56 protein-coding genes (1 of these 56 running past the window's edge) are annotated in these 56,575 nt (G+C 56.2%); 24 read left to right on the top strand and 32 right to left on the bottom strand.

All coding sequences use genetic code 11. The annotated features are described in order from the left end of the window. Positions 1-59: 59 nt before the first annotated feature. The 6 genes from cysZ to crr all read left to right on the top strand — a co-directional run bounded on the left by cysZ (position 60) and on the right by crr (position 5,015). A complete protein-coding gene (gene cysZ, locus ABIB18_RS18905; RefSeq protein WP_031375860.1) occupies positions 60-827 on the top strand; it encodes a sulfate transporter CysZ in 768 nt (255 codons plus the stop codon). A gap of 141 nt (positions 828-968) precedes the next feature. Continuing rightward, positions 969-1,940 carry a cysteine synthase A gene (cysK, locus tag ABIB18_RS18900; protein ID WP_031375859.1) on the top strand — a complete coding sequence of 324 codons (972 nt, stop codon included), beginning with the start codon at positions 969-971 and terminating at the stop codon, positions 1,938-1,940. A 17-nt stretch (positions 1,941-1,957) separates the two neighbouring features. Then, positions 1,958-2,152: a hypothetical protein gene (locus tag ABIB18_RS18895; protein ID WP_069728737.1), complete on the top strand. Its 195-nt coding sequence runs from the start codon at positions 1,958-1,960 to the stop codon at positions 2,150-2,152. A gap of 173 nt (positions 2,153-2,325) precedes the next feature. Continuing rightward, a complete protein-coding gene (gene ptsH, locus ABIB18_RS18890) occupies positions 2,326-2,583 on the top strand; it encodes a phosphocarrier protein Hpr (protein WP_003848868.1) in 258 nt (85 codons plus the stop codon). Between the two features lie 161 nt (positions 2,584-2,744). Beyond that, positions 2,745-4,472, top strand: coding sequence for a phosphoenolpyruvate-protein phosphotransferase PtsI (ptsI, locus tag ABIB18_RS18885; protein ID WP_069728736.1), 1,728 nt, complete (start codon positions 2,745-2,747; stop codon positions 4,470-4,472). 42 nt (positions 4,473-4,514) lie between these two features. Then, positions 4,515-5,015 (top strand): PTS glucose transporter subunit IIA, encoded by a 501-nt coding sequence (gene crr, locus ABIB18_RS18880; RefSeq protein ID WP_069728735.1) that lies wholly within the window; start codon positions 4,515-4,517, stop codon positions 5,013-5,015. 64 nt (positions 5,016-5,079) lie between these two features. Here the strand turns inward: crr and ABIB18_RS18875 are convergent, their stop codons facing one another. From ABIB18_RS18875 to ABIB18_RS18830, 10 genes are all read right to left on the bottom strand, one after another. Beyond that, entirely contained in the window at positions 5,080-6,432 is a 1,353-nt protein-coding gene (locus tag ABIB18_RS18875; protein WP_069728734.1) for an ATP-binding protein, read from the bottom strand. Next, on the bottom strand, positions 6,429-7,109 hold the full coding sequence (locus ABIB18_RS18870) for a response regulator transcription factor (protein WP_031375856.1): 681 nt from the start codon (positions 7,107-7,109) through the stop codon (positions 6,429-6,431). The genes ABIB18_RS18875 and ABIB18_RS18870 overlap by 4 nt, the downstream gene beginning before the upstream one ends. 170 nt (positions 7,110-7,279) lie before the next feature. Then, a complete protein-coding gene (cysM, locus tag ABIB18_RS18865; RefSeq protein WP_031375855.1) occupies positions 7,280-8,161 on the bottom strand; it encodes a cysteine synthase CysM in 882 nt (293 codons plus the stop codon). An 84-nt stretch (positions 8,162-8,245) separates the two neighbouring features. Then, entirely contained in the window at positions 8,246-9,334 is a 1,089-nt protein-coding gene (cysA, locus tag ABIB18_RS18860) for a sulfate/thiosulfate ABC transporter ATP-binding protein CysA (RefSeq protein WP_046288180.1), read from the bottom strand. Beyond that, positions 9,324-10,199, bottom strand: a complete 876-nt coding sequence (cysW, locus tag ABIB18_RS18855) for a sulfate/thiosulfate ABC transporter permease CysW (RefSeq protein WP_069728733.1) — start codon at positions 10,197-10,199, stop codon at positions 9,324-9,326. Before cysW ends, cysA begins: the two co-directional genes overlap by 11 nt. After that, positions 10,199-11,032, bottom strand: a complete 834-nt coding sequence (gene cysT, locus ABIB18_RS18850) for a sulfate/thiosulfate ABC transporter permease CysT (protein ID WP_031375853.1) — start codon at positions 11,030-11,032, stop codon at positions 10,199-10,201. Before cysT ends, cysW begins: the two co-directional genes overlap by 1 nt. Beyond that, a complete protein-coding gene (locus tag ABIB18_RS18845) occupies positions 11,032-12,048 on the bottom strand; it encodes a sulfate ABC transporter substrate-binding protein (protein ID WP_069728732.1) in 1,017 nt (338 codons plus the stop codon). The genes cysT and ABIB18_RS18845 overlap by 1 nt, the downstream gene beginning before the upstream one ends. A 259-nt stretch (positions 12,049-12,307) precedes the next feature. After that, a complete protein-coding gene (locus ABIB18_RS18840; protein WP_069728731.1) occupies positions 12,308-12,928 on the bottom strand; it encodes an RpoE-regulated lipoprotein in 621 nt (206 codons plus the stop codon). Between the two features lie 65 nt (positions 12,929-12,993). Then, positions 12,994-13,461: a DUF2919 family protein gene (locus ABIB18_RS18835; protein WP_031375850.1), complete on the bottom strand. Its 468-nt coding sequence runs from the start codon at positions 13,459-13,461 to the stop codon at positions 12,994-12,996. Next, positions 13,451-13,876 carry a GNAT family acetyltransferase gene (locus ABIB18_RS18830; protein ID WP_031375849.1) on the bottom strand — a complete coding sequence of 142 codons (426 nt, stop codon included), beginning with the start codon at positions 13,874-13,876 and terminating at the stop codon, positions 13,451-13,453. The genes ABIB18_RS18835 and ABIB18_RS18830 overlap by 11 nt, the downstream gene beginning before the upstream one ends. Positions 13,877-14,083: 207 nt before the next feature. Here ABIB18_RS18830 and amiA point away from each other — a divergent pair, with 207 nt between their 5' ends. From amiA to ampH, 6 genes are all read left to right on the top strand, one after another. Beyond that, complete coding sequence (gene amiA / locus ABIB18_RS18825) at positions 14,084-14,935, top strand: N-acetylmuramoyl-L-alanine amidase AmiA (protein ID WP_069728730.1); 852 nt, start codon at positions 14,084-14,086, stop codon at positions 14,933-14,935. Between the two features lie 100 nt (positions 14,936-15,035). Next, positions 15,036-15,950, top strand: coding sequence for an oxygen-dependent coproporphyrinogen oxidase (gene hemF, locus ABIB18_RS18820; RefSeq protein ID WP_354475230.1), 915 nt, complete (start codon positions 15,036-15,038; stop codon positions 15,948-15,950). A gap of 212 nt (positions 15,951-16,162) precedes the next feature. Then, positions 16,163-17,008 carry a class I SAM-dependent methyltransferase gene (locus ABIB18_RS18815; RefSeq protein WP_316552536.1) on the top strand — a complete coding sequence of 282 codons (846 nt, stop codon included), beginning with the start codon at positions 16,163-16,165 and terminating at the stop codon, positions 17,006-17,008. A 584-nt stretch (positions 17,009-17,592) separates the two neighbouring features. Beyond that, positions 17,593-18,543, top strand: a complete 951-nt coding sequence (tal, locus tag ABIB18_RS18810; protein ID WP_031375846.1) for a transaldolase — start codon at positions 17,593-17,595, stop codon at positions 18,541-18,543. Between the two features lie 58 nt (positions 18,544-18,601). After that, a complete protein-coding gene (tkt, locus tag ABIB18_RS18805; RefSeq protein ID WP_031375845.1) occupies positions 18,602-20,602 on the top strand; it encodes a transketolase in 2,001 nt (666 codons plus the stop codon). Between the two features lie 253 nt (positions 20,603-20,855). After that, on the top strand, positions 20,856-22,019 hold the full coding sequence (gene ampH / locus ABIB18_RS18800) for a D-alanyl-D-alanine-carboxypeptidase/endopeptidase AmpH (RefSeq protein WP_031375844.1): 1,164 nt from the start codon (positions 20,856-20,858) through the stop codon (positions 22,017-22,019). Here ampH and ABIB18_RS18795 read toward each other — a convergent pair. The 4 genes from ABIB18_RS18795 to ABIB18_RS18780 form a co-directional block, all read right to left on the bottom strand. Beyond that, a complete protein-coding gene (locus ABIB18_RS18795; RefSeq protein ID WP_031375843.1) occupies positions 22,016-23,089 on the bottom strand; it encodes a DUF1176 domain-containing protein in 1,074 nt (357 codons plus the stop codon). The two genes, ampH and ABIB18_RS18795, sit on opposite strands and share 4 nt — an antisense overlap. 187 nt (positions 23,090-23,276) lie before the next feature. Further along, a complete protein-coding gene (gene nudK, locus ABIB18_RS18790; RefSeq protein ID WP_031375842.1) occupies positions 23,277-23,855 on the bottom strand; it encodes a GDP-mannose pyrophosphatase NudK in 579 nt (192 codons plus the stop codon). 144 nt (positions 23,856-23,999) lie between these two features. After that, positions 24,000-25,496 (bottom strand): L-asparagine permease, encoded by a 1,497-nt coding sequence (ansP, locus tag ABIB18_RS18785; protein WP_031375841.1) that lies wholly within the window; start codon positions 25,494-25,496, stop codon positions 24,000-24,002. Between the two features lie 281 nt (positions 25,497-25,777). Next, positions 25,778-26,050: a YdgH/BhsA/McbA-like domain containing protein gene (locus ABIB18_RS18780; protein WP_031375840.1), complete on the bottom strand. Its 273-nt coding sequence runs from the start codon at positions 26,048-26,050 to the stop codon at positions 25,778-25,780. Between the two features lie 254 nt (positions 26,051-26,304). Between ABIB18_RS18780 and narQ the strand changes: the two genes are divergently transcribed. The 3 genes from narQ (at position 26,305) to acrD (ending at position 32,072) form a co-directional block, all read left to right on the top strand. After that, positions 26,305-27,993 carry a nitrate/nitrite two-component system sensor histidine kinase NarQ gene (gene narQ / locus ABIB18_RS18775; RefSeq protein WP_354475225.1) on the top strand — a complete coding sequence of 563 codons (1,689 nt, stop codon included), beginning with the start codon at positions 26,305-26,307 and terminating at the stop codon, positions 27,991-27,993. Between the two features lie 158 nt (positions 27,994-28,151). After that, the gene (locus ABIB18_RS18770) at positions 28,152-28,784 is read left to right on the top strand and encodes a response regulator (RefSeq protein WP_031375839.1); all 633 of its coding nucleotides are present in this window, start codon (positions 28,152-28,154) and stop codon (positions 28,782-28,784) included. A gap of 171 nt (positions 28,785-28,955) precedes the next feature. Beyond that, positions 28,956-32,072 (top strand): multidrug efflux RND transporter permease AcrD, encoded by a 3,117-nt coding sequence (gene acrD, locus ABIB18_RS18765; RefSeq protein WP_354475223.1) that lies wholly within the window; start codon positions 28,956-28,958, stop codon positions 32,070-32,072. A gap of 127 nt (positions 32,073-32,199) precedes the next feature. Here acrD and ypfM read toward each other — a convergent pair whose 3' ends face one another. Then, positions 32,200-32,262, bottom strand: coding sequence for a protein YpfM (gene ypfM, locus ABIB18_RS18760; protein WP_139015967.1), 63 nt, complete (start codon positions 32,260-32,262; stop codon positions 32,200-32,202). A 402-nt stretch (positions 32,263-32,664) separates the two neighbouring features. Here ypfM and ABIB18_RS18755 point away from each other — a divergent pair, with 402 nt between their 5' ends. From ABIB18_RS18755 to ABIB18_RS18745, 3 genes are read left to right on the top strand one after another with little or no spacing between them, the layout of a single operon-like run. Next, the gene (locus tag ABIB18_RS18755) at positions 32,665-33,033 is read left to right on the top strand and encodes an ArsC family reductase (RefSeq protein WP_031375836.1); all 369 of its coding nucleotides are present in this window, start codon (positions 32,665-32,667) and stop codon (positions 33,031-33,033) included. 1 nt (position 33,034) lies between these two features. Further along, positions 33,035-34,162 carry a succinyl-diaminopimelate desuccinylase gene (gene dapE / locus ABIB18_RS18750; RefSeq protein ID WP_069728723.1) on the top strand — a complete coding sequence of 376 codons (1,128 nt, stop codon included), beginning with the start codon at positions 33,035-33,037 and terminating at the stop codon, positions 34,160-34,162. Positions 34,163-34,184: 22 nt separating this feature from the next. Next, a complete protein-coding gene (locus ABIB18_RS18745) occupies positions 34,185-34,373 on the top strand; it encodes a YpfN family protein (protein WP_031375834.1) in 189 nt (62 codons plus the stop codon). 31 nt (positions 34,374-34,404) lie between these two features. On the opposite strand, the gene ypfH is transcribed toward ABIB18_RS18745, so the two are convergent. From ypfH to dapA, 6 genes are all read right to left on the bottom strand, one after another. Next, the gene (gene ypfH, locus ABIB18_RS18740; RefSeq protein WP_069728722.1) at positions 34,405-35,085 is read right to left on the bottom strand and encodes an esterase; all 681 of its coding nucleotides are present in this window, start codon (positions 35,083-35,085) and stop codon (positions 34,405-34,407) included. Between the two features lie 73 nt (positions 35,086-35,158). Beyond that, positions 35,159-37,126, bottom strand: coding sequence for a tRNA(Met) cytidine acetyltransferase TmcA (locus tag ABIB18_RS18735; protein WP_502922720.1), 1,968 nt, complete (start codon positions 37,124-37,126; stop codon positions 35,159-35,161). Then, positions 37,123-37,992, bottom strand: coding sequence for a KPN_02809 family neutral zinc metallopeptidase (ypfJ, locus tag ABIB18_RS18730; protein ID WP_031375391.1), 870 nt, complete (start codon positions 37,990-37,992; stop codon positions 37,123-37,125). Before ypfJ ends, ABIB18_RS18735 begins: the two co-directional genes overlap by 4 nt. 126 nt (positions 37,993-38,118) lie before the next feature. Next, positions 38,119-38,832 (bottom strand): phosphoribosylaminoimidazolesuccinocarboxamide synthase, encoded by a 714-nt coding sequence (gene purC, locus ABIB18_RS18725; RefSeq protein WP_069728720.1) that lies wholly within the window; start codon positions 38,830-38,832, stop codon positions 38,119-38,121. 145 nt (positions 38,833-38,977) lie between these two features. Then, positions 38,978-40,009, bottom strand: coding sequence for an outer membrane protein assembly factor BamC (gene bamC, locus ABIB18_RS18720; protein WP_031375389.1), 1,032 nt, complete (start codon positions 40,007-40,009; stop codon positions 38,978-38,980). A gap of 14 nt (positions 40,010-40,023) precedes the next feature. Further along, entirely contained in the window at positions 40,024-40,902 is an 879-nt protein-coding gene (dapA, locus tag ABIB18_RS18715; RefSeq protein WP_031375388.1) for a 4-hydroxy-tetrahydrodipicolinate synthase, read from the bottom strand. A 143-nt stretch (positions 40,903-41,045) separates the two neighbouring features. On the opposite strand from dapA, the gene ABIB18_RS18710 reads away from it, so the two are divergent. Beyond that, positions 41,046-41,627 (top strand): glycine cleavage system transcriptional repressor, encoded by a 582-nt coding sequence (locus ABIB18_RS18710; RefSeq protein ID WP_046288177.1) that lies wholly within the window; start codon positions 41,046-41,048, stop codon positions 41,625-41,627. A gap of 159 nt (positions 41,628-41,786) precedes the next feature. Further along, complete coding sequence (bcp, locus tag ABIB18_RS18705; protein WP_031375386.1) at positions 41,787-42,254, top strand: thioredoxin-dependent thiol peroxidase; 468 nt, start codon at positions 41,787-41,789, stop codon at positions 42,252-42,254. A 41-nt stretch (positions 42,255-42,295) separates the two neighbouring features. Here bcp and ABIB18_RS18700 read toward each other — a convergent pair whose 3' ends face one another. The 6 genes from ABIB18_RS18700 to ABIB18_RS18680 all read right to left on the bottom strand — a co-directional run bounded on the left by ABIB18_RS18700 (position 42,296) and on the right by ABIB18_RS18680 (position 46,981). Continuing rightward, positions 42,296-43,354, bottom strand: coding sequence for an AI-2E family transporter (locus ABIB18_RS18700; RefSeq protein ID WP_069728719.1), 1,059 nt, complete (start codon positions 43,352-43,354; stop codon positions 42,296-42,298). Positions 43,355-43,439: 85 nt separating this feature from the next. Next, positions 43,440-45,008 carry a sensor domain-containing diguanylate cyclase gene (locus tag ABIB18_RS18695; protein ID WP_031375384.1) on the bottom strand — a complete coding sequence of 523 codons (1,569 nt, stop codon included), beginning with the start codon at positions 45,006-45,008 and terminating at the stop codon, positions 43,440-43,442. Positions 45,009-45,172: 164 nt separating this feature from the next. Next, positions 45,173-45,424 (bottom strand): hypothetical protein, encoded by a 252-nt coding sequence (locus ABIB18_RS23805; protein ID WP_502922719.1) that lies wholly within the window; start codon positions 45,422-45,424, stop codon positions 45,173-45,175. 58 nt (positions 45,425-45,482) lie between these two features. Then, complete coding sequence (locus tag ABIB18_RS23800) at positions 45,483-45,608, bottom strand: hypothetical protein (protein WP_502922718.1); 126 nt, start codon at positions 45,606-45,608, stop codon at positions 45,483-45,485. Between the two features lie 123 nt (positions 45,609-45,731). Next, positions 45,732-46,340, bottom strand: a complete 609-nt coding sequence (locus tag ABIB18_RS18685; protein ID WP_046288176.1) for a DsrE family protein — start codon at positions 46,338-46,340, stop codon at positions 45,732-45,734. Between the two features lie 35 nt (positions 46,341-46,375). Beyond that, positions 46,376-46,981 (bottom strand): DsrE family protein, encoded by a 606-nt coding sequence (locus tag ABIB18_RS18680; protein WP_069728717.1) that lies wholly within the window; start codon positions 46,979-46,981, stop codon positions 46,376-46,378. 755 nt (positions 46,982-47,736) lie between these two features. On the opposite strand from ABIB18_RS18680, the gene bepA reads away from it, so the two are divergent. After that, positions 47,737-49,200 (top strand): beta-barrel assembly-enhancing protease, encoded by a 1,464-nt coding sequence (gene bepA, locus ABIB18_RS18675; RefSeq protein WP_046288175.1) that lies wholly within the window; start codon positions 47,737-47,739, stop codon positions 49,198-49,200. Positions 49,201-49,230: 30 nt separating this feature from the next. Continuing rightward, a complete protein-coding gene (gene arsC / locus ABIB18_RS18670) occupies positions 49,231-49,578 on the top strand; it encodes an arsenate reductase (glutaredoxin) (RefSeq protein WP_354475216.1) in 348 nt (115 codons plus the stop codon). On the opposite strand, the gene hda is transcribed toward arsC, so the two are convergent. From hda to upp, 3 genes are all read right to left on the bottom strand, one after another. Then, the gene (gene hda / locus ABIB18_RS18665) at positions 49,575-50,276 is read right to left on the bottom strand and encodes a DnaA inactivator Hda (protein WP_180217190.1); all 702 of its coding nucleotides are present in this window, start codon (positions 50,274-50,276) and stop codon (positions 49,575-49,577) included. The genes arsC and hda overlap by 4 nt on opposite strands. A 106-nt stretch (positions 50,277-50,382) precedes the next feature. Further along, entirely contained in the window at positions 50,383-51,666 is a 1,284-nt protein-coding gene (gene uraA / locus ABIB18_RS18660; RefSeq protein WP_031375380.1) for a uracil permease, read from the bottom strand. 159 nt (positions 51,667-51,825) lie between these two features. Further along, positions 51,826-52,452, bottom strand: a complete 627-nt coding sequence (upp, locus tag ABIB18_RS18655; protein ID WP_031375379.1) for a uracil phosphoribosyltransferase — start codon at positions 52,450-52,452, stop codon at positions 51,826-51,828. Between the two features lie 229 nt (positions 52,453-52,681). Between upp and purM the strand changes: the two genes are divergently transcribed. Together purM and purN are read left to right on the top strand one after the other, a co-directional pair. Continuing rightward, positions 52,682-53,722: a phosphoribosylformylglycinamidine cyclo-ligase gene (gene purM, locus ABIB18_RS18650; protein ID WP_031375378.1), complete on the top strand. Its 1,041-nt coding sequence runs from the start codon at positions 52,682-52,684 to the stop codon at positions 53,720-53,722. Beyond that, entirely contained in the window at positions 53,719-54,357 is a 639-nt protein-coding gene (gene purN / locus ABIB18_RS18645) for a phosphoribosylglycinamide formyltransferase (RefSeq protein ID WP_354475213.1), read from the top strand. Before purM ends, purN begins: the two co-directional genes overlap by 4 nt. Positions 54,358-54,641: 284 nt before the next feature. On the opposite strand, the gene pstB is transcribed toward purN, so the two are convergent. Next, positions 54,642-55,409, bottom strand: coding sequence for a phosphate ABC transporter ATP-binding protein PstB (gene pstB, locus ABIB18_RS18640; protein WP_354475211.1), 768 nt, complete (start codon positions 55,407-55,409; stop codon positions 54,642-54,644). 12 nt (positions 55,410-55,421) lie between these two features. Next, positions 55,422-56,575, bottom strand: the 3' portion of a protein-coding gene (gene pstA / locus ABIB18_RS18635; RefSeq protein ID WP_354475209.1) for a phosphate ABC transporter permease PstA. The gene runs 481 nt beyond the window's last position; only the last 1,154 of its 1,635 coding nucleotides appear in the window; its start codon lies off the right edge, out of view; the stop codon is at positions 55,422-55,424.

The following is a 56,575-nucleotide window of genomic DNA, read 5'->3' as shown; positions in this document are numbered from 1 at the left end:
CAGTGGAAAAAGCCAGGTTATAGTGGGCGCGGCTCAACATCTTCAGGAGAATTGGCTTTATGGCCCTTGAGAAATCCGTCTCAAATTTTAACGGTGTGCACTATTTCAGCCAGGGCTGGAAACTGGTGCGTTTGCCGGGCATCCGGCGTTTTGTGGTGATGCCACTGCTGATTAACATCGTGATGCTGGGCGGCGCATTTATCTGGCTGTTTTACCGGCTGGGCGACTGGATCCCCCGCCTGCTGGCCCATATCCCGGACTGGCTGCAGTGGCTGAGCTATCTGCTGTGGCCGCTGTCGGTGATAGCGATTGTGCTGGTGTTTAGCTACTTCTTCTCCACGCTGGCGAACTGGATCGCCGCGCCCTTCTGCGGACTGCTGGCCGAGCAGCTCGAAGGTCGTCTGACCGGCAAGCCCTTGCCCGACAGCGGTTGGATGGGGTTGATTAAGGATGTGCCGCGCATCATGAAGCGTGAGCTGCAAAAGCTGGGTTACTATCTGCCGCGCGCCATCGGGCTGCTGCTGCTCTACTTTATTCCCGGCTTTGGCCAGACCGTCGCGCCGGTGCTGTGGTTCCTGTTCAGCGCCTGGATGCTGTCGGTGCAGTATTGCGACTACCCGTTTGATAACCATAAAGTCCCTTTTCAGCAGATGCGCAACGCCCTGCGACAGCACAAAACCGCTAACATGCAGTTTGGCGCACTGATTAGTCTGTTCACCATGATTCCGATTCTGAACCTCGCCATCATGCCGGTTGCTGTTTGCGGTGCCACGGCGATGTGGGTCGATCGCTATCGACAGAACCTGGCGCGCACCGAGCTGCGTTAGAACCATCAGCCGGCCTTATGCTCTTTTTAACGAGGCTTATTGCCGGCTGACATATAGATATGCGATTTCTTTCCTTCCGCACCCAGGCAGAACAGGTATGCTCAGAGGGTTCCCAATAATTCATACAGTTAAGGGCAGGCTATGAGTAAGATCTATGAAGACAACTCTTTGACAATTGGTCATACGCCACTGGTTCGACTGAACCGCATCGGTAACGGCCGCATCCTTGCGAAAGTTGAATCCCGTAACCCGAGCTTCAGCGTGAAATGCCGTATCGGTGCCAATATGATTTGGGACGCAGAGAAACGCGGCATTCTGAAGCCGGGCGTTGAGCTGGTTGAACCAACCAGCGGTAATACCGGTATCGCGCTGGCCTATGTGGCGGCAGCGCGCGGTTACAAACTGACGCTGACCATGCCGGAGACCATGTCGGTTGAGCGTCGTAAGCTGCTAAAAGCGCTGGGCGCACAGCTGGTACTGACCGAAGGCGCCAAAGGCATGAAAGGCGCTATCGCGAAAGCGGAAGAGATTGTCGCCAGTAACCCGGATAAATATGTGCTGTTACAGCAGTTCAGCAACCCGGCCAACCCGGAAATCCACGAAAAAACCACCGGTCCGGAAATCTGGGAAGATACCGACGGTGAAGTAGACGTGTTTATTGCTGGCGTCGGCACTGGCGGTACGCTGACCGGCGTGAGTCGCTATATCAAGAACACCAAAGGCAAGAAAGATTTGATTTCGGTCGCCGTTGAGCCGACTGATTCACCGGTGATTGCCCAGGCGCTGGCCGGCGATGAAATCAAGCCAGGCCCGCATAAGATTCAGGGTATCGGTGCCGGCTTTATTCCAGGCAACCTTGATCTGAATCTGATCGACCGGGTTATTGCCATCAGCAATGAAGAAGCCATCAGCACTGCCCGTCAGCTGATGGAAGAAGAAGGTATCCTGGCCGGTATCTCATCAGGTGCCGCGGTCGCTGCAGCGCTGAAGCTGCAGGAAGATGAAGCCTTCGCCAATAAGAACATTGTGGTGATCCTTCCCTCTTCCGGTGAACGCTACCTCAGTACCGCCCTTTTTGCCGACCTGTTCACTGAAAAAGAGCTGCAGCAGTAACGGCTGAAAGTCTGAAAATGTCGAAAAAAGCACCCGATTGGGTGCTTTTTTGTGGTGCAGATCTCACTTTCACCACCCTGCAGATTGATTTCAGTGACGCGGCTCTGGTATTTAGACTGCCAATTATTTCGATGCCTGAAATTAATCCCTCTTTGAAGTGGATCAAGCTGAATCGATTTACGGATTTGGCGAAACGGCGATTAACGGCATAATTACCCGGTGACGTGTAGAATCGTTTTTGACACGCAACGGAATTGAAAAATTCATTCATGCGCGTCGTTAGCCAGCATGATGCTATACCCGCGCACCTACACAGGCTAAAGTGACGGCTCCAGGCTAGACTTTAGATCCAAAACACTCATCCTGATAACGTTGGGGAAATAGAATGTTCCAGCAAGAAGTTACCATTACCGCACCAAACGGTCTGCACACTCGCCCAGCTGCGCAATTCGTAAAAGAAGCCAAAGCTTTCCAGTCAGAAATTACCGTGACCTCTAACGGTAAATCAGCGAGCGCAAAAAGCCTGTTCAAACTGCAGACGCTGGGTTTAACCCAGGGGACTGTCGTGACCCTTTCCGCGGAAGGTGAAGACGAGCAAAAAGCAGTTGAGCATCTGGTCAAACTGATGGCTGAACTGGAGTAATTTCCGCTCAGCTTTCCAGCAAATCGACTCCTCTGCGCCATTGAGTGCAAACATCTTGATCGCGGACAATCTGTCCGCGTTATTGCTTTCGTAAAGTACGTGTCCCGCGACAATGGCACCGCAAAGAGTCCAATCAGCCATCGTGATTAAAAGGTAAGGTTATGATTTCAGGCATTTTAGCATCACCAGGTATCGCTTTCGGCAAAGCACTGCTGCTGAAAGAAGACGAGATCGTCATCAACCGCAAGAAAATTTCTGATGACCAGGTTGAGCAGGAAGTTCAGCGCTTCCTCGATGGCCGCAGTAAGGCGGCAGTACAACTGGAAGCGATTCGCGTCAAAGCGGGTGAAACCCTCGGTGAAGAGAAAGCCGCCATCTTCGAAGGCCACATCATGTTGCTGGAAGATGAAGAGCTGGAGCAGGAAATCATCGACCTGATCAAAAAAGATCACGCCTCTGCTGACGCCGCTGCCTACTCTGTTATCGATGGCCAGGCGAAAGCGCTGGAAGAGTTAGATGACGAATACCTGAAAGAGCGTGCGGCTGACGTACGTGACATCGGTAAACGTCTGCTGCAGAACATTTTAGGTCTGCATATCGTTGACCTGAGCGCAATTCAGGACGAATCCATTCTGGTGGCCAAAGACTTAACGCCGTCAGAAACCGCACAGCTGAACCTGAAAAAGGTGCTGGGCTTTATTACCGATTTAGGCGGGCGCACCTCGCACACCTCAATCATGGCGCGTTCCCTTGAGATCCCGGCAATTGTCGGAACCGGTAACGTCACCGCCACCATCAAAAATGGCGACTTCCTGATTCTGGATGGCGTTAACAACACCATTTACGTCAATCCTTCTGAAGCGATTCAGGAAGAGCTGAAAGCTGTACAGACACAGTATCTGTCTGAAAAACATGAATTAGCCAAGCTGAAAGATCTGCCGGCGGTGACGCTGGACGGTCATCAGGTAGAAGTGTGCGCTAACATCGGTACCGTGCGTGATATCGCCGGCGCTGAGCGCAACGGCGCTGAAGGCGTAGGCCTCTACCGTACTGAATTCCTGTTCATGGACCGTGATTCGCTGCCAAGCGAAGAAGAGCAGTTCCAGGCTTATAAAGCCGTCGCTGAAGCGATGGGTTCGCAGGCTGTAATCGTGCGTACCATGGACATTGGCGGCGACAAAGATCTGCCGTACATGAACCTGCCGAAAGAAGAGAACCCGTTCCTCGGCTGGCGCGCGATTCGTATCGCCATGGACCGCAAAGAGATCCTGCATGCCCAGCTGCGTGCCATCCTGCGTGCCTCATCATTCGGCAAACTGCGCATCATGTTCCCGATGATTATTTCGGTTGAAGAAGTGCGCAGCCTGAAAGCGGAACTGGAGCTGCTAAAAGCCCAGCTGCGCGAAGAAGGTAAAGCGTTTGATGAGAGCATTGAAGTCGGCATCATGGTGGAAACCCCAGCTTCTGCCGTCATCGCGCACCATCTGGCGAAGGAAGTCGACTTCTTCAGTATTGGGACTAACGACCTGACGCAGTATACTCTGGCGGTCGATCGTGGTAATGATTTGATCTCGCACCTGTACAACCCAATGACGCCATCAGTGCTGAATTTAATCAAGCAAGTCATTGATGCATCTCACGCTGAAGGCAAATGGACCGGCATGTGTGGTGAGCTGGCAGGTGATGAACGTGCTACACTACTGTTACTGGGAATGGGGCTGGACGAGTTCAGCATGAGTGCCATTTCTATCCCTGGCATCAAGAAAATCATTCGTAATACTAATTTCGAAGATGCGAAGGCATTGGCGGAGCAGGCACTGGCTCAACCGACAGCGGATGATTTGATGAATCTGGTTAACAAGTTCATCAAAGAAAAAACGCTCTGCTAATCTGCGAGATGCTGGCCCCAAATTACTGCTTAGGAGAAGATCATGGGTTTGTTTTCTAAACTTTTTGGCGAAAAAACAGATAGCGCTGGGACAATTGACATCGTAGCGCCTCTGTCAGGCGAAATCGTGAATATTGAAGACGTACCAGATGTGGTGTTTGCAGAAAAAATCGTGGGCGACGGTATTGCGATCAAACCGAGCGGCAACAAAATGGTCGCGCCTGTTGATGGCACTATCGGCAAGATTTTTGAAACCAACCACGCTTTTTCAATCGAGTCTGATAACGGCATTGAGCTGTTTGTCCACTTCGGCATCGATACGGTTGAACTGAAAGGTGAAGGCTTCAAACGCATCGCTGAAGAAGGCCAGAAGGTCAAAAAAGGCGACGTGGTCATCGAGTTCGATCTGCCGCTGCTGGAAGAGAAAGCAAAATCAACTCTGACACCGGTTGTCATCTCCAACATGGATGAAATCAAGGAATTGATTAAGCTGTCTGGCCAGGTGACCGTCGGCGAAACGCCGGTGATTCGCATCAAAAAGTAAGCGTCAATGATTAAACATAACGGCACCTTCGGGTGCCGTTATTGTTTCTGCCAGCCGGCAAGGCTCAGGGCTGCTGCCAGCGCGGTAAACGCAGCGTCAGCTCAAGCCCGCCATCAGGACGGTTGATCGCTTTGACCTCGCCATGATGCGCCAGCACTACTTTGCGCACGATAGCCAACCCAAGGCCATAGCCTTTGCCCATCAGCGGCGAATTGACCCGCACAAACGGGTCAAAGATGCTGGATAACTTCTCTTCATCGACACCCGGCCCCTGATCCCGCACCCGAATCGCCAGCCACTGCTGTTCCACACTTAAGCGTACCTCAATCTGCTGACCGGGCAGCGAAAAGCGCAGCGCATTGCGCAGCACGTTCTCGACGCCACGCCGTATCAGCTCCGCATTACCGCGCACCGTATAGTCGGCCTGTTGATCCACCAGAAACTCAACCCTGACGCCGGGGATCTGCGCTTCATAGCGGACATCGGTGACCACCGCCTCAAGTAATCCGGTCAGGTCAAAATATTGCTCATCCGGAATGCTTTCATGTTCGGCGCGCGACAGGGTTAACAATTCACCGATCATTTTGTCCAGCCGGCGCGCCTCTTCATCAATCCGATCGAGTGAACTGCCGACGCTTTCCGGCGTCTGGCGCGCCAGTCCGGTGGCCAGCTGCAGCCGCGCCAGCGGGGAGCGCAGCTCATGGGAGATATCGTGCAGCAGCTCTTCGCGCGCCCGCACCAGCGTTTCCAGCCGTTCAACCATCGCGTCAAAGGCTTCCGCCACGTTGGAAATCTCATCGTGGCGTTTGCGCATCATTGGAAACAGCCGCACGCTTAAATCGCCCTCGGCGACCCGGGAAAAGCCTTCGCGTAACTGACGCATCGGTCGTGTCAGGTTCCAGGCCAGCAGCAGGCTGAACAACAGGCCGACCGATCCGGCAAACACGAACATCGGCTCGGGAATATTGAGAAATTTGCGCGGCATCATGTTCATGCTGCTGTCTTCCCGCATGCCTTTAATGTTGTAGCGCAGCTCATACTCTTTGTTATCTGCGCCGCGCACCCAGCGCACAATCTGGTCGGGGATCCGGCCTTCAAACGGTGAATTTAGCCGCTCGGGCAGACTGGGCTGACCGGCCGGCCGCGCATGCTGTATCACGGTAAAAAACTGGCGATCGTTAGGCTCCCAGCCCGCCATCATATCCTCCAGCGCCGCCGGACCGCCCCGCTCCAGCACCGACACCGCAGAGGCCATTTGCAAATCGACGGTCCGCCGGATGGCGACGATTTCAGGCGGCTCATGGCGTTTACCGGAGAGCGAAAAGCCCAGCCAGAGTAACTGGCTCATGATGACGAACACTATCCAGAAGCCGATCAGAATCTTCCAGAACATCCGTCCACGGTAGCTTTGCTTCATCGAATACGGTAACCAATGCTGCGCACGGTTTCGATATTCACGCTGTCAGCGGTTAAGGCGCTTAACTTCTGGCGGATATTACTGATGTGGACATCGACGCTGCGATCATAGGCTTCGCGAGGACGACCGAGCCCCTTTTCTGACAGCTCATCTTTCGATACCACCCGATCCGGCGCGCGCAGCAACAGATCCAGCAGGTTAAATTCCGAGGCGGTCAGATCAAATGCTTTGCCCTGCCATTCGGTAATGCGGGTGGCAGGATTGAGCGTCAGCTCGCGCCAGCGCAGCGGCTCTTTGGTATCCGGCTGCGGCGCCTGCTCTTCAAACCGGCGCAGCACCGCACGCAGACGGGCCACCAGTTCACGCGGATAGCAGGGTTTCGGCATGTAATCATCCGCGCCCATCTCCAGTCCGATGACCCGATCAATATTGTCGCCTTTCGCGGTCAGCATAATCACCGGCAAACGGCTGTTCTGCCGCACCTGACGCAGCACATCAATACCGCTCATATCGGGCAGCATGATATCCAGAATCATTGCGGTGTATTGTCCGGACAGCGCCCCCTGAATCCCGGCGCTACCGGTTAACACCAGCTGCGCATCGAACCCTTCAGCGATCAGGTACTGGCTTAACATGGTGCCTAATTCAACATCATCATCAACAAGCAGGATTTTCATTTTTATCTCTCGTACAAAATTGCCGCTATTTTGTCCTGAGCTGCACCAGGGCGCAGCCTGATTTACGCGATCCTTACAGATTTAGCACTGCCGACGGCATAAGGCCACGCCAAAAAAAAGCCTGCGGGCAGCAATAACGCGCACGCAGGCCGGTTCAGGCGGAGATGAAGTTACTGATAGAGGCCGGTCGAGAGATAACGATCGCCGCGATCGCAGGCGATCGCCACCACTACGCTGCCGGGATGGGCAGCGGCGATCCGCAAGGCGCCCGCCACCGCGCCACCGGAGCTTACGCCGCAGAAAATCCCTTCACGTCGCGCCAGCGCGCGCATCGTCTCTTCCGCTTCCTGTTGTGACATATCAATCACGTCATCGACCAGATTGGGTCGGTAAATGCCCGGCAGATAGGCCAGCGGCCAGCGACGGATCCCCGGAATGCTGCTGCCCTCACTGGGCTGCAAACCGATCACCTGCACCCCGGTATTGTGCTCTTTCAGGTAACGCCCGACGCCGGTAATGGTACCGGTGGTGCCCATACTGGAGACAAAATGGGTCATCCGCTGGTTTGACTGCTGCCATAACTCGGGGCCGGTGGTCTGATAATGGCCCAGCGGATTATCCGGATTATTGAACTGGTCGAGTACCCGGCCTTCGCCACGCGCTGCCATCGCCTGCGCCAGGTCGCGGGCACCTTCCATTCCCTGATCGCGCGACACCAGCACCAGTTCCGCGCCGTAAGCGCGCATCGCATCCTGCCGCTCCTGACTCATGTTATCGGGCATCAGCAGACGCATCCGGTAGCCTTTCAGCGCGGCGATCATCGCCAGCGCAATGCCGGTATTGCCACTGGTGGCTTCAATCAGCTGATCGCCGGGTGTGATTTCGCCGCGCAACTCTGCCTGATGGATCATCGACCAGGCCGCGCGATCCTTGACCGAACCCGCCGGATTATTGCCTTCCAGCTTGAGCCACACCTCGCTGCCGTTGGCGGGCGTCAGGCGCTGCAGCTTAATCAGCGGGGTATTGCCGATGGTATCTTCGAGAGTCGTCACGGTGTCGTTCCTGGCGTAGTGCAAAAGAAAAATGGCAAAAAAAAGGCGGGAGTCACACTCCCGCCCGGTGTTGATGAGAAAATATCAGGCGCTCTGCGCAAAGGCAACTGCGCGCAGCGGGGTGTCGCCCTGATAGAGACGCGCCTGCTGCAGGCCGACAAACAGGCGTTCGCCGCGAATCGGTGCGGTCTGCTCGCCTTCAAATACCAGCGAGAACGGCTCGCTCTGCCAGCCGGCAGGCTGCACCACCAGCTGCCAGAAATGTCCGCGCGGACTGATCTCCAGCACCTGAACCGGCAGCGGCGTTTCCAGGCTGCTTCGGCGCGAAACATCAATCTCCCACGGACGCAGGAACAGTTCCACCGCGCCCTGATGCGCCGAGGTGTAGCCCAGCGGCCAGTGATGTGCACCTACATGGAACTGTGAACCCTGGATTTCGCCGTCAAAGCGGTTTACTTCACCAAGGAACTCCAGCACGAAGCGGGTCGCCGGATCGCGCCAGACGTCATCTGGCGTACCAACCTGTTCGATATTGCCCTGACTCATTACCACAACGCGATCGGCCACTTCCATCGCCTCTTCCTGGTCGTGGGTGACGAATACGCTGGTAAACTTCAGCTCTTCATGCAGCTGACGCAGCCAGCGGCGCAGCTCTTTACGCACCTGCGCATCCAGCGCGCCAAACGGCTCATCCAGCAGCAGGATTTGCGGTTCAACCGCTAAAGCACGCGCCAGCGCCACACGCTGTTTCTGTCCGCCCGACAGCTGCGCCGGAAAACGATTCGCCAGGTGCGCCAGCTGCACCATCTCCAGCAGGCGGGTCACGCGCTGTTTAATTTCCGCCGTGGACGGACGCTCACGACGCGGCAGCACCGTCAGGCCAAAGGCGATGTTGTCGAATACCGTCATATGACGGAACAGCGCATAGTGCTGAAACACAAACCCTACCTGACGGTCGCGGGCGTGCAGGCGACTGACGTCATGGTTATGAAACCGAATCTGACCGCTGTTCTGATGCTCCAGTCCGGCAATAATACGCAGCAGCGTGGTTTTTCCCGAGCCAGACGGGCCCAGCAGCGCCACCATTTCGCCCGAGGCAATATCAAGAGAGATATCGTTCAGCACCGACGTGCGACCAAAGGATTTGTTGATCTTGTTAATCTCAATGCTCATGATTTCCCTCCTGTTGCAAGCGGTTGTGCTGATGCGCTAAGCGCCATTGCACAATGCTCTTCAGAAACAGCGTGACAATTGCCATCAGCGTCAACAGCGCAGCGGCGGTAAACGCGCCAACGGTGTTGTAATCCTGATGCAGTAATTCAACCTGAAGCGGTAAGGTATAGGTCTCACCGCGAATCGATCCCGATACCACCGAGACCGCACCAAATTCACCAATCGCGCGGGCGTTGGTCAGCACCACGCCGTACAGCAGCGCCCAGCGGATATTCGGCAGCGTGACCCGACGGAACATCTGCCAGCCAGAAGCGCCCAGCAGAACCGCCGCTTCATCTTCGTGACTGCCCTGGCTCAGCATCACCGGCACCAGTTCACGGACGACAAACGGACAGGTAACAAACACCGTCGCCAGCACCATGCCGGGCCAGGCAAACATAATCTGGATGTTATGTGCATCCAGCCAGCCGCCAGCCGGGCCGTTGACGCCCCAGAACAGCAGATACATCAGACCGGCCACCACCGGCGAGACGGCAAACGGAATATCAAACAGCGTCAGCAGCAGCTGTCGTCCCGGGAAGGTAAAACGCGTCACCAGCCAGGCGAGCAGCGTACCGAACACCAGGTTGACCGGCACAGTGATCAGAGCGACCAGCACCGTCAGCCAGATCGCATGCAGCATGTCGCCATCCGCCAGATTGCCGAGCGCCACGCCTAATCCCTGGTTCAGTGCTTCCCAGAAGATCGAGGCCATCGGCACCACCAGCAGCAGGACCGACACCAGCGCCCCGATACCAATCAGCAGCCATTTGCCCCAGTTTACCGGCTGGCGGGCAGCATGATTAAGTTGCGAAACCTCTGCCATTAGTGGCCTCCCAGACGACGGCCAAAGCGGCTCTGTAATGTGTTAATCGCGAACAACAGAATCAACGAGGCGGCCAGAATCACCGAGGCGATAGCGCTGGCAGCCGGATAATCAAACTCCTGCAGCCGGACGAAAATCATCAGTGAGGTCACTTCGGTTTTCCAGGCGATGTTACCGGCAATGAAGATCACCGCACCAAACTCACCCAGGCTGCGGGTAAACGACAAGGCGGTACCTGCCAGCAGCGCGGGCGCGACTTCCGGCAGCACTACGCGGCGGAAACTCTGCCACGGCGTGGCACCCAGCGTTTCGGCGGCTTCTTCATACTCCGGGCCTAACTCCTCCAGCACCGGCTGTACGGTTCGCACCACAAACGGGATACTGGTGAACGCCATCGCGATGGCAATGCCGATCCAGGTGTAGGAAATTTTGATATCAAAATGGGCAAACCACTGTCCATACCAGCCGTTGACTGAAAACAGACCGGCCAGCGTCAAGCCCGCCACGGCCGTCGGCAGGGCGAACGGCAGATCCATCAGGCCATCCAGCAATGTACGACCAGGAAAACGGTAACGGGTAAGGATCCACGCCATCAGCATGCCGAACACCGCGTTAAACAGCGAAGCCACGCCCGCAGAGAGCAGCGTCACCTTATAGGCGGCAATCAGCTGCGGATTGGTGATCACATCCCAGTACTGTTGCAGCGTCATCTGCGACAGCTGCATGAGCACTGCACTGATTGGCAGCAGCAGAATTAAACAGGTAAACAGCAGACTGGTGCCAAGGCTGATACCAAAGCCGGGCAATACGCGTTTCTGGCTGGCTGCAAACATTATCCACGCCCCGCCGCTAACAATTTGTCGAGCTCACCGCCGCTGACGAAATGGGTCTGCATCACTTTATCCCAGCCGCCAAAGGCGTCTTCAACCCGGAACAGCGTGGTTTGCGGGAAGCGATCTTTCTGCTCCGCCATCAGTTGCGGATTATTCACCCGGTAGTAGTAACGGGTAATGATCGCCTGAGCAGCCGGGGTATAGAGATAATTAAGGTAAGCGCTGGCCGCGTCAGTGGTGTTGTTGTGGGCGACATTTTTATCCACCCACGCCACCGGAAACTCCGCCAGAATGTCGGTCTTTGGCACCACCACTTCATACTGGTCTTTACCGTACTGATTGCGGATGTTGTTAACTTCCGACTCAAAGCTGATTAGCACATCGCCGAGGCCACGCTCAGCAAAGGTGGTAGTTGCGCCGCGGCCGCCGGTATCGAACACTTCAACATTTTTCAAAAACCGGGTCATAAAGGCGCGGGTTTTGGCCTGATCGCCGCCATCGGCTTTGTCCGCAGCGCCCCAGGCAGCCAGATAAGTGTAACGGCCATTACCGGAGGTTTTTGGATTGGGGAAAATCAGCTTCACGTCGTTGCGGGCCAGATCTGACCAGTCATGAATCTGCTTTGGATTGCCCTTACGCACCAGGAACGCCATGGTGGAGTAAAACGGCGAACTGTTGTTAGGCAGTCGGTTTTTCCAGTCCGCCGCAATCAGGTTGCCTTTATCATGCAGCACCTGCACGTCAGTAACCTGATTGTAGGTGACCACATCCGCGCGCAGCCCCTGCAGAATCGCCAGTGCCTGCTTCGAAGAGCCGGCATGTGACATCTTAATGGTCAGGGGATCGGCCGGATGGCTGGCATCCCACTGTTTAATAAACGGTGCATTCAGGGCAACAAACAGCTCACGCGACACATCGTAGGAGCTATTAAGTAATTCAGTAGCATGGACTGCGCCGGCCACGCTCAGCGACAAGGCGATACCGCTCACGATTTTTTTCATCGCTTGTAATGTCATTTGGCACCCTGAAAAAGTTTGATGCGGATCTCACCCGCTGAGGCACCAGTTTATTTATAACTGTGTGAAAACCAGTAACGGTTTTATATATCGTTTGATGATTTCAAAGTCGAAAAAAGCATAAGACGGCGGCGAAGTTTATGCTGTTTTCAGCAAAAGACGAGGCGGACGGCAGGTCGCGTCCGCTGGGTGATTGAGAGAGACGTACGGGACAACGGCGGGCTTGCCGGACAGCCCGCCGCACGCGCCGCTGACAGTCTTAACGCTGCCAGACTATCTTGCTGATTTTCCAGTTTTTCAGCGTGTCGTCAGAAGGCATTAACCCTTCCGGACCGTGCCAGTCGCCGTGGTAAACGTAAGTCAGATGCTGACTGCCGGGCACGCGGCAGGCGACGTCGCGGGTATCGGTTCCGCTGGCCAGCGCGCAGTTATCGAAGGCTTTCGTGAATTTATTGCTGAACAGATCGCCAACTTTGCTGCCGTCAGCGCTGACAATATTGCTGTCCATCACTTCAATGCGTTCTGGCTGTGACTGACCGTACACCACCACTTTAACCTCGCCATCCTTCAGCGCCTGCCAGAAAGAAACCACCTGGCCGTTCTGACTGCGCATCCCCTGACGCAGGCTATAGTCGCCGTTCAGTCCGTCATTAATGGCGCTTTCGCTCATGGCAGTTGAGGCGGTTAAGCCGCCCACGCCCTGCTCGGTCACGGTCAGCGAAGAACCAAACCAGTTCCACGGCAGCGTTGATGACCAGTGATAACTCAGCGGATTCCACCAGCTTACCTGCTGGCTGCTGTCAGCGCCGGAACCGGCGTTGCTGGCGCAGCCGCTCAACACAACGGCGGCCATCAGTAGCGTGGAACGAACAGCTTTCATGAAAACTCCTGTTAATGCGATGCCGGAAAGGCGGAACTGATTGGAGTCGCAAAGCGGCAAAAAGTTTATTTAAGATGGTGTTCGGGCAGAAAGCAGTCGCGCAGACGCCGGTTGCTTTGCAGCCAGATCAACGCCAGCAGGTCAAACAGCGTCAGTAACAGCGGCAGCGGCGAGCTGAGCAGATCGCCCTGAATAAACTGCACGCCCTGCCAGAGTAAATTCACCAGCAGTGAAAGCGCCAGCACGCTGCGCCAGTGTTGCCACAGACGCGGCCAGCGCGTCCGGTAGCCGGTCAGCAGCAGCCCCGCCAGCGCCGGTAACCCGAGCGCGAGACCGATCCAGAACGCCTGCTGGTCAGGATAGAACAGCGCGAGCAGATCGTTGCCCTGCTGACGTGAAGCCCCGGCCATCACCAGCAGCAGCCAGGTGCGTGCCTGTAGCAGCAGGATCAGCCAAAAAAGAAATGGCAGCCGCAGCTGCCCTTTGCCATCATATTCATCCGGCAGATAGTCGGGTGACGGATTAATATTCACGATCTTCAATCAGACGCTTGCCGTACAGCAGCGCATCAACCGGCTCGTAATCGAGCTTCTCGTAAAACGCTACCACCTGATCGTTCTCTTCCCGGATCATCAGATGCAGTTTCGGACAGCCGCGGGCAATCAGCTTCTTCTCCAGCCGGTTCATCAGGGCATTGGCAAAGCCGCGGCCCTGATAATCTGGATGGACCGCCAGATAGTAAGCGGCACCGCGGTGGCCATCGTAGCCCCCCATCAGCGTGCCCACTACCACACCGCCCACTTCAGCGACCAGAAAAAGATCGGGGTCGTGATGCATCTTACGTTCGATATCCAGCTCCGGATCGTTCCATGGCCGTAACAAATCGCAACGTTCCCATAAGGTGATCACTTCTTCAAAATCTTCCTGGCGGAAGGCGCGGATTTCCATCTTCTTTACCTGCAACTAACCACAATTTGCTGATTATCACGCATTCTTCGACACACGCAACCCTCGCCACGCTGGCGACAAACAAAAAACGCAAATTTTCTGTTCGCGGACTGAAATACAAAGTAATGCCCTGAAATGTTTCAGAGATCGCAGCCGGCATAGCGTTACGCTATAACATCGGCAACATTCTTCTGAACGGACCCGCACATGCATTTGCTTAAACGTTTGATCCACCGTCGCCAGTTACTGCTTTCCGGGCTGGCGCTGGCCATTTTATCGCCGCGTGCCGTTCAGGCCAAAGAGGCGTCTGCTGGGCTGCAGAACAGTACGCGTCATCCGCGCCCTGCTCCACCAGCCAAAAATGGCAAGCGCATCGTCATGCTTGATCCCGGCCACGGCGGCGTTGACTCTGGCGCGGTGGGCGAAGAGGGATCGGAAGAGAAGCACATCGTGCTGGAGATCGCCGGCAATGTGCAGCGTCAGTTACAGAGCCATCCGCGCATTGAAGTACGGCTGACGCGCGACAGCGACCATTTCATTCCGCTGTATCAGCGGGTCGAGATTGCCCATCAGCACGGCGCGCATCTGTTTATGTCGATCCATGCCGACGGGTTCACCAGCCCGGACGCTAATGGCGCTTCGGTGTTTGCGCTCTCCAATCGCGGCGCCAGCAGTTCAATGGCACGCTATCTGTCGCAGCGGGAAAACGATGCCGACAAACTGGGCGGCGTGAAGGTGCAGCAGCAGGATCACTATCTGCAGCAAATTCTGTTCGATCTGGTGCAGACCGACACCATCAAAAACAGCCTGACGCTCGGTAAGCACGTGCTGGACCAGATCCGGCCGGTGCACCATCTGCACAGTCAGCACACCGAACAGGCGGCGTTTGCGGTACTGAAGTCGCCGTCGATTCCTTCGGTGCTGGTCGAAACCTCGTTTATTACCAATCCGCGTGAAGAACAGTTGCTCGGCACCAGCGCGTTCCGCCAGAAGATTGCCGCTGCCATTGCCAGCGGTATCGTCAACTACTTCGATGAATTCGATCGCCACAACGCCTGATTGTGGCCAGCTGTTCAGCGCACTAACACCGCCGCAGCCATGCAAGCCGCCAGATTTTGCGTATAATCGCGGCAGACTTTGACTAACAATAAGCGAAGAGATGGCTGATATTTCCCGCGTAAAAGCATTCCTGCTATCCCTGCAGGATGAGATTTGTAGCCGCCTGGCGGCAGAAGATGGCGGCGCACAGTTTGCCGAAGATAGCTGGCAGCGTCCCGGCGGCGGCGGCGGGCAGAGCCGTGTGCTGCGCAACGGGGCGGTATTTGAACAGGCGGGCGTCAACTTTTCGCATGTGCATGGCGATCAAATGCCGGCCTCGGCAACCGCGCACCGGCCAGAGCTGGCGGGTCGCAGCTTTGAAGCGATGGGCGTCTCGCTGGTGATCCACCCACATAATCCTTACGTGCCCACCAGCCATGCTAACGTCCGTTTCTTTATTGCTGAGAAACCGGGATCCGATCCGGTGTGGTGGTTTGGCGGCGGCTTTGACCTGACGCCGTTTTACGGCTTTGAAGAGGATGCGCTGCACTGGCATCAGACCGCCTTCGATATTTGCCAGCCGTTCGGTGACGATATCTATCCACGTTATAAAAAGTGGTGTGACGACTACTTCTATCTCAAACATCGCGATGAGCAGCGCGGCATTGGCGGCCTGTTTTTTGACGATCTTAATACCCCTGACTTTGAGCACTGCTTCAGCTTTATGCAGGCGGTGGGCCGCGGCTTTATCGATGCCTATCTACCGATTGTGGCACGACGTAAAGATCATCCGTGGGGCGACCGTGAACGACAGTTCCAGCTCTATCGTCGCGGCCGCTATGTGGAGTTCAATCTGGTGTGGGATCGCGGCACGCTGTTTGGTCTGCAGACCGGCGGCCGTACCGAATCGATCCTGATGTCGATGCCGCCGCTGGTGCGCTGGGAATATGCTTACCAGCCGACTGAGGATTCGCCTGAAGCCGCGCTCTACCGCGATTTCCTGCCGGTAAAGAACTGGCTGAATCTTCCCGCCTGATCGCATGACTCCGCAGCGCGGCCTGCGCTGCGGAGTCACGATCGTCGCCCCCTGAATACACTCTTTCACTGTAGCTGATAATAAAGTTATTCCATTTGCCACAATCACTCATAAATAATATCAGAATAGCGTTCACTTCTGTTTGATGCTCATCCGTTAGCGCCTGACCTTTAATTGATATAATAAGTAATCTCGCGACAAGGATAACAGCAATGGCACTTTTTATAGATCCCGACGAAACACTACAATCGCTTAAATTTGCTGAGGTAGCTGAGCGTCTCAATATCGAAATATACAGCGGCTTCAAACCCAACCTTACCCCGTGGCTGGGTAAAAACATTATCTTCGATGATCTGATTGCAAAAAGAAACACCGGCACCGGCAACGATCATTATGAAGACCAATGCACAGCAAAATATTACTACGACATCTTCAATACGATTAAATCGTCTCTGGGCGAAGCAAACAGAATCGTTGAAGTTGGCGTATTTATGGGTGGAAGCACCTCAATTTTAGCGGGGTGTGCCCACTATCTGGGCATTGAACTCGACTTAATCGATATCAGCCCTGAATTTTTACAGTTTGCCTATGAGCGTGCCAGAAGAAGCTACCCTGAAACCGTCGAAAGCCGGGTCAGAATGTTTCACGGTACGCTGCCGGAGTATGTCAGAGATGTGCTAATGGGCGAAGAGAATGTCAAAATCATTGTTCATCATGATGGTTCACACTCGTTTGAACAGGTGATTCGTGATCTCGGCAGCCTCTATTATTTAAACGATAAACTGCACAGCATCCTGATTCAGGATACCCATTTGCGCGGCGTACCTAAGTATTTTAATTTTGTTGATGCGGCAGTGTATTCCATTTTCGGACGGGATGTCACCTACGCGCCTATCGGCAGCGTTTATAATGACAGCCGACTTTGCGAACCTAATAAATGGCAAGGTAATTACTTCATGCCCGGCGAGCCTGAAGGAATGTATATTCCACTGAGCCATAACAAGTTTCACTATCCTCATCCAAAAATCGGGTTCTCAGAATTTTTTGAAAGTGTTTAACTGCGCTCCGATTCAATAAGTTTCCCCGGCAGCCCGTATTCATCCTGATGATATAACACGCCACTCAACGGTTATCGGCTATTCCCCTCCGGGGAAGAGGCCGATTTCCCGCCGTCTTTCCACAACGCACTTACTCTGCACTCACCACATCAAAACCCCGGTCCCGATTACAGATCAACTTAGCGGACCAGCCGCTGCTGTCGCCCTTCGCCGACGCTTCCTTTATTGCCGCCTGACTGACGGCAATGCTTACGCGTGTCACTCCCGCCTCAACCGTCGTGCGCCACCCGCTGACGCTGCCAGTGTCGCTGATACGGCACGGATTGCTACAGTGTTGCCTGCGTCATTTATCCTGGCTGCTATGCTTAGAGGTGGAATATGGCGCACCCCACGGTTAACACCGCATGACGGCTCCTTCGCACCGCCTCGCAGCGCAACAATCAGAGAAACCGCATTTTCATCGGAAAGTGTCTGTTGCAATGTTATGGGTTCGCGTTCCCGGTAGCAGAGCACGCCACAGATTGACTACGAGGCCTGAGGTGCTCCCTTTTCGCTTTCATGTTTTCTTTTCAAGGAGTTTAGAAATGAACCAGCTAGAAGCCCTAAAACAGTTCACCACCGTGGTGGCGGACAGTGGTGATATCGAATCAATTCGCAATTACCATCCGGAAGACGCCACCACCAACCCGTCACTGATCCTCAAAGCCTCCAGTCTTGATGCCTATAAACACCTGATTGATGATGCGATCGACTACGCCAAAAAACAGGGCGGCAGCAAAGAGACGCAGATCATCAACGCCAGCGACAAAGTGGCGATTAACCTCGGTATGGAGATTCTGAAAAGCGTACCGGGCCGTGTCTCGACCGAAGTGGATGCGCGCCTCTCTTTCGATCGTGGCATGTGTGTGACTAAAGCAGAGAAACTGGTTCGCCTGTACGAAGAGCATGGTATCGACCGCTCACGTATTCTGATCAAGCTGGCCTCAACCTGGGAAGGCATCCGCGCGGCAGAAGAGCTGGAGAAAAATGGCATCAACTGTAACCTGACGCTGCTATTCTCCTTTGCCCAGGCGCGAGCCTGTGCCGAGGCGGGCGTGTTCCTGATCTCGCCATTTGTTGGCCGTATTTATGACTGGTACAACAGCCGCAAACCGATGGACCCTTATGTGGTCGATGAAGATCCGGGCGTGAAATCCGTTCGTCGCATCTACGACTACTACAAAAAGCATCGCTACAGCACCATCATCATGGGCGCCAGCTTCCGTAAAGTGGAGCAGATTGTGGCACTGGCCGGCTGCGACCGTCTGACCATTTCGCCTAACCTGCTGGAAGAGTTACAGAACAGCGATGCGCCGCTGGAACGTAAACTGGAGCCATCAACCGAAGGCTTCCATCAGCCGTCGCCGCTCTCTGAAGCTGAGTTCCGCTGGGAGCATAACCAGGATCCGATGGCGGTGGAAAAACTCTCTGACGGTATCCGTCAGTTCGCGGTTGACCAGCAGAAGCTGGAAGATGTGCTCGCCGCACGCCTGTAGTGTTCATTTTTAGTCGGGCGGGAATTTCCCGCCCTGATTCTTAACAAGGGAGAACTTTATGTCCTCACGCAGAGAGTTGGCAAACGCGATTCGTGCACTGAGTATGGATGCGGTACAGAAAGCAAACTCAGGTCACCCGGGTGCGCCAATGGGCATGGCAGATATCGCTGAAGTCTTATGGCGCGACTTCCTCAAACACAATCCGACCAATCCCGCCTGGCTCGACCGCGACCGGTTTATTCTCTCCAACGGTCACGGCTCAATGCTGCTTTACAGCCTGCTGCACCTGACCGGTTATGATCTGCCGATTGAAGAGCTGAAGAATTTCCGTCAGCTGCATTCAAAAACCCCGGGCCACCCGGAGATCGGCTACACCCCTGGCGTTGAAACCACCACCGGCCCGCTGGGTCAGGGACTGGCGAATGCTGTCGGCTTAGCCATTGCCGAACGCACCCTGGCGGCGCAGTTTAACCGCCCGGATCACGACATCGTTGACCACTTCACCTATGTCTTCATGGGCGATGGCTGTCTGATGGAAGGGATCTCGCACGAAGTCTGTTCGCTGGCCGGTACGTTGGGCCTCGGCAAACTGATCGGCTTCTACGACCACAATGGTATTTCGATTGATGGCGAGACCGAAGGCTGGTTTACCGACGACACCCATAAACGCTTTGAATCCTACAACTGGCATGTGATTGGCGACATTGACGGACACGATCCGGAAGCAGTCAGCCAGGCGATCAAAGAAGCGCAGAGCGTGACTGACAAGCCGTCACTGATTATCTGCCGCACTATTATCGGTTTCGGTTCGCCGAACAAAGCCGGTAAAGAAGAGTCACACGGTGCGGCGCTGGGTGAGGAAGAAGTGGCGCTGACGCGTAAGCAGCTCGGCTGGAACTATCCGCCGTTTGAAATTCCGGCAGAGATCTACCAGCAGTGGGATGCCAAAGCCGCCGGTGCGGAACGCGAAAAAGCCTGGGATGCTAAATTTGCCGCCTATAAGCAGGCCCATCCTGAGCTGGCTCTGGAATATGAGCGCCGGATGAATGGCGAAATGCCGTCTACCTGGGAAGCGGAAGCCACCAAATTCATCAACGATCTGCAGGCCAATCCACAGAAAATTGCCAGCCGTAAAGCGTCGCAAAACTCGCTGGAAGCCTACGGTAAATTACTGCCCGAGTTCCTCGGCGGATCGGCTGACCTGGCCCCGAGTAACCTCACCATCTGGTCAGGCTCGAAGTCGATCAAAGACGATCCGGCCGGTAACTACATCCACTACGGCGTGCGTGAATTCGGCATGACAGCGATTGGTAACGGTATCGCTCACCATGGTGGCTTCGTGCCTTACACCGCGACCTTCCTGATGTTCGTTGAGTACGCGCGTAATGCGGCGCGTATGGCGGCACTGATGAAAGCGCGGCAGATTCTGGTCTATACCCATGACTCGATTGGTCTGGGTGAAGATGGCCCGACGCACCAGCCGGTTGAGCAGATCGCCAGCCTGCGCCTGACGCCGAACATGAGCGTCTGGCGTCCGTGCGATCAGGTTGAGACGGCGGTGGCATGGAAAGCGGCGGTAGAACGCCATCACGGCCCGACGGCGCTGATCCTGTCACGTCAGAACCTGCTGCAACCGGAGCGCACGCCAGAGCAGATTGAGAACATCAAGCGCGGCGGTTATGTGCTGAAAGACTGCGACGGTACGCCAGAAGTGATTCTGATCGCGACCGGTTCAGAGATTGAGATCACCCTTGGCGCCGCGGAGAAACTGACCACCGGTGGCCATAAAGTCCGGGTGGTTTCTCTGCCATCTACTGACCTGTTTGATGCACAGGATGCCGCTTACCGTGAATCGGTACTGCCGAGCGGCGTGAAAGCGCGCGTGGCGGTTGAAGCCGGTATCGCTGATTACTGGTTCAAGTATGTCGGACTGGATGGTGCGATTGTCGGGATGACCACCTTTGGCGAATCAGCGCCGGCCGGTAAGTTGTTCCCTGAGTTTGGCTTCACGATTGAAAACATCGTCAGCCACGCTGAAGCATTACTCAAGCCAGTTTAATGGTTTTGCCCTTCCCGGCCGATCGGGAAGGGCCATTTCTGCTCATAGCCTGAAACAGAAAAAAATCTGCTTACCCCTCTTCCCGCCTCGCGCAAACTGATTACTATAGACTCGTCCTATTTTACGCTGCCTGTCCGCTGGCCGCCCGCCTCTTCCTGTCTGATGGAATGTTGCGGTTTGCTGTCGGCGACTTCCTGAAGTATTAAGGCAGCCATTTTCCGCCGATTTAATAGCGAAGCCCTCTCCGTTGAACATGCGCACATCATATTTACTGGCCTTAATGGTTTCTCTGCTTCCATTAAAAAGCATGGCGCAGGTCGCGCCCGATCCATTGCTGGCGTCACAGATTGTCGATCGCTATGCGGAACATATCTTTTACGGCAGCGGCGCGACCGGCATGGCGCTGGTGGCCATTGATGGCAATCAGCGGGTGTTCGCCAGCTTTGGTGAAACCCGGCCAGGCAACAATGTGCGTCCGCAAAAAGATTCGCTGATTCGCATCGCCTCACTCAGTAAGCTCATGACCAGCGAAGTGATGGTAAAGCTGGCGGAGCGCGGCCAGATCCGCCTCGACGATCCGCTCAGTAAATATGCGCCGCCGGGCGCGCGGGTACCGGGCTACAACGGCCAGCCGATTCGTCTGATTAACCTGTCGACTCATACCAGCGGTCTGCCGCGTGAGCAGCCCGGCGGTAAACCTCATCGTCCGGTCTTTGTCTGGCCCACACGCGCTGAGCGCTGGGACTGGCTCTCTGGTGCCACGCTTAAATCAGCACCGGGCAGCGATGCCGCCTATTCCAACCTGGGATACGATCTGCTGAGCGATGCGTTGTCGCGGGCAGCGGGTACGCCTTATCCGGCGCTGTTTCAGCAGCTGATTACCCGACCGCTCGGCATGAAAGACACCACGTTTACCCCGTCGCCAGAGCAGTGCAGCCGGTTAATGGTGGCCGAGAAAGGCGCCAGCCCTTGTAACAATACGCTGGCCGCGATTGGCAGCGGCGGCGTCTACTCCACGCCGGATGATATGGGTCGCTGGATGCAGCAGTTCCTTAATTCATCGGTCAACCAGCGCACGCCGCAGATCGATCGGCTGCAGACGCTGATCTATCGCCGCGAGCAGTTGCATAAAGTTGAAGGCATGGATGTGCCGGGCAAAGCCGACGCGCTGGGAATGGGCTGGGTCTATATGGGACCAAAATCCGGACGTCCTGGCATCATTCAGAAAACCGGCGGTGGCGGCGGCTTCATTACCTATATGGCGATGGTGCCGCAGCATAATGTGGGAGTGTTTGTGGTCGTCACCCGCTCACCGCTCACCCGCTTTACACCGATGAGCGATGGCGTGAACAACATGCTGGCTGAACTGGTCGGTAACCAGCTGGGATCACCGATGATGGTGCAGGCGATTCGTTAACGTTGCTGCACCGCACTGGCGGACTGGCTTACCCACAGGGTGGGCCAGTCATCGCTGCTGTGCCAGGCGTCACAGGTCGATTCTTCAGCATACTCCGCCAGCACAAAACGCGTGCCGTCAAACTGCCAGCGTGTCGCTCTGCCGCAGTCGCCTAATCCGCGTCCTTTGCCAAAGGTATAGAGCTGGCCGGTAGCCGCATCGTAATCCGCATTGATCAACTCAAGCTGGCGTTCGCTGGTACCCGGTGGCGTAAATGGCAGGGTCAGCGTCACCCCTCTCGCCACGTAAGGCTGACTGCGCGTCACTTCAAACGCCAGATCGATCACGTTGTAAGCGCCCATTTCGCAACTCACCAGCAGCAGCGCTTTCTGATCGGTCAGCGGCGCCACGCTCACTTCGCGCCGCATCGGGTCCAGCGAACAGGAGTCGGTATTGATGCGCCAGGTGCCGTAATCGATCAGTCCGCTGGTCTCTTCGCGGGTCAGCGCAGCAGGCTGAGGCGGCGCGGGCGGTAATGGCGGCAGAGTCGGTGACGGCGGCACATCCCAGCTGGCCCGGTCGCCGCGCTTAACCCAGGCACTCATGCCATTCACCCTGCCCTGCACATCATCCATCAGCAGCAGTGCCGCTTTCATGCCGCGCAGCGAGATCAGGGCATTGGGATCGTAGGTGAGCTGCACGGTTTTTGCGTCCAGTACCAAATCAAGGAATTCATCGATGGCGATGGCGTTGCTGGTGGCGAGATGATGGGGTTCTACCGTCCAGTGTTTCAGATCGGGTTTGAGGCGACGCTGGTCGAGCAACAGATTATCCTGCAGCGGCCCGCCCTTCAGCTCACCGCTGTAGGCGCTGCCATAGTCGATACGCAGCAGCGGGCGGTCATTGACCCCCGCATGACGCGAAATCGTCATTACTAATCCTTTGTCGCCCGGAATATTGCGTGCCACGCAGAATGCCGCGTTGTTACAGGTCATTTGCCAGTCGTTAAACGACTTCTGCAACGGTTCGGCCTGCACAGAGGCAACCAACAGCGAAGACGACAGCCACAGCGATTTCATCCAATACGACATTAAGAAAATCGATCCCCGAATACTCAGAGTGGAGATGATAGCGCATCAACGGGCCCGACGGCGGCCGCATTCTGTGAACCCGTCCAGAAAGCGCGATTAACTGCTTAAAAAGCAGCCATGGTTCAGTGAAAAGTAACGCATCAGCCACCGCTACTCAGGATAAAATCGGATCGGTTCGCTGCGCGCGTTACGGCTTTAACCAGCCCGCTAACTGCGCATGCTGTAACAACATCACGGTTTTACCGTCGCAGATGCGGCCATCTTTGACCATCGCCAGCGCCTCAGGAAAAGCGATCTCCAGCACCTCGATCGATTCATCCTCAACCCCGCCGCCCGCATTGTCGCGCAGCGATTCATTATACTCAGCAGCGAAAAAGTGGATAAGCTCGGTCACTCCGCCCGGCGACATGTAGCAGGCATAGAGTTTTTCTACCTCGCCTACCGCATAACCGGTCTCTTCAATCGCCTCTTTGCGAATGCAATCTTCGGGTGAATCGTCGTCGAGTAAGCCAGCGCAGGCTTCGATCAGCATGCCGCTGTGGTTACCGTTGACGTAGGTGGCGATGCGGAACTGACGCGTCAGCACCACGTTGTTCTTTTCGCGGTTATACAGCAGGATAGTCGCCCCGTTGCCGCGATCGTAGACTTCGCGTTTATGGCGAATCACTTTGTCACGCCGGTCGGTGATTTCATAGGTGAAGTTGCGTAGCACAAACCAGTTATCAGACAGCAACTTATCTTTGATGACATTGATCTTAAACGACATGCGCGCTCCGCTACAGCATAAAGGGAGTCTGCCATCATAGGATGAAGCCGCCGGGAAAACTATCTGAATTCGCCTGCCGCCGCGCTGGATAAACGGCAATAAAAAATCCAGCCCGCAGGCTGGCTTATTCACGACGCGCTGAGATTAGTGCGAGCTTTCATCTGCCAGTCGGGCTGGCTTCGGCTCTTCTTCATGGTGATCGTGTTCGGTTTCCGCAATAGCGCTGACGCGCTTACGGACCCCAAACCAGCCCAGCACCAGAATCACCGCAATCAGCGGGATTGAGGCGATGGTGTAGGTGCCGTTCGGATAATCAAACGCCATCAACACCAGCACGCTGAACAGGAACAGCAGCGTCAGCCACGAGGTAAACGGCGCGCCTGGCAGCTTAAAGCTGACGTCATCCGCTTTGCCTTCTTTGATCGCCTTACGCAGGCGCAGCTGGCACACCACAATAAAGGCCCAGGAAGAGATAATTCCCAGCGAAGCGACGTTCAGGACAATCTCGAAGACCTGTGAAGGCACATAGTAGTTAAGCACCACGCCAATCACGTAGACGCCGATGGTGACCAGAATACCGGCATAAGGCACCTGCTGACCGTTCATCTTTGACATGAATTTTGGTGCCGATCCGCCCATCGACATGGAACGCAGAATACGTCCGGTCGAGTAAAGGCCGGAGTTCAGGCTGGAGAGCGCCGCGCTCAGCACCACGATATTCATGATGCTGCCAATGTAAGGCACGCCCAGCTTCGAGAAGAAGGTCACAAACGGACTCTGACCTGCCTGATAGGCATTCCACGGCAGCAGCATCACCAGCAGCACCACCGACCCGACATAGAACAGGCCGATACGCCAGATCACGCTATTGATCGCTTTTGGCAGCATGGTTTTCGGGTCTTTACATTCGCCGGCCGCGGTACCGACCAGCTCAATCGAGGCGAAGGCAAATACCACCCCCTGAATCAGTACCAGCGCCGGCAGTAAGCCATGCGGGAACAGGCCGCCGTTGTCGCTAATCAGATGGAAACCGGTACTGTTGCCATCCAGCGGTTTGCCGGTGCCGAGGAATACCACGCCCACCACCAGAAACAGCACAATCGCCAGCACTTTGACCAGCGCGAACCAGAACTCCATCTCGGCGAACCACTTCACGCCAATCATGTTCATGGTGCCTACGATGGCCAGCGCGCCAAGCGCGAAGACCCACTGTGGCACATCGCCAAACGCGCCCCAGTAGTGCATGTAGAGCGCGACGGCGGTGATGTCGACGATACCGGTCATGGCCCAGTTCACGAAATACATCCAGCCTGCGACGTATGACGCTTTTTCACCGAGGAATTCACGGGCATAGGAGACGAAGCTGCCGCTGCTGGGGCGATGTAATACCAGTTCGCCCAGGGCACGCAGGATAAAGAAGGAGAAGATGCCGCACACCAGATAGATGATAGCCAGCGCCGGTCCGGCCGCCTGCAGACGGCCACCGGCCCCCAGGAACAGACCGGTGCCAATGGCGCCGCCGATAGCAATCATCTGTACGTGACGGTTGCCCATCGCCTTTTGATAGCCGCTGTCGTGCGAATTCAGCCAGCGTCTTTTTGCAGCGCGCATCTCGGCCGCAGATTTTTTATTCGATTTCATAGCTTTCCTGTTTGTCCTGACCATCAGTCGCAGTACATCCAAACGATTGCGTTATGCCATGCGAAATGGGGTATTTTCCTCTGTGCGTCTGCCTGTGAGTTAGCGAAAGCAGCGCGGGAATTAACGGCGATGAATCCTACCCGTTCTGCAAGAACGAAGCAAAATATAGTGGGAGGCTGCACGGGTTGATTTGTAAGAATCGGTTCTGATGCACAAAAACAAAAAAACCGGCCGCAAACGGGCCGGTAAAAGCTACAGGGATGGAAACCAGGAGGGTGGGATTAGCGGTAGATCTCTGCGGTGCCGGTCCACAGGCTGGAGTCACCCGGGTTGTCGACACCGATAACGCGATAGTGGCTGGCGCCCATCTCTTCCGCTTTTTGTGACAGCTGGCGATTCGCATCATCCAGTGAGCCACGGACATTAGAGACGGAAACGTTGCCGATGCTCTGCATACTCTGCGCCTGGTCACGGTCAACCGGCAGCGCAGCGAAGGTTGAAAATGAGGCGGTAGCCAGCAGGGCACCAGCCAGAACTGCATTCAGTCTTTTCATCAGATGCTCCTTAAAATGTGATCCGCGAGTGTTTTAATGACTGGATGAATTATTAACGCTGCAATGAAAGGCAACCTCTGCCGGGCGTAAAGCTGGTTATTTTTTAAACGCCTTTATCTGTGCGTTCCTGGGAACGGTCAGTTGCGGTCATTTTATGTACATTATGTAACGGCTTGTGTAATAAACAGGGTATTGGGACTTTGCGTTGTGCCACCGCTCTCTTATAATCCCGCACTCCCTACAGGGCTATTGATGTGATTGTTAAACGTTCCGTTACCCACAGCATTGCGCAGGCGTTAAGCGCCATCGTGCTGCTTTCACTGCTGACCACCGGTCTGGCGCTGGTCACCCTCTTCAGTAGCCAGCGTGATGCCGAAGCGATCAATCTGGCGGGATCGCTGCGGATGCAGAGTTACCGTATGGCCTGGGATGCCAGCAGTCAGCCACAGCAGCTGCCTCAACATCTGGTGCTGTTCCGGCAGACGCTCGACGCTCCGGTGCTGCAAAAGCTGGATCGCCCCTGGGTGCCGCGCGAAGTTAAGCTGCTCTACCAGCGGTTACGCGCAGGCTGGCCGTCATTGCAGCAGCGGCTGGAACAGGGTGATGCGCTGGCTTATCAGCAGCAGGTACCGCTTTACGTCGGCGAGATCGACCGTTTCGTGCTGGGTTTGCAGCGCTATGCTGAACTGAAAATGCGGCTGGTAGCGGCCAGCAGCCTGGCCGGGGTCATCGCCATTGTGGCGCTGGCGCTGCTGACTATTCGGTTCACCCGGCAGCAGGTGGTGCGCCCGCTCAATGCGCTGGTCACCGCCAGCCGCTATGTTGAGAGCGGCAATTTTGATTTTCCGCCGCTCAGGGTGGAGCAGCAGAACGAACTAAAGGTGCTGTCGCAAGCGTTTAGCGGCATGGCGACCCGCCTGCATTCACACTATCAGCTGCTGGAAAGCACGGTGCGCGCGAAAACCGAAGATCTTACTCAGGCCAACCGCACACTGTCGCTGCTGTACGACAGCTCACAGATGCTGACCGCCAGCCCGCTGCATCCGGCCCTGTTTGAAGCGGTGCTCAATAATGTCCTGACCCGCGAGAAACTGACGGCGATTCGGCTCGACAGCGACCAGTTTCATTTTCATGCCGGTGAATGTGATGCCACCACGGACTGGCAACGACTGCCGCTGCAGCAGGGCGACCAGCAGATTGGCGAACTGCGCTGGCGGGCGCGCGCGCCTGCCCCGGCGGATGAGTTAATGCGCAGCCTGGCGGCGATGCTGGGACGCGCCATCTGGATCTGGCAGGCCCAGAAGCAGCATCAGCAGATGCTGCTGATTGAGGAACGCACCACTATCGCTCGCGAACTGCACGATTCGCTGGCGCAGTCGCTGTCATTTTTGCGCATTCAGCTTACGCTGCTGCGACGGACCGTCGATAAATCTGACCAAGCCGCCCACGGCATCATTGCCGACTTTGATCAGGCGCTGGCCGATGCCTATCGCCAGTTACGGGAACTGCTGACTACCTTTCGCCTGACCATCGAACAGGCGGATCTGGTGGCGGCGATGCAGGCGATGATCGCCTCGCTGCAGGAACAGACCGGCGCGCAGATTCTCTTCAACTATCAGCCAGGCTTAGAGAGTCTCGAAGCGCAGCAGCAGGTCCATGTTTTACAGATCGCCCGCGAAGCGTTGCTGAATGCGATTCGTCACGCCAGCGCGCAGTGCATCAGCATTGATTATCAGCACACCGAACAGGGTGAGCACTTACTGACGATTACCGATGACGGCGTTGGCATCAGCAACACCGATGAACCGCCAGGCCACTACGGACTGACCATTATGGCGGAGCGCGCGCAGCGCTTAGACGGCAAGCTCAGCATCAGCGCCCAGCCACGCGGCACCCAGGTCGCACTGCGTTTTCCACCGCGTCCGGCGCGTCAGTTCGAATAGCGTGCCGGTGCGGGTTAACAGATTATTGATAAGCGATCGCCAGCCTGCTTCAGGCGAATGGCGACAGCAGAGCCGCTGCGGCGCAGAATTCTGTGTCAGCAGCAGGTGACATCTTTCACGCATAACAGCCTGAAACAGTTCGGGGAAAGGAAAAGAACATGCAACAGCCCACATTAACTTTGATGATTGTTGACGATCATCCGCTGATGCGCCGGGGGATTCGTCAGCTACTGGCGCTCGATCCCCGGCTGGTCGTGATCGCAGAAGCCAACAACGGCACGGAAGCGCTGGCAGAGGCTCGCCAGCATGAGCCGGATGTGATCCTGCTCGACCTGAATATGAAAGGCATGTCGGGACTGGATACCCTTAAAGCCCTGCGCCACGAAGGCATCAGTTCGCGCATTCTGGTGCTGACCGTCTCTGACGCCCACAGTGATATTTTCACCATGGTGGATGCCGGTGCCGATGGGTATCTGCTGAAAGACAGCGAGCCGGAGATCCTGCTGGGACAGATTCTGCAAGCTTCCCAGGGCGAAAAAGTGTTCAGCGAAGGCGTCGCCCGTTATCTTGCCAATCGCCAGCACAGCGCCGATCCTTTACGCCAGCTGACTGAGCGTGAGCGTGATGTGCTGCAGGAGGTGGCGCGCGGTCTGTCGAATAAAGAGATTGGCACCATTCTGCATATCTCAGAAGAGACGGTAAAAGTGCATATCCGCAACCTGTTGCGGAAACTGGATGTGCGCTCGCGCGTTGCCGCGACCGTGCTCTGGCTTGAAAGCCGCCATCGTTAAATAATCGGAGAATTTACACTTTCTCCACAATTTCTCCACGATTCTCTAATTGACCGCACGTAGAGTAAGTGTCGGCAGGAAATCGTGGAAGAGATCATCCGGTTGCTCTGCCGGTGCACCCTTTCCTGGGCTCTCATTCCTGATAAAAAAGCACTGAGGAGTGTCGATTTAATGTCGAATTTCTTTATCGACCGACCCATCTTTGCATGGGTTCTGGCGATTTTGCTGTGTCTTTGCGGCACCCTTTCCATTATTTCGCTGCCTATTGAACAGTATCCCGACCTGGCACCGCCCAACGTGCGGATCACCGCTAACTATCCTGGCGCCTCTGCCGAAACGCTGGAGAACACCGTTACCCAGGTGATCGAGCAGAATATGACTGGCATCGATAACCTGATGTACATGTCATCCAACAGCAGCAACACCGGCCAGGCGCAGATCACCCTCACCTTCACCGCTGGCACCGATCCGGATGAAGCGCGCCAGCAGGTACAAAACCAGCTGCAATCCGCGCTGCGTAAATTACCCCAGGCAGTGCAGTCACAGGGCGTGACGGTCAACAAAACCGGTGACAGCAACATTCTGATGGTGGCCTTTGTCTCGACCGACGGCAGCATGGATAAGCAGGATATTGCAGATTATGTCGCCAGTAACATCCAGGATCCGCTAAGCCGCATTGATGGCGTCGGCCAGGTAGATGCTTATGGTTCACAATACGCGATGCGCATCTGGCTCGATCCCAACAAGCTGATCGCCTACTCCCTGACCACCGATGATGTGGTCAGCGCCATCGAATCGCAGAATGCCCAGGTCGCCGTCGGCCAGGTTGGCGGCCTGCCATCGGTAGACAAGCAGGCGCTTAACGCCACGGTGAATGCCCAGTCGATGCTGCAGACGCCGGAGCAGTTCCGGGCGATTACCCTGAAGAACAATCCTGATGGCTCGGTGGTCACGCTGGGTGATGTTGCCAGCGTGGCGCTCGGTGCCGAAAAATATGACTACCTCAGCCGCTATAATGGCCAGCCCGCTTCCGGTCTGGGGGTCAAACTGGCCTCGGGTGCCAATGAGATGAATACCGACAAGCTGGTGCGGGCGCGTATTGAGGAGTTATCCCACTATTTTCCGCACGGGCTGGAAGCCAAAATCGCCTATGAAACTTCGCCATTCGTCAAAGCGTCAATTACCGATGTGGTGAAGACGCTGCTGGAAGCGATTGTGCTGGTGTTTGGTGTGATGTACCTGTTTATGCAGAACTTCCGCGCCACGCTGATCCCCACCATCGCCGTCCCGGTGGTGCTGTTTGGCACCTTCAGCGTGCTCTACGCCTGCGGTTTCAGTATCAATACCCTGACGATGTTCGCCATGGTGCTGGCGATCGGCCTGCTGGTGGATGACGCCATCGTGGTGGTGGAAAACGTTGAACGCCTGATGAGTGAAGAGGGATTGTCGCCGCGTGCCGCGACACGCAAATCGATGGGCCAGATTCAGGGCGCGCTGGTCGGTATCGCACTGGTGCTGTCGGCAGTCTTCGTGCCGATGGCTTTTTTTGGCGGCACGGTCGGGGCCATTTATCGCCAGTTCTCAATCACCATTGTGTCGGCAATGGTGTTGTCGGTACTGGTGGCGATGATCCTGACGCCCGCGCTGTGCGCCACGCTGCTCAAGCCGGTGAAGCCCGGCGAGTCGCACGGGCGTGGCGGCTTCTTCGGCTGGTTCAACCGTCACTTCAATAAAAACGCGGACCGTTACCAGCACGGCGTGGCAGGTATTCTGCGTAAGGGCGGCCGCTGGCTGCTGCTCTATCTTGCGCTTATCGGCCTGATGGCCTTTCTGTTTCTGCGTCTGCCCACTTCTTTCCTGCCGCTGGAAGATCGCGGCGTGTTTCTGACCCAGGTCCAGCTTCCGGCCGGTGCCACCTTAGAGCAGACTGCCGCCGTGGTGGCAAAAGTCGAAAATTACTATCTGACCGAAGAACAGGCCAATGTGCTGTCGGTGTTCTCGACCATCGGCGCCGGGCCTGGCGGTAACGGTCAGAACGTGGCGCGGCTGTTTGTCCGACTGAAAAACTGGGAAGATCGTCCCGGTGCCGATCGCACCTCGTTCGCGATTATTGATCGCGCCACAAAAGCGTTTCAGAAGATTAAAGAGGGTCGGGTGATCGTCAGCAGTCCGCCGGCCATTACTGGCATGGGCAGTTCGTCGGGCTTTGACCTGCAGCTGCAGGATCATGCCGGGCTCGGCCATGCCCGGTTAATGGCGATGCGCGATAAGCTACTGGAGATGGCCGCCAGCGATAAATCGTTATCGCGGGTGCGCCACAACGGACTCGACGACAGCCCACAGTTACAGATTGATGTCGATGAGCGCAAAGCGCAGGCGCTGGGCGTCTCGCTCGATACCATCAACGACACCCTGACCACCGCCTGGGGCTCAAGCTATGTGAATGACTTCCTCGATCGTGGCCGGGTGAAAAAAGTCTATGTCCAGGCGGCAGCCGAATTCCGCATGCTGCCGGGCGATATCAATAAGTGGTACGTGCGCAACAGCAGCGGCGGCATGGTGCCCTTCTCCGCGTTCGCCACCAGCCACTGGGAGACCGGTTCCCCCCGGCTGGAGCGCTACAACGGTTACTCCTCGCTGGAGATTGTCGGTGAAGCCGCCAACGGCGTCAGCAGCGGCACCGCGATGGATGAGATGGAAAAACTGGTCAACGCCTTACCGCTGGGCGTCGGCTTCCAGTGGAGCGGCGCTTCGTACCAGGAGCGTCTGTCCGGCTCGCAGGCACCGGTGCTGTATGCTATTTCGCTGCTGGTGGTGTTCCTCTGCCTCGCCGCGCTGTATGAGAGCTGGTCGATTCCGTTCTCGGTGATGCTGGTGGTCCCGCTCGGCGTGGTCGGCGCGCTGATTGCCACCTGGCTGCGCGGTCTGGAGAACGACGTTTACTTCCAGGTCGGGTTGCTGACGGTGGTGGGCCTCTCCGCCAAGAACGCCATTCTGATTGTTGAGTTTGCCAATGAGATCAACAGCAAAGGCGGCGAACTGGTGGCATCAACGCTGGAGGCCGCCCGCCAGCGCCTGCGGCCGATTCTGATGACCTCGCTGGCCTTTATCTTCGGGGTACTGCCGATGGCGATCAGCAGCGGTGCCGGCTCCGGCAGTCAGCATGCGGTCGGTACCGGCGTGATGGGTGGCATGATCTCCGCCACGCTGCTGGCGATCTTCTTCGTACCGCTGTTCTTCGTGCTGGTACGCCGTCGTTTCCCGCTGAAAGAGAAACCGCACGATTAAGCAGGCTGACTCAGCGGAGAGTCGCGCCAGAAATAAAAAGCGGCCACTGATATCAGTGACCGCCTTATTTCTGTGTGTGGTAAGAATTGCAGCAAGAGGGGAAGCGCCCTGCTTTTCTCGTCACGTGTTACTTGTTGCGTAACATCGCTTCGATAAATTCTTTCCAGTTCCCCATTTCAGTGTCAATCATAATGCCCTCTCTTATTGTGATGGCAATGTTACGCGCTTTTTTTCATCAGGTGAATACGTTTACACCTGTTATCACTATCGGCAGCGGTGAATAAAACCTGAGTTTTATCGGATTTGGTAGCTGACGCACATTTCAGCAACTGCTTAACCCGCCTGCAATTATTAATTGATAACCCCAGCGGTAGCTTATTTTCTCAACATGGCGAAATTCTTAATTATCCAATGATAAGCCAGGTAATGATTACGGCTGAAATTGATAACGTTTACCTGATGCCTGCCGGTAACGATTATTGACAGCTCTGGCCCGCCTGGTGAGATGCCGCAACGGATCGCACTATGCTAAACTCGCGCTTTGGCTGCTTTTTTCAGCTTCAACGTTTCACAGGACAATAAGGATCAGGCAATGAGCGCGCAGTGGGTGATGTACGGGATTAAAAATTGCGACACGATAAAAAAAGCCCGGGGCTTTTTAACGGCTGCTGGCATCGACTATCGGTTCCATGACTACCGTGCTGATGGCCTGAGTGACGCGCAGCTGCAGGAATTTATTGATGCGCTGGGCTATACCACCCTGCTCAACACCCGCGGCACCACCTGGCGCAAATTGCCCGAGGCAGAGCGCGAGGCCGTCACCGATGCAGACAGCGCCAAAGCGCTGATGCTGGCCCAGCCTGCGATGATTAAACGCCCGCTGTTACGCACTCCGGATGGCACTTTGCTTGCCGGCTTTAGTGAGACGACCTATCAGAATGCTATCCAGGAGAAGTCATAATATGTTTTGCCCGGTCATTGAGCTGACGCAACAGCTTATTCGTCGCCCGTCTCTCAGCCCCGATGATGCCGGCTGTCAGGCTCTGCTGATCGCCCGCTTGCAGGCGATTGGCTTTCACATCGAGACCATGAACATCGGTGACACCCTGAATTTCTGGGCTACCCGTGGTGAAGGCGAAACGCTGGCGTTTGCCGGTCATACCGATGTGGTCCCGGCGGGCGATGCCAGCCGCTGGATCAATCCTCCTTTTGAACCCACCATCCGTGACGGCATGCTGTTTGGCCGTGGCGCGGCCGATATGAAAGGCTCGCTGGCGGCGATGGTGGTGGCCGCCGAACGTTTTGTCGCCGTCCATCCTCACCATAAAGGCCGGCTGGCGTTTCTGATTACTTCCGATGAAGAGGCCAGCGGTGCTAACGGTACCGTTAAAGTGGTTGAGCGCCTGATGGCACGCCAGGAACGGCTTGATTACTGCCTGGTTGGCGAACCGTCCAGTACCGAAGTGGTGGGCGACGTAGTGAAAAATGGCCGGCGCGGCTCGATCACCGCGAATCTGACGGTGCATGGGGTTCAGGGTCATGTCGCCTATCCCCATCTGGCCGATAACCCGGTGCATCGGGCGATGCCGGCGCTGAATGAACTGGTGGCCGTCGAGTGGGACCAGGGCAATGCCTTCTTTCCGGCGACCAGCATGCAGATTGCCAACGTACAGGCCGGAACCGGCAGCAACAACGTCATCCCCGGCGAGCTGTTCGTGCAGTTCAACTTCCGTTTCAGCACTGAGTTGACCGATGAGATGATCCGTCAGCGGGTTGCAGAACTGCTGGATCGTCATCAGCTGCGCTACACCATTGAGTGGAAACTCTCGGGTCAGCCGTTCCTGACCGATCGCGGTAAGCTGGTCGATGCCGTCGTAAAAGCGGTGGCGCACTATAATGAGATTAAGCCGCAGCTGCTGACGACCGGCGGCACCTCTGATGGCCGGTTTATCGCCCGGATGGGTGCGCAGGTAGTAGAACTGGGTCCGGTGAATGCCACCATTCATAAAATCAATGAGTGTGTGAAAGCCTCCGACCTGCAGATGCTGAGCCGGATGTATCAACGCATCATGGAACAACTGATCGCCTGAGTGCGATATTAAGGAGCGGGAAATGGAGTTTATTAAAGACTACTGGTGGATCCTGGTGATCCTGCTGATGGTTGGCGTGCTGATGAATGTGTATAAAGATCTGAAACGCATCGATCACAAAAAATTTATGGATAACAAACCGGACCTGCCGCCGCATCGTGATTTTAACGATAAATGGGACGATGACGACGACTGGCCGAAGAAAAAGTAATCGCGGATGCCCTCGCCGTGCGAGGGCATTTTTACATCATCACAATCACATCGTCATCACCGGGTTTCGCCCCGCTTAACGCTTCATCAAAGTAGCGTTTCGGTACCGTATAGCGCAGATGATTAAGCGCCAGTTCCATACTGCGATGGTCAATCGCGTGGGCTAAATCATCAACAATATCCAGCGTCACATCACCGCCTAATGCCGTCAGTCGTTGCTCTGCCTGTTGCGCATGATGCAGCGGGATCTGCTCATCATAATCGCCGTGGATCAGATGCACCGTGGTACGGGTGCTGGCTTTCTCTGGCAGGGTAACGAAACGGCCATTAAACACCACCGCGCGCCCCGCCAGGTCGGCATGGGCTTTTACCCCTTCCAGCACCATGCTGCCACCCTGCGAAAAGCCGATCAGCGCCGTAGCTTCCGCCCGGACACCACTCTGCTGCTGCCAGTGACGGACCGACTCGACAAACTGCGGCATGGCGGCATCTACCCGCTGCTGGACCGTCTGGTCGTGTAATTCCGCTTCAGTAAACCACTGACGACCAGCGGCAGGCGATCCTACCGAAACCACCAGCGCTTCAGGAAAAGTGCGGGCAAACCAGCTGCCGATCTCGCCCATTGAATCCGGATTGTCGCCCACGCCGTGATAAAGCAGGAACAGCTGGGCCGCCGTAGCAGGCTGTTGAACGATTACATATTTCAGTGTCATGTTGACCTCCTGTTGTCACTCTACGCCGCCGGGCGCGGAATGATATGAGGAATATTTGAAGCCGCCGGTCGAATTATTTCAACGACTGACGTAAGACGTCGGCATCAACGTCCTGCAGCGTTTCAAGTGCGATAGCGGCTTGCTGACGCAGTGCGGCAATTAACGCTTTACGGCCGCTCAGCCCCGCCTGCCGGGCCAGTGCAGTCAGCGCATCAGGAGCAGCGATGGCAGCCTCGATCAGCGGTAACGGCTGAGCAGAGATCCCAGCCAGCCGCTGCAACACCGGCAAACTGGCCTCCAGTGGCCGCTGCGCCCAGGCAAAACCGGCCGCCAGTCGGGCATCCTGCGGCGTGAAACCTGCCTCACGGCACGCAGTGATGTCCGGCTCCAGCGCGATATGCTGACGCAGCACCGGCCAGTCACGGGCCAACTGGTGTGCAGCCCGCCGCTGTAACATCTCACCGGCATCAGAACTGGCCAGCATTGCCATTGCGGCGTAGCAGCCGCTACTGGCTTCACGCTGGCTGCCGATGCGCACCAGGGTAAAACCACAGCTGCGCCAGAAAGCCCAAAGAGATTCAGTGTAGCCGAAGCTGACAGAAAGATAGTCGTAATCCGCGGCGGCGTGACGGGCTGCCGCCACCAGCTGCTGACCGATGCCACGACGACGACTCTCCGCCGCCACGGCAATGCGGCTGATGCGCAGTGAGCGTAACGTTGCCGCTTCAGCGAATCCGGCGTGCGCCGCCAGCGACTGAGCCACCAGATTGCCACGCGGCCGACGGGTGCCGGCCCATACCGCCTCTGCCAGAGAAGCATCAAGCCCGCCCTCTTCCACCAGCCATAACGCGCCCTGCAACGCTAACGCGTCACCCGCCAGCCACAGCTGCATGCCGGGCGCATCCAGCAGACGGCGTAAATCAAGCGGAGAGGTGCGGTAATGGGCGCTGGTCAGCAGCCGATAGGCCGCCTGCAACGCCGTAAAATCGTTGCGCGACGCCCGATGCGGAATGGCTGAGGATGACGGCGCGACGGCAGCAGCATCGTCAAACAGCAGCGCCTGGTTGAGCCAGCGTTCCAGCGGATCGCTGCGCGACCAGCGGAGTGGTTCATCGAGGGTGAAATAGCGAACCTGCGGCAGTCCGGCGCAAAATTTCAGGATAAAACCGCGTCCGCTGCCTTCGTAACCCTGCACCGTGGTGGTGAGTAATACCCGGGGAAAACGACTGATCAGCGCCTGCAACAACGGCGCGGGAATGGCGGCGGCTTCATCAATAATCAGCCAGGCAGCGGGCGGCGGCGGCATCAGCGCCAGTAGCGCATCCGGTGCCATAAAATGAAAATGATCGCCGGCAAACGCGGCCAGTACCCCGGTGGACGCCCTGGCCGGCGCGGTCACCAGACAGTTTCCCTGCTGGCCCGCCAGCATGCCCGCCAGTGCCGACTTTCCGCGTCCGCGGGCGGCAGTCAGCACCGCCACGCCTGACGGCAGCGCCAGCAACTGCGCCAGCATCGCCTGCTGCTGTTGCGGTGCCCGACACTGCCACTGTGGCCAGTCTGTATGCGGCGGAAGACGGCAAGGCTGATGCTGCTGCTCCAGCAGCACTTCTGCATCGTTCAGAATCTGCTGTTGCAGATGATCAACGAAGCGTGGCGTGGCGATCGGCTCGGCGACGTCCGCCCAGCGCAGGCTATCAGCATCAGGTTGTTGCAGCCACCGGTCCCAGGGCGGGACCAGCAGCAGCAGCCAGCTACCGGCAGTTAAGGTGCCGGCCAGCGCGGCGAAGGCTTCAGCATGGAAGCCCTGCCGGGCATCGAAAATCGCATGATGAAATTCGCGTCCCAGCAGGGTGCGCACCGCCCCCGGCACGCAGTGCGGACCGGAAAACAGTGCGTTGTCGCTTAGCGTCAGCCAGTCACCCGCCAGCGCATCACGCCACGCCGTCGCCCGCATCAGGCACCACGCCGGATCGCCGCTGATCACCGCCAGCCGTCGAATCCCGGCCTGCTGCATCTGTGCGGTGAGGCGTTGCAGGGTCACTGGTTGCTGGCGAAGGTGTTGCACTGTCCCGGATTGCCACCATCAAAGCCGCGCTTGAACCAGCTGTATCGCTGCTGCGAGGTGCCGTGGGTAAAGCTGTCCGGCACTACCCGCCCCTGACTTTTTTGCTGCAGTCGATCGTCGCCAATCGCCTCAGCGGCATTCAGGGCTTCCTGCAGATCGCCAACCTCAAGGATATTTTCCTGCTGCATATAGTGTCCCCAGACGCCAGCGAAGCAGTCAGCCTGTAACTCCATTTTGACCGACAGCTGGTTTACCTGAGTCTGGCTGGCACCCTGCTGCATTTCGCGAACTTTCGGTTCGATACCCAACAGTTTCTGGACGTGATGGCCCACTTCATGCGCAATCACATAGCCCTGGGCAAAGTCACCACCGGCACCGAGTTTGGTTTTCATCTCATCATAAAACGAGAGATCGATATAAACCGTCTGATCGGCAGGACAGTAGAACGGCCCCATCACTGACTGGCCGGTACCGCAGCCGGTGCGGGTGGCACCGCGATACATCACCAGCTTCGGCGCGACATACTGTTTGTTCATCTGCTGGAACAGTTTCCCCCAGGTATCTTCGGTGGTCGCCAGCATCACTTTGGTAAATTTCGCCGCTTCATCCTCATTCGGACTGACGCTACGCTGCTGTTGCTGACTGGTCGGTGCTACTTCACCGCCGGTCAGTAAGGCGGTCAGGTCATAGCCATAATAGCCGGCCACCGCCACCACAATCAGCAGAACAATCCCGCCTTTGCCGCGCGGCAGACGAATCTGGCGGCCTCCTCCACCAAAACCGGATGATTGATCGCGACGGTCCTCTACATTGTCGCTTTCGCGACGCCCTTGCCAGCGCATGCTGTACTCCCTTAGCGGTTTACTCAGATGGCATGATTTTAGTTGTGTGCCGGGGCAATCACCAGCTTTATGCCAAAATGAAAAAAGGAGAGCCGGGGCTCTCCTTTTTCTGCGGTACGGCGCGACTTAGTCGAGCTTCACGCCCAGTCGCTGGGCAACCGCTTCATAGGCTTCAACCACGCCACCCAGGCTCTGGCGGAAACGGTCTTTGTCCATTTTATCCAGCGTCTGTTTGTCCCACAGGCGCGCGCCGTCTGGCGAGAACTCATCGCCCAGCGTCACTTCGCCGTTAAACAGACCAAACTCCAGCTTGAAGTCGACCAGAATTAAGCCGGCGTCATCAAACAGCTTGCTCAGCACTTCGTTGGCTTTGAAGGTCAGTTCCTGCATCCGCGCCAGGTTTTCTTTGCTGACCCAGCCAAAGGTTTCGCAGTAGGATTCGTTGACCATCGGGTCATGTTTCGCATCATCTTTCAGGAAAAGATCGAACAGCGGTGGATTCAGCACCATCCCCTCTTCCACGCCCAGACGCTTAACCAGTGAACCCGCGGCACGGTTGCGGACGACACACTCAACCGGCACCATCTCCAGCTTCTTCACCAGCGCTTCGTTATCAGACAGCAGCGCTTCCATCTGGGTCGGGATACCCGCTTCCTGCAATTTAGTCATGATGAAATGGTTAAACTTGTTGTTTACCATTCCTTTGCGATCAAACTGCTCGATTCGGGCGCCGTCACCGGCTGACGTATCGTTGCGGAATTCGAGTATCAGCAGATCCGGATTGTCGGTGCTGTATACGGTTTTCGCTTTACCGCGATACAACTCAGCTCGCTTTTGCATCTTGTTAACTCCAGACTTGAAATAACGGGTGTTCAACGGCCTGTGCCGCTGCGGCGATTGGCGGGACGCAATCGATTACTTCGCCGCGCGCTATTATGCCAAAAACAAAATAAAAAGGCCGGAGAATCTCCGGCCGTTAATCACTTTATTTGTTCAGCGCGCCCTGGAACACCGCCACCAGCGCATCATTTTGCGACTGGGTCAGCACATGCCCTTTCGGATCGATGAACTGCAGGCTGGTACGGTTATCAAGATCGCCGACCTGCACTTTGTAATCACCGTTTGGCAATTCCGGATCTTTCGCGCCCACTTCATCCCAGCTGCTGCTGCCCGGTGATTTATAGGTCACCTTCATGCTGCCGGTTGAACGGGTGGTGTCCGTCACTTCCATGCCGACGCGTTTCATCGCCTCTGGCAGACGCTGCCACGCCACGTTGTAAGGCGTACGCAGGATCAGCAACGGCAAGCCGGTATCATCTGCGCCACTCTGCACATCAATCGCACCATTCACCCGACCTGAAGCGGCGTTTTCGCTGGCGGTTTCGATCTTATCCAGACCGGTGCTGATGTCGTTGAGCATCTGCGCGGTATAACGCTGGATTTGCGCCGGCGAAGTGATGGTTTTGCCATCCTGTTGCAGTTCCAGCAGACGAACCGTCAGCAGCTGCTGATAGCTCTGCGACTGTACGCTGATCTGGTAGCGGCCACGGTACTGCTGGTCTTCATCAGCCCGGTTCCACTGCACCCAGTCAGTGGTCAGCTGCTGTCCCGCGTCATTGCGTGAAGCAATCGGGAATTTGTAAGACTGCACCACATTAACCACCTGCGACCAGACGGAGCCACGGCTGTTCTCAATCATCAGCGCGCCGGTATTATTGCTGTATTGCGCGCGCGTACCGTTCAGCAGCGCCAGTGGCTGGGCCGGTGGACGGATATCGAGCTGCTTGCCGGTCGGCGCCTGACTGCTGGTGCGCGGCACGTCAAAATCACCACGCTGAACCGGCAGGATCATTCCGGCAGGGGCTTTCAGTTCATGTAATTCGCTGGCTTGCAGGTAAGATTCATCACCGCTGACCTGGCGCTTATAGCGCTGGTCGCTCGAACAGGCCGACAACAGCATCAGGGTGGAAAGCCCCACCACGGTAGCTACCGTTGACCGCTTTACTGAGTAATTCATTCAAACTCCCTAAATTATCGCAAACCCGCTTTCACCAGCGCCTGCTCCACTTTCGGCTGGCCGGCTGCAGTCAGTGGCGTCATTGGCAGACGCAGCGTGTCGTTAGCGATTAATCCTAGCTGTTTCGCAGCCCATTTTACCGGGATAGGATTGGGTTCACAGAAAAGCGTCTGGTGCAGATGCATCAGACGCTGATTCAGGCGGCGAGCCTCGACGAAATTGCCCTGCTGCGCCAGTGTGCACAGCTCGGCCATTTCGCGCGCGGCCACGTTCGCAGTCACCGAAATGACGCCTTTGCCGCCCAGTTGCATAAAGTCCAGTGCGGTAGCGTCGTCGCCACTCACCAGAATGAACTCTTCATTAACCAGCTCTTGGATCTGACTAACCCGCGATAAGTTCCCGGTTGCCTCTTTGATTCCGATAATATTTTTTATTTCAGCCAGACGGGCAACGGTTTCCGGCAGCATGTCACAACCGGTGCGCGAGGGTACGTTATACAGCATTTGCGGCAGGCTGGTGCTGTCGGCGATGGCTTTAAAGTGCTGGAACAATCCTTCCTGCGTCGGACGGTTGTAATACGGCGTGACGGTCAGGCAGCCGACAACGCCGGAGTGTTCGAAACGTTTAGTCAGAGAGATGCCTTCTGCGGTGGCATTCGCCCCGGTTCCGGCGATCACCGGGATCCGGCCATCGGCCAGCTCCAGGGTCAGCATCACCACATCGCCGTGTTCTTCATGGCTCAGCGTGGCCGATTCGCCTGTGGTGCCGACGGAAACAATCGCCGCGGTGCCGCTGGCGACATGATAATCAATCAGTTTTTTCAGACTCGCACGGCAGACATTACCTTTGTCATCCATTGGCGTAACGAGTGCAACAATACTTCCCGTAAACATTGGCGATCCCCTCGACAAACAAGTGCTTCATGGTACGTTTTACACTTAGGGAAAAGCAAGCAAGCCACGCTATTCCCGCGCTTGTCAGCAGTTTTTTTTATGTTTACCTTATGGTTATTAGCGAATGCACAGGAAAAGCCATTTTGCCGCAATCTCAGCCCCATCATCTGGTGATCACCGCGCTCGGTGTTGACCGTCCGGGTATCGTCAATACCATCACCCGACACGTCAGCAGCTGCGGTTGCAATATCGAAGATAGCCGTCTCGCCATGCTTGGGGATGAGTTCACCTTTATCATGCTGCTATCCGGTAGCTGGAACGCCATTACGCTGATTGAATCCACTCTGCCGCTGAAAGGTGCCGAACTGGAACTGCTGATCGTCATGAAGCGCACCAATGCCCGTCAGCGTCCGCCGATGCCGGATACCGCGTTTATTCAGGTTGAGGTGGCGGATTCGCCGCACATCATTGAGCGCTTTACCGATCTGATCGATAAACATCAGATGAACGTTGCCGAACTGGTGTCACGAATTACGCCGGGGCAACACGATTTACCCCCAACGCTCTATATTCAAATGACGGCCCACAGTCCAACGCGTACCGAAGGCACGTCGTTTGAGCAGGCTTTTAATACGCTGTGTCAGGAGCTGAATGCCCAGGGTTCGCTGCGTCTTTACAGCGCGTCGGATGCCGACAGCAGTGAAGCCATCAGCCCGGCACGCTAACGGCGCAGGTCACAATACCGGAGCTATTTCTCCACATTACTGTCACCGAAACGTGCCCGGCTATGTGGTGAAATACCCCCTGATGGTAATTTTCCGTTTGGCAGTTTCCGGCCGGATGGTGTATTACCGACAGCCTGAATAAAAAAATGGAGAGATGTGATGAATCCACTGAAAGCCGGTGATACCGCACCGAAATTTAGCTTGCCCGATCAGGACGGCGAACAGGTTAATTTGACCGACTTCCAGGGACAGCGCGTTCTGGTGTATTTCTATCCGAAGGCGATGACGCCTGGCTGCACCGTCCAGGCGTGTGGTCTGCGTGACAATATGGATGAGTTGAAAAAAGCGGGTGTCGAGGTGCTGGGCATCAGCACTGACAAACCGGAAAAACTGTCACGCTTTGTCGAAAAAGAGCTGCTGAATTTCACCCTGCTGTCGGATGAAGATCATGAGGTCTGTAAGGCATTTGGCGTCTGGGGTGAAAAGACCTTTATGGGTAAAACCTATGACGGCATCCATCGCATCAGCTTCCTGCTGGATGCGGATGGCAAGGTGGAAAAGGTATTCGATAACTTCAAAACCTCAAATCACCACGACATCGTGCTGGATTACGTTAAGTCCGCCTGATGTCTGTCGGGCGCGGCAGTTTACTCGCCGCGCCCGGCTTATTACGCCGTCCGGTGCTCGTCCGGCCAGGCATGCACCACCGCTTTGACCAGCGTCGCCAGTGGAATGGCAAAGAACACGCCCCAGAATCCCCATAGCCCGCCAAAAATCACCACCGATAAGATAATCACCAGTGGATGCAGATTAACCGCTTCTGAGAACAGAATCGGCACCAGAATGTTGCCATCCAGCGCCTGAATCACCAGATAGACGATAAACATGGTCCAGAATTCGCTGCCCATCCCCCACTGAAACAGTCCTACGCAGATTACCGGCACGGTAACCAGCATCGCGCCGATATAGGGAATCAACACCGAAATCCCCACCAGTACCGCCAGCAGGAGCGCATAGTTGAGGCCGAGAAACAGGAAGGCCAGCCAGCTGGCGATGCCGACCACCACCATCTCCAGCACCTTGCCGCGAATATAGTTGGTGATTTGCTGATTCATCTCCAGCCACACTACCCCAGCCAGACCGCGATTGCGTGGCAACACCCGGCGCACCGCGTTCAGCATCTGTTCTTTATCCTTTAACAGGAAGAACACCATCAGCGGCACCAGTACCAGATAGATCATCAGCGTCATCAGGCCGACCAGCGACGCCAGAGAGTAGCGGACCAGCGAATCGCCGACGCCGCTCAGCCGGCTACGCAGGTTCTCCGCAATCAGATCGATGATGCCGGCATCCATCAGTGCCGGAAAACGCTTCGGCAGCCCGGCGGAAAACAGGTAGAGCTTGTTGAGCATGTTGGGCAGGTCGCGGGTCAGATTGATGCCCTGTTGCCAGGCGACCGGCGCCACAATCAGCACCATCACCAGCAGAATACCGGCGAACAGCACCAGCACAATTGAGGTGGCCCAGCTTCGGCTGCAGCCAACGCGCTGCAGTCGCGCCGTTGGCCATTCCAGCAGATAGGCCAGCACCACGGCCAGCAGCAGCGGAGCCAGCAGATCGCTTAAGAAAAACAGGATGCAGAAGCCCGCTAGCAGGATCACCAGCAGGGCAATAGCCTGCGGATCGCTGAAGCGGCGTTTGTACCATTGAAATAATAAAGCCAGCATAACTTCCGATCCAATACAGCAAAAAAGGAGGACGATTGTACCTGATATAAGCAGCCTGAAAAGGGCGTTGCCTGCTGGCGCGCGGTTAGCTGACGGGTGCCGCAATCACGCAGTTACGTCCGCTGTTTTTCGCCTGATACAGAGCGGCATCCGCCTGCTTTAAGCTGGCTTCCAGCGACACATCCTGCTGACCGTTCCATGCCGAGACGCCAATTGATAAGGTGATGCGGCCAACGTCGGTAAGCCAGGCTTCGGCAATGCCGAGCCGTACTCGCTCCGCAATGATCAACGCCTCTTCCAGCGGGGTGCCCGGCAGCAGCATCAGGAACTCCTCTCCGCCGTTGCGGCAAACCACGTCGGACTGGCGCGCGCTGGCCCGCAGGGTACTCGCCACCTGCTGGATCACCCGATCGCCGACGTCGTGTCCCCAGCTATCGTTGACGTTTTTAAAGTGATCGATATCCAGCGCCAGCACCGAAAACGGCTGGCGCAGCGTCTGGTAATAGTCCAGCACCGCGTTGAGGCCGCGACGGTTCAGCAACTGGGTCAGCGGATCGGTTTGCGCTTCCGAGTTGAGTCGGCCAATTTTGTCCTGCACCAGACCAATGCCGGTCAGCAGTGCGCGTTTGACCTGAGCGGCCTCAAAATACCAGGCGCTGATGCCGCCAATCTCCATTGACACACCCTGTGCATCCATCCGGCTGGCTTTACGGGCCAGTTGCCACAGCGGCAGCGCAATCAGCCGGGCCAGCACCACCGCCACCAGCAGCGTCAGCAGCGCAAACGGCACGGAATTTTTCAACACCTTGAGCAACAGGCCGGAGAGCGGTTTCAGCGTGACGTTAATCGGCTTGAGCGCCACCACCATCCAGCCGGTGGTCGGCACCACGGCATACCCCGCCAGCTGCTTAACCTCACCCGACTGCGAGAGCATTAGCGAGCCATTGCTTTGATCCTCACGCGGCCCGATGATGGCGGGCAGCATTTTGCCAATCAGCTGGCGATTCTGGTGATAGAGCACCTGATTATTGCTGTCGAGCACGTAGACGCTGGTGCCATCGCGATAAAACTGCTCGCCCAGCAGCGCATTCAGAATGCTCTTTTTCTTCAGATAGATGGTGCCGCCGACATAGCCCAGATAGTCGCCTTCGTGGCTCCAGATTGGCCAGGAGACAAATACCAGTAAGTTGTTCGCTGCAGAAAGAGTGGGTTTACTGATGATCGGCTGGCGCATCTCCAGCGCTTCGCGTGATGCTTCGCTGGTCAGATGCATCCCTTTCAGCGTCAGCGACTCCGGCGAGATGGCTTTTACTATCCCCTGCTCATCCACCACTGCTACCGAGTTAAAACTGGTGGTCTGCTCGCGCAGGCGGTTGACTTCGTTTTGCAGCAGCGTCTCGTTATTAAAATTATCACTGAGTTGGTTAGCGCTGTAATGCAACTGTGACTGCGCCAGCTGGAAGAAAATCTCGCTGGTGGAGGCCAGTTTAGCGGCATAAGCGCGATTAGCCTCAAGGGTACTTTCAATCAGTACCTGACGCTGTACCCGCCAGGTCGCGTAGAGCGTATTGGCAAGCGTAATAACGATGCTGACCATAACCAGCAGTGCGATTAAATTGCGTAGATCGGTTTTGGGCCGAAAACGCCTTAGCATGGCGTTGCCGCCGCAGGAGAAAAAATCATGTCTTACGTGCCCGATTATTGTTTTTAGCGTGTGCCGGTTACCCTGGTGATTCCGGGCATAAGTCTACACCCTGGCGGAGGATTTGAGCAGGTTTAAGGCCGCCGACAGTGGACTAAATTCAAATTTACCTGGCCCTAATCGATTAATTCCTGCTGATTATAAAACGGCCACAACCCAGAAAAGCGGTCAATGGCGTACTGATGCGGCACCATCCGCTGCCCCGGCTGCCAGCGCTGCAGCAGAAATCGGGGTGGTTCCAGCACGAAGTGGGCCGGGTCGTCAGGTTGCAGCTCCAGCACCACCTGATATGATACGCCGGCCAGCTGCTCTATCGCCTGTAATTGCCGGGCAATACCGGATGAAGCAGCGAAGGCAGCAACCTCCACAACGTGGTGAGGTACTGAGTCGTAACTGACGGACAATATGATGCGGGCGTAATCCGGGTTACGCTGAGGCGGCCAGCTCCTTGTGCAGCGTGTCGGGGTTCAGCAGAGGAGGAGTAGAAAAGGCGCGTGCGGCAGTGTCGCGCGAAACGCCCGCCAGCGTGGCTACACGGCGTAAATCGGTCATCACGCCCTCGCTTACCGTCGATGAGATCGATCTCATTGAGGCGGAAGCTAACGGCATGATACGACAGAGGCAGGGTGGGAACCTGACGAAAAGAGAACAGCGGCGGTGTCGCCGCTGTCAGGATCACAGCATCAGGAAAGCGTACCCTTCATTTTGCAGCGTGGCGACGGTGGTGCCGCTGGAGATGGTGTGGGTGACCATCGGGTCAATCCATTCGCGCTCAAGCTGATGGAACGCCACCGACTGATCGCAAATCGACACTTCAACACCGGCTTTTTTCAGTTCACTGATCAATTTAAGGTTCGGATTGTCGACGCCATAGGCTTTATGAAACTGCGCATTGTTTAAGGCAGCCGGGACCGCATCGCTGTTAATCGATACCACGAATTTCAACTGGTCGAGCGGGACGCCCGCCGCATAATAGAGGTTAGTGACGCGAGCAACCCGCTCCAGACCCAGGTTCGGCTGGCGAATATCGCCTTCACTGCGGTTGATCTGGAAAACAATTTTATTGCTCAGGCCTGGCGTTGTGCCCGGTTTAAAGGCTGGCGTATCGACATAATGTATTTTTCCGTAGCCTTCAATGGCTGGGGTACTCCAGAAATCAGCCGGCTGGGTTTTATTATCCGCCACTTTGCCACTGACCTTATCGAATAATTCCGGCAACTGTAAAACATTACCACCAATAAACCCCGCCACGGCGGCGACCACAATAAAGGCTGCTGGACGCATCACTTATTCTCCTGATGTTTTAGACAAGGTATTAATTACATTGCCAGCCACGCGTAACCCTGATTTTGCAGGGTCGATACCGTGGTCGGGCTGGAAAGCGCATGCACGACCGATTTATCAATCCAGTTATTGGGATAGTGATGGAAGGCCACCGACTGATCGCAGACCGATACTTTTACGCCCGTTTTATTTAGCTCATCGATCAATTTCAGGTTCGGGTTATCAATGCCATAGAACTGCCTGAAATGGGCGTTATCCAGCATCGCCGGGGTGGCGTCACCGGTCACTGAGACCACAAATTTCAGCTGGTCAGCCGGAACGCCTGAGGCAATATAGAGATTAACCACCCGCGCGACCCGCTCCAGCCCCAGATTGGGCGCAGTCATCGCTCCGTCGCTACGGGTAATCTGGAAAACGATTTTATTGCTCAACCCCGCCACCGGTTTAAAAGCGGCGTCGGCCTCATAATGAATTTTGCCATAACCTTCAATCGCTGGCGTACTCCAGAAACCTTCAGGCTCCTGCGGCTCAGACGAAAGATGCTGCGCGACTTTGTCATAAAGAGTGCCGCTTTGTGTGACAACCGCGCCGACCACACCACCCATAATGGCAATTAACACGTAAGAAACCGCTGAACGCATAACACTCCTCTCCGGCAAATAACGCGCTACAGATCCATATTCTGAATCGGGGCAATATCTATATCACAGCGCATCGATATTCAGCGCCTGCGTAAATGTGTGTCAGCTCAGATTTGGTTACGACAGAAATAATGATCGTGCTTTACCAATCGAAAATTTTCATCAACATCTGACGTAAAGCGAATAATAGCTGGACCTTAATATCTTTATTAATTTCCCGCATTAATGATCACTTCAGGTTAATTTAATGCCACTATTTTCTGGAGCCTGAAATGACTATCCGATGAGGAGGAATTATTTATTTAATCGTGACGACGGACATAAAACGCGCGAAATGACCTTTTTTTCGGAGTAAACCTGGAAAAATTCATGCCATATTCAATTTTTTTGAGTGAATTTACATAACTTTAAACTAAGCGCGTAAAGCGTTTTATTTCACCCTCAGCATAATCTGCTTTATTTCCCGCGACCACATTGAGAAAACCTGAATAAGCCAGTTTCTCCTCGCCCATTACCCTCAGCTCAGGCGGCTGGCGTTTTTTCGTTTAACTCCGGTTTAGGTTTTTAACATATTCAATTTTTTTCGCCAGAAAAGGCGATCTTGCACAAAACAGACTCCATCCGGCGTAGATAACCCCATTCCTTTCTTATCATGCTGTGGTTAAGATAGTTGCGAACCGTTGTTAGCTGCGAAAAAACGGAAGCTTACCGCTGCGCACCTGGCCAGTTTCAGGGCCTCTCTACAGGATTAAGGCATGTTGAACCGGTTAAAAAAAACGCTGATCGCCGCACTGCTCCCAACGCTGATGTTCACCAGTCTGGCACCTGCCTGGGCCGACGTCAGTGATTCACTGCCCGATATGGGGACCACAGCGGGCTCAACGCTGTCGATTAATCAGGAATTACAGATGGGCGACTTCTACGTTCGCCAGTTGCGCGCCAGTGCTCCCCTGATCAATGACCCGTTGCTTAACCAGTACATCAATCAGCTCGGCCAGCGGCTGGTGTCACACGCCGATTCGGTTAAGACGCCGTTCCACTTCTTTCTGATTCAGAACGATGAACTCAACGCCTTTGCCTTCTTTGGCGGCAATGTGGTGCTGCACTCTGCGCTGTTCCGGTTCACCGAAAATGAAAGCCAGCTGGCCTCGGTAATGGCGCATGAAATTTCGCACGTGACGCAGCGCCATCTGGCACGCGCCATGGAAGATCAAAAGCGCAATGCCCCGCTCACCTGGGTCGGCGCGCTGGGCTCAATTCTGCTGGCGATGGCCAATCCGCAGGCCGGTATGGCGGCGCTGACCGGTACGCTGGCGGGAACCCAGCAAGGCATTATCAGCTTCACCCAGGGTAACGAGCAGGAGGCGGATCGCATCGGGATTCAGGTGCTGCAACGTGCCGGTTTCGATCCCCAGGCGATGCCAAATTTTTTACAGAAGCTGGCCGATCAGAGCCGCTTCTCGTCTAAGCCACCAGAAATTCTGCTGACGCACCCGCTGCCTGACAGCCGTCTGGCAGATGCGCGCAACCGCGCCAACCAGATGCGACCGGTGGTGGTGCAGTCCAGTCAGGATTTCTATCTGGCGAAGGTGCGTGCGCTGGGGATGTACGCCACCGGCCGCAATCAGCTGACCGATGAACTGTTGAACCAGTACGCCAGCGGTAACACCCGCGAACAGCTGGCGTCGCAGTACGGTAAGGCAGTGCAGTTTTTACAGGCGAAAAGCTATGCCGATGCGAAGCGGATCATCACTCCGCTGCTGGCGAAGCAGCCGGATAACGTCTGGTTCCTCGATATCATGTCGGATATCGACATCGGACTGAACCAGCCGCAACAGGCGATCGCCCTGCTTACCGGCGCGACCGGCGCGAAGAACAGCCCGGTAGTGCAGCTCAACCTGGCAAACGCCTACGTTGAAGCGAAACAGCCGGCCAACGCCAGCCGCATTCTGAATCGCTACACCTGGACCAACAAAGATGATCCTAACGGCTGGGACTTACTGGCACAGGCATCAGCACAGCAGGGACTGAACGATGAAGAGCTGTCGGCGCGCGCTGAAAGCCTGGCGCTCAACGGCCAGCTTGACCAGGCGATCACTACCCTTAGCAGCGCCAGCGCCCAGGTGCCGCTCGGCAGCCTGAAGCAGGCGCGTTACGATGCCCGTATCGATCAGCTGCGGCAGTTGCAGCAGCGTTTTAAACAATATCAGAAAGGCTAACCGGCCCGTTATCAGAGGAGATCGCCTGAAATGGTGACGATTTATCACAATCCGCGCTGTAGCAAGAGTCGCGAAACGCTGGCGCTGTTACAGGAACGCGGCATTGAACCCGAGGTGGTGCTCTATCTGCAAACCCCACCAACCCGCGACACGCTGCAAATCCTGCTGCAAAAGCTGGGGATGCAGAGTATACGCCAGCTGATGCGGACCAAAGAGCCGCTTTATCATGAGCTGGGGCTGGCGGAGGAAACGAAGAGTGAGGCTGAACTGATCGCCGTGCTGGTTGACCATCCCAGCCTGATTGAGCGACCGATTGTGATTAATGGCGACCAGGCGCGTATCGGCCGCCCACCGGAGGCGGTACTCGGGATTATTTAAAGGCCGAGCGTCTCTTTAACAAAGGGGATGGTCAGTTTGCGCTGGGCACTGATCGATGCACGATCGAGGCGATCCAGCGTATCAAACAGCGTGCGCATTTCGCGATCGAGTCGCTTCAGCAGGAAGCGGCCAACGTCTTCCGGCAGCTCAAAGCCGCGCAATCCGGCGCGCAGCTGCAACGCCTGTAGCTTATCTTCATCAGAGAGCGGCTGCAGACGGTAGATCTGGCCCCAGTCGAGACGCGAAGCCAGATCGGGCAACTGCAGATTAAGCTGACGTGGCGGACGATCGCCGGTGATAAACAGGCGGGTATTGCCGGTTTCCAGAATGCGGTTGTAGAGATCGAAGATCGCCATTTCCCACTCCGGCTCGCCGGCAATGCACTCGATATTATCGATGCATACCAGTGACAGTTGCTCCATCCCTTCCAGCACTTCCGGCACAAACCAGGTGCGCTTATCCAGCGGCACATAGCCGACCGCCGCACCGCGCGCTGACATTTCTGCGCAGGCTGCGTGCAGCAAATGGCTCCGGCCTCCGCCTTCGCGCGACCAGAAGTAGAGATAGCTGCCATGTTGTTGGTTGAGAGCACCTTTCAGCGCGGCAATCAGCGACGGGTTCTCCCCCGGCCAGAAGCTGGCGAAGGTTTCGTCGTCAGGCAAATAGAGTGGCAATGACAATTGTGCCGGCGTGTTCAGAAGCACCTCAGCAAGAGAACAAGCAAAAAACCGGGGAAGTCTACCACAGTTTTCAGAAAGAGATGAATGGAGCGTCCCTGCCCCGTTCTCAGGAAGCGGCTAACGATCAGCTATCCTGGCGTTCGTCAGCTTCCAGCACTACCTCTTCCGGGCGCAGCAGTGAAATCACGCGGAAGATCAGCGCTAATCCCACGCCAACGAGAGTGGCCAGCGCCATGCCTTTCAGTTCCGCCGCGCCGATATGCACCTTCGCGCCGCTGACGCCGATGATCAGGATTACCGAGGTCAGGATCAGATTCTGCGCTTTGTTGTAATCCACTTTGGATTCGATCAGCACCCGGATACCGGACGCGCCAATTACCCCGTACAGCAGCAGCGAGACGCCGCCCATCACCGGCACCGGGATCGCCTGAATCGCCGCCGCCAGTTTACCGACGCAGGACAGCAGAATGGCGAGGATCGCCGCGCCGCCAATTACCCAGGTGCTGTAGACGCGGGTAATCGCCATCACGCCGATATTCTCACCGTAGGTGGTGTTGGGGGTCGAGCCAAAGAAACCAGAAATCACCGTTGATAAGCCATTGGCGAACATCGAGCGGTGCAGGCCAGGGTCGCGGATCAGATCTTTCTTCACGATATTGGCCGTGACCACCAGATGGCCGATGTGTTCGGCAATCACCACCAGCGCCGCCGGCAGAATAGTCAGCATTGCCACCCACTCGAAGCGTGGCGTATAGAAGGTTGGCAGCGCGAACCACGGCGCGTTCTCTACCCCGCTCCAGTCGACGATGCCCATAAACCACGAGAGCGTATAGCCGACCAGCACCCCGATCAGAATCGGGATGATCGCCAGAAAGCCGCGAAACAGCACCGAACCAAACACCGTCACCGCCAGCGTCACCAGCGAGATAATCACCGTGGTGCTGTCGGGCGAACTGCCCTCAGCCGGCAGCAGACCGGCCATATTCGCCGCCACGCCAGCCAGTTCCAGGCCGATGACTGCGACAATCGCGCCCATCGCCGCCGGCGGGAACATCACATCCAGCCAGCCGGTACCGGCCCGTTTCACAATCAGCGCCACAATACAGAACAGCACGCCGCATAGAATAAATCCGCCGAGCGCCACCTCGTAGCCCAGTGGCAACAGCAGCAGCACCGGCGAGATAAAAGCAAAGCTTGAGCCGAGATAGGCAGGAATTTTGCCCTTACAGATAAACAGATAAATCAGCGTGCCGACACCGTTGAATAACAGTACGGTAGCCGGGTTGATGTGGAACAGAATCGGCACCAGCACCGTGGCGCCAAACATGGCGAACAGATGTTGCAGGCTGAGTGGAATGGTTTGCAGTAACGGCGGTCGTTCACTGACGCCAATGGCGCGACGAGTCATCATTTATCCCCTTGCGTTAGTTTTCCCCGTTGGTGACACCCGCGCCGACGCAGCGTCACGCAGAGTGCGGGAAGCTGATGCCAGACGGCGGGTGTTATCCGATTGGGGATGATGCTTTTTTTGCCAAAAAAAAGCCGACTCTCCGGCCGGCTATGCGATTTATTTGGTTCCGAAAATCTTATCCCCGGCGTCACCGAGCCCAGGAATGATGTAACCTTTGTCGTTCAGTCCCTGATCGACCGACGCGGTATAGAGCTCTACGTCAGGATGCGCTTTTTCCAGAGCGGCAATCCCTTCTGGCGCGGCCACCAGCACCAGCACTTTAATGCTGCTGCAACCGGCTTTTTTCAGCAGGTCGATGGTGGCGATCATTGAACCACCGGTCGCCAGCATCGGGTCTACCACCAGCGCCAGGCGCTCTTCAATGTTCGAGACCAGCTTCTGGAAATAGGGAACAGGTTCCAGGGTTTCTTCATCACGGTAGACGCCCACCACGCTGATGCGTGCGCTGGGAACATGCTCCAGCACGCCTTCCATCATGCCGAGACCGGCACGCAGAATCGGGACCACCGTAATTTTTTTACCTTTGATTTGATCGATCTGCACCGGGCCGTTCCAGCCCTCAATAGTCACTTTTTCGGTTTCCAGATCGGCGGTGGCTTCGTAGGTCAGCAGGCTGCCCACTTCTGATGCCAGCTCGCGGAAACGCTTGGTACTGATATCATGCTCACGCATCAAGCCCAGTTTATGTTTGACCAGCGGGTGTCTGACTTCCACGATCTTCATTGGTGTTCTCCCGGAATGAGTTGAGCTAAAAAAAAATCGCGGGATTATACCGCCTTTTCGCCTTCGCGCCACTTATCCTTGCGCAAGGCGGCAGCATTTACCGGGACAAAATAAGGATTGATGAAAATCGCCTGGCGCGCAATCCCGGACTCGCAAACGTTTGCCTGCGCTGGTAGAATTGCCGCGCTTTATTTAAACCACCAACCGCAACTCGCGTGGGGACCTCGCAGTGACCGACAAGACCTCTCTCAGTTACAAAGACGCCGGTGTTGATATTGATGCTGGTAACGCCCTGGTTGACCGTATTAAAGGCGTAGTGAAAAAGACGCGTCGCCCGGAAGTAATGGGTGGACTGGGCGGCTTCGGTGCGCTTTGCGCGCTGCCGCAAAAATACCGTGAACCGGTGCTGGTCTCCGGCACCGATGGCGTCGGCACCAAGCTGCGTCTGGCGATGGACCTTAAGCGCCACGATGCGATTGGCATTGACCTGGTCGCGATGTGCGTCAACGACCTGGTGGTTCAGGGTGCAGAGCCGCTGTTCTTCCTCGACTATTACGCCACCGGCAAACTGGACGTTGATACCGCTTCTGCGGTGATCACCGGCATCGCCGAAGGCTGTCTGCAGTCAGGTTGTGCGCTGGTTGGCGGCGAAACCGCTGAAATGCCGGGCATGTACCACGGTGAAGATTACGACGTAGCCGGTTTCTGTGTCGGCGTGGTTGAAAAATCAGAAATCATCGACGGCAGTAAAGTGCAGGACGGCGACGTGCTGATCGCGCTCGGTTCAAGCGGTCCTCACTCTAACGGCTACTCGCTGGTGCGTAAGATTCTGGAAGTCAGCAATACCGATCCGCTGGTTGAACAGCTGGAAGGCAAACCGCTGGCTGACCACCTGCTGGAACCAACCCGCATCTACGTAAAAAATATCCTCAGCCTGATTGAGCAGGTCGATGTGCATGCGATTGCGCACCTGACCGGCGGCGGCTTCTGGGAAAACATTCCGCGCGTCCTGCCCGACAACACCCAGGCGGTGATTGACGAGAAGAGCTGGCAGTGGCCTGCGGTATTCAGCTGGATGCAGCAGGCGGGCAACGTCAGCCGCTTTGAGATGTACCGCACCTTTAACTGCGGCGTCGGGATGATCATTGCCCTGAGCCCGGATGAGGCGGACAAAGCCGTCGCGCTGATGCAGGCTGCCGGTGAAAAAGCGTGGAAGCTGGGCGTGATCAAGGCCTCCGATGCGGAAGAGCGTGTGGTCATCAACGGATGAAAAAGCTGGTTGTACTGATTTCTGGCAACGGAACCAACCTTCAGTCCATCCTTGACGCCTGCGCCAGCGGGCGGATTAACGGCAGCGTCGCTGCCGTTATCAGCAACCGTGCTGCGGCCTATGGCCTGACCCGGGCGCAGGAAGCGGGCATTCCCGCCAAAGCGCTGGCCGCCAGCGACTTCGCTGATCGTGACGCCTTCGACCGTCAGCTGATCGCTGAAATCGAGGCCTGGTCACCGGATCTGGTGGTACTGGCAGGCTATATGCGGATTCTCAGCAGTGCGTTTGTCGCCCATTTCCATGACCGCCTGCTGAATATTCACCCTTCTCTGCTGCCGAAATACCCCGGCCTGCATACACACCGTCAGGCACTGGAGAGCGGCGATAGCGAACACGGGACCTCAGTGCATTTTGTCACCGATGAACTGGATGGCGGCCCGGTGATCCTGCAGGCCAAAGTGCCGGTATTCCCGGATGACAGTGAGGCGGAGATTACTGAGCGGGTGCAGCATCAGGAACATGCGATCTATCCGCTGGTGATTAGCTGGTTTATCGACGGACGGCTCAGGATGCGTGACGGGAAAGCCTGGCTGGACGGTGAACCCTTGCCGCCGCAGGGCTATGCAAACGACTGACGTGGAAGGAGAAGCCATCATTTCTTCTGAAGTGATGGCAGAGTAAAGGCTCAGAGAGCCTGTGCTCTCCGTAAAGACGCAAAAAACGCCATCCCTGGCCGCTCAGCGCGGGCGATTACGCACCTCATCCCTGAGGTGCGCCCGTAGCCGGGCCAACGCTTTGCGTTGTTCAAAAACGCTCCCGACGTTTTTGTCGATGGCCCGCGATGCTTTACTCCGGGCATCGGCTCCCATCGCTTTAAGTTTATCAGTCGTCTGACCAAACCCCGCTCTTCTCCCTTTCCTTAACCGTAGCGGCCGGTAATGTAATCTTCGGTGCGTCGTTGTTTCGGCGCAGTAAAGATGCGATCGGTATCGTCAAACTCCACCAGCGCGCCCTGATGCATAAAAGCGGTATAGTCCGATACGCGTGACGCCTGCTGCATATTGTGGGTGACCAGCACCAGCGTAAAGTGCTGCTTCAGCGTGGTCATCAGCTCTTCAATCACCAGGGTAGAGATGGGGTCCAGCGCCGAGGTCGGTTCATCCAGCAGCAGAACCTCCGGTTCGATAGCAATCGCCCGCGCAATCACCAGCCGCTGCTGCTGTCCGGTCGAGAGCGTCAGCGCATTCTGCCCCAGTTGATCCTTCACCTCACTCCATAACGCCGCCGCCCGCAGCGCACGTTCGCAGGCTTCGTTCAGCACCCGCCGATCGCGCACGCCCTGTAATCGCAGGCCGTAAACCACGTTTTCATAGATCGACTTCGGAAACGGATTGGGCCGCTGAAACACCATCCCGATACGCCGACGCAGCGCAGAAAGATCCTGATCCGGCCGCATGATCGGCACCGCGCCCAGCAGCACCTCACCGTCGATCCGACAGTGATCGATCACATCGTTCATCCGATTGAAGCAGCGCAGCAGGGTTGATTTACCGCAGCCGGACGGGCCGATCAGCGCGGTAATGCGGTTTTTTGGCACCTGCAGCGAAATGTCCTGCAGCGCCTGGCGCTCGCCGTACCACAGAGAGAGATGGTTAACGGTGAGCGCAATGTCAGTGTCGGGCGTCATAGTCATAGCCTGTTATTGAGTCATAAGGCGATAGCGTTCACGCAGGCGGTGACGCAGGCTCATCGCCAGCAAATTGAGCGACAGAATAATCAGCACCAGCAGCAGCGCGGTGGCGAACACCAGCGGCCGGTCAGCTTCAATATTCGGACTCTGAAACGCCAGATCGTAAATCTGGAAGCCAAGATGCATAAATTTGCGGTCGAGGTGCAGATAAGGGAACACCGCATCGATCGGTAATTCCGGCACCATTTTCACCACCCCGACCAGCATCAGCGGTGCGGTTTCGCCCGCTGCGCGTACCACGGCGAGGATCAATCCGGTCAGCATTGCCGGCACCGCCAGCGGCAGCACCACATGCCACAGGGTTTCCGCCTGCGTGGCACCAAGCGCCAGCGATCCCTGACGCAGACTATCTGGAATGCGGGAAAGTCCCTCCTCCGTCGCCACGATCACCACCGGCAGCGTCAGTAACGCCAGCGTTAACGCCGCCCACAGCAGGCCCGGCGTGCCGAAGGTCGGATTGGGCAATGCGCTGGCGAAGAACAGCTGATCGATCGTGCCGCCGACCAGCCAGACAAAAAAGCCAAGGCCAAAGACGCCATACACGATTGAAGGCACCCCGGCCAGATTAACCACCGCAATCCGCACCAGCCGGGTCAGTGCGTTGCGCCCGGCATATTCGTGCAGCCAGATTGCGGCGATCACCCCAAGCGGCATCACCACAATCGACATCAGCAACACCATCAGCACAGTGCCAAAGATCGCCGGGAAAGCACCGGATTCGCTTCCACCGTCGGCCGGCGAGTCGCTGACAAAGCGCCACAGCTGATGCAGGAAATGGAGACTCTTTTCGCCCAGCGTCATTGCGTTGGGTTTCCAGCTATCGACAATTTCCGTTAGCGGAATCGCGTGGTCGATGCCGTGCACATCCCGCAGGATCAGCACGTCGCGCTGGCTCTGCTGTTGCAGGCTGGCCAGCGTCTCGCTGAGATGATCGAACCGACGCTGCAAGGCCGCCTGATTCGCCTGATATTCCGACTGGGTCTGTAGATCAAAGCGACCGGCGGCGCGCTGCTGCGTGGCCTGTTCATCCAGCTGCTCACGCTGGCTGTTGACGCGTGCCATCTCTACCCGGCGAATCTGATTGGCCTGCCGCACCAGCAGTT

Origin of the sequence: Pantoea sp. UYEF8, from assembly GCF_040546285.1 — a bacterium.
Classification (GTDB): domain Bacteria; phylum Pseudomonadota; class Gammaproteobacteria; order Enterobacterales; family Enterobacteriaceae; genus Pantoea; species Pantoea brenneri.
This window is presented reverse-complemented; position numbering and strand designations above follow the sequence as displayed.

What these genes read in the sequence shown, in the direction of transcription:
- cysZ (WP_031375860.1), top strand. Translation starts at nt 60, where the DNA reads ATGGCCCTTGAGAAATCCGTCTCAAATTTTAACGGTGTGCACTATTTC.
- cysK (WP_031375859.1), top strand. Translation starts at nt 969, where the DNA reads ATGAGTAAGATCTATGAAGACAACTCTTTGACAATTGGTCATACGCCA.
- ABIB18_RS18895 (WP_069728737.1), top strand. Translation starts at nt 1,958, where the DNA reads ATGTCGAAAAAAGCACCCGATTGGGTGCTTTTTTGTGGTGCAGATCTC.
- ptsH (WP_003848868.1), top strand. Translation starts at nt 2,326, where the DNA reads ATGTTCCAGCAAGAAGTTACCATTACCGCACCAAACGGTCTGCACACT.
- ptsI (WP_069728736.1), top strand. Translation starts at nt 2,745, where the DNA reads ATGATTTCAGGCATTTTAGCATCACCAGGTATCGCTTTCGGCAAAGCA.
- crr (WP_069728735.1), top strand. Translation starts at nt 4,515, where the DNA reads ATGGGTTTGTTTTCTAAACTTTTTGGCGAAAAAACAGATAGCGCTGGG.
- ABIB18_RS18875 (WP_069728734.1), bottom strand. Translation starts at nt 6,432, where the DNA reads ATGAAGCAAAGCTACCGTGGACGGATGTTCTGGAAGATTCTGATCGGC.
- ABIB18_RS18870 (WP_031375856.1), bottom strand. Translation starts at nt 7,109, where the DNA reads ATGAAAATCCTGCTTGTTGATGATGATGTTGAATTAGGCACCATGTTA.
- cysA (WP_046288180.1), bottom strand. Translation starts at nt 9,334, where the DNA reads ATGAGCATTGAGATTAACAAGATCAACAAATCCTTTGGTCGCACGTCG.
- cysW (WP_069728733.1), bottom strand. Translation starts at nt 10,199, where the DNA reads ATGGCAGAGGTTTCGCAACTTAATCATGCTGCCCGCCAGCCGGTAAAC.
- cysT (WP_031375853.1), bottom strand. Translation starts at nt 11,032, where the DNA reads ATGTTTGCAGCCAGCCAGAAACGCGTATTGCCCGGCTTTGGTATCAGC.
- ABIB18_RS18845 (WP_069728732.1), bottom strand. Translation starts at nt 12,048, where the DNA reads ATGACATTACAAGCGATGAAAAAAATCGTGAGCGGTATCGCCTTGTCG.
- ABIB18_RS18840 (WP_069728731.1), bottom strand. Translation starts at nt 12,928, where the DNA reads ATGAAAGCTGTTCGTTCCACGCTACTGATGGCCGCCGTTGTGTTGAGC.
- ABIB18_RS18830 (WP_031375849.1), bottom strand. Translation starts at nt 13,876, where the DNA reads ATGGAAATCCGCGCCTTCCGCCAGGAAGATTTTGAAGAAGTGATCACC.
- amiA (WP_069728730.1), top strand. Translation starts at nt 14,084, where the DNA reads ATGCATTTGCTTAAACGTTTGATCCACCGTCGCCAGTTACTGCTTTCC.
- hemF (WP_354475230.1), top strand. Translation starts at nt 15,036, where the DNA reads ATGGCTGATATTTCCCGCGTAAAAGCATTCCTGCTATCCCTGCAGGAT.
- ABIB18_RS18815 (WP_316552536.1), top strand. Translation starts at nt 16,163, where the DNA reads ATGGCACTTTTTATAGATCCCGACGAAACACTACAATCGCTTAAATTT.
- tal (WP_031375846.1), top strand. Translation starts at nt 17,593, where the DNA reads ATGAACCAGCTAGAAGCCCTAAAACAGTTCACCACCGTGGTGGCGGAC.
- tkt (WP_031375845.1), top strand. Translation starts at nt 18,602, where the DNA reads ATGTCCTCACGCAGAGAGTTGGCAAACGCGATTCGTGCACTGAGTATG.
- ampH (WP_031375844.1), top strand. Translation starts at nt 20,856, where the DNA reads ATGCGCACATCATATTTACTGGCCTTAATGGTTTCTCTGCTTCCATTA.
- ABIB18_RS18795 (WP_031375843.1), bottom strand. Translation starts at nt 23,089, where the DNA reads ATGTCGTATTGGATGAAATCGCTGTGGCTGTCGTCTTCGCTGTTGGTT.
- nudK (WP_031375842.1), bottom strand. Translation starts at nt 23,855, where the DNA reads ATGTCGTTTAAGATCAATGTCATCAAAGATAAGTTGCTGTCTGATAAC.
- ansP (WP_031375841.1), bottom strand. Translation starts at nt 25,496, where the DNA reads ATGAAATCGAATAAAAAATCTGCGGCCGAGATGCGCGCTGCAAAAAGA.
- ABIB18_RS18780 (WP_031375840.1), bottom strand. Translation starts at nt 26,050, where the DNA reads ATGAAAAGACTGAATGCAGTTCTGGCTGGTGCCCTGCTGGCTACCGCC.
- ABIB18_RS18770 (WP_031375839.1), top strand. Translation starts at nt 28,152, where the DNA reads ATGCAACAGCCCACATTAACTTTGATGATTGTTGACGATCATCCGCTG.
- acrD (WP_354475223.1), top strand. Translation starts at nt 28,956, where the DNA reads ATGTCGAATTTCTTTATCGACCGACCCATCTTTGCATGGGTTCTGGCG.
- ABIB18_RS18755 (WP_031375836.1), top strand. Translation starts at nt 32,665, where the DNA reads ATGAGCGCGCAGTGGGTGATGTACGGGATTAAAAATTGCGACACGATA.
- dapE (WP_069728723.1), top strand. Translation starts at nt 33,035, where the DNA reads ATGTTTTGCCCGGTCATTGAGCTGACGCAACAGCTTATTCGTCGCCCG.
- ABIB18_RS18745 (WP_031375834.1), top strand. Translation starts at nt 34,185, where the DNA reads ATGGAGTTTATTAAAGACTACTGGTGGATCCTGGTGATCCTGCTGATG.
- ypfH (WP_069728722.1), bottom strand. Translation starts at nt 35,085, where the DNA reads ATGACACTGAAATATGTAATCGTTCAACAGCCTGCTACGGCGGCCCAG.
- ypfJ (WP_031375391.1), bottom strand. Translation starts at nt 37,992, where the DNA reads ATGCGCTGGCAAGGGCGTCGCGAAAGCGACAATGTAGAGGACCGTCGC.
- purC (WP_069728720.1), bottom strand. Translation starts at nt 38,832, where the DNA reads ATGCAAAAGCGAGCTGAGTTGTATCGCGGTAAAGCGAAAACCGTATAC.
- bamC (WP_031375389.1), bottom strand. Translation starts at nt 40,009, where the DNA reads ATGAATTACTCAGTAAAGCGGTCAACGGTAGCTACCGTGGTGGGGCTT.
- dapA (WP_031375388.1), bottom strand. Translation starts at nt 40,902, where the DNA reads ATGTTTACGGGAAGTATTGTTGCACTCGTTACGCCAATGGATGACAAA.
- bcp (WP_031375386.1), top strand. Translation starts at nt 41,787, where the DNA reads ATGAATCCACTGAAAGCCGGTGATACCGCACCGAAATTTAGCTTGCCC.
- ABIB18_RS18700 (WP_069728719.1), bottom strand. Translation starts at nt 43,354, where the DNA reads ATGCTGGCTTTATTATTTCAATGGTACAAACGCCGCTTCAGCGATCCG.
- ABIB18_RS18695 (WP_031375384.1), bottom strand. Translation starts at nt 45,008, where the DNA reads ATGCTAAGGCGTTTTCGGCCCAAAACCGATCTACGCAATTTAATCGCA.
- ABIB18_RS23800 (WP_502922718.1), bottom strand. Translation starts at nt 45,608, where the DNA reads ATGACCGATTTACGCCGTGTAGCCACGCTGGCGGGCGTTTCGCGCGAC.
- ABIB18_RS18685 (WP_046288176.1), bottom strand. Translation starts at nt 46,340, where the DNA reads ATGCGTCCAGCAGCCTTTATTGTGGTCGCCGCCGTGGCGGGGTTTATT.
- ABIB18_RS18680 (WP_069728717.1), bottom strand. Translation starts at nt 46,981, where the DNA reads ATGCGTTCAGCGGTTTCTTACGTGTTAATTGCCATTATGGGTGGTGTG.
- bepA (WP_046288175.1), top strand. Translation starts at nt 47,737, where the DNA reads ATGTTGAACCGGTTAAAAAAAACGCTGATCGCCGCACTGCTCCCAACG.
- arsC (WP_354475216.1), top strand. Translation starts at nt 49,231, where the DNA reads ATGGTGACGATTTATCACAATCCGCGCTGTAGCAAGAGTCGCGAAACG.
- uraA (WP_031375380.1), bottom strand. Translation starts at nt 51,666, where the DNA reads ATGACTCGTCGCGCCATTGGCGTCAGTGAACGACCGCCGTTACTGCAA.
- upp (WP_031375379.1), bottom strand. Translation starts at nt 52,452, where the DNA reads ATGAAGATCGTGGAAGTCAGACACCCGCTGGTCAAACATAAACTGGGC.
- purN (WP_354475213.1), top strand. Translation starts at nt 53,719, where the DNA reads ATGAAAAAGCTGGTTGTACTGATTTCTGGCAACGGAACCAACCTTCAG.
- pstB (WP_354475211.1), bottom strand. Translation starts at nt 55,409, where the DNA reads ATGACGCCCGACACTGACATTGCGCTCACCGTTAACCATCTCTCTCTG.